This is a genomic window from Simplicispira lacusdiani, from assembly GCF_003604195.1.
Taxonomy (GTDB): Bacteria; Pseudomonadota; Gammaproteobacteria; order Burkholderiales; family Burkholderiaceae_C; genus Simplicispira; species Simplicispira lacusdiani.
Genome location: NZ_QXGR01000009.1, coordinates 1 through 56,574, shown reverse-complemented (window position 1 = coordinate 56,574; position 56,574 = coordinate 1). Strand labels below are relative to the sequence as shown.

The window sequence follows — 56,574 nt, the reverse complement described above, 5'->3', positions numbered from 1 at the left end:
TGCTTCCTGGGCCGGCGCCAAGGGCAGCTTGTTCACGGGCATGTCGCAACCGTGGTGGTCCCGTGAAAACACCAGGGAGCCACCCGGGGCCACCTGGGGCATGGTTTCGTGCAGCGGACGCGACAGGTCCACGGGCGGTTCCACCGAACGGTACACCAGCTCCTGCTCCGGGCCGGGTCCATAGACAACATAGCAGGCGGCCAGGGCGGCCTGGCTCAACAGGCCCGCGGCCAAGGCGGTGGCGGCAGTGCGGAACACGCGCATGGGTTCTTCTCCTTCGCTGGGTGGATGGTGCCGGCACATTATGCCGGGCGCCACAACCCATCACAGCGGCAGGCGCGTGGTGTGCTTGACCTCCTCCATCACGGCATAGGTGCGCGTCTCGCGCACGCCCGGAAGCTGCCACAGCACAGCGCCGGCGAACTCGCGGTAGGCGTTCATGTCGGCGGTACGGGTCTTGAGCAGGTAGTCGAAACCGCCGGCCACCATGTGGCACTCCATGATCTCGGGCCGCACCTGCACCGCCGCCTTGAACTGGTCGAACACATTGGGGGTGGTGCGGTCAAGCAGCACCTCGACGAACACCAGCATGCCGGCGCCGAGCTTGAGCGGGTTGAGCCGCGCTTCATAGCCCAGGATGAAGCCCTCGCGCGTGAGGCGCTGCACGCGCGCCAGCACGGCCGTGGGCGAGAGCGCCACGCTTTCGGCGAGCTTGAGGTTGGAAATACGGCCGTCGTCCTGCAGGATCATCAGAATCTTGCGATCGATGCGGTCCAGATCATTGGCTTCTGTCTGCATGGCTAGTGAATCATTCTGCGATGCGGCATATTTTCGGATATTAATTCGCCATTCTTGCACGCATCATCACGCCATTCCCAGCCCATGTCCGGGCCGGGCCTTTTCACGAGATCGCCAGCCATGAACCAGCCCTTCGCCGCCTTCGCGCCCCGCCCGGCCACCGCCAGCCCGCTGCGCGACGCCATCACCGCCGCCTGCCGCATTCCCGAGCCCGAGGCCCTGGCACCGCTGCTGGAGCAGGCCCGCCTGCCGCAGGACATGGAAAACGCCGTTCAGGGCCTGGCTCTGCGCATCGCCGGCACGCTGCGCCAGCGCAAGGCCTCGGCGGGCCGCGCCGGCATCGTGCAGGGGCTGCTGCAGGAGTTCGCCCTGTCGTCGCAGGAAGGCGTTGCGCTGATGTGCCTGGCCGAGGCGCTGCTGCGCATTCCCGACGCCGCCACGCGCGACGCGCTGATCCGCGACAAGATCAGCAGCGGCCAGTGGGAACCGCACCTGGGCAAGAGCCCCTCGCTGTTCGTCAACGCCGCCACCTGGGGCCTGCTGCTGACGGGCAAGCTCGTCACCACGCACAACGAGGGCAGCCTGTCGGCCTCGCTCGGCCGCCTGATCGGCAAGGGCGGCGAGCCGCTGATCCGCAAGGGCGTGGACATGGCCATGCGCATGATGGGCGAACAGTTCGTCACCGGCGAGACCATCGGCGAGGCGCTGGCCAACGCCCGCAAGATGGAGGCCGAGGGCTTCCGCTACTCCTACGACATGCTGGGCGAGGCCGCGCTCACCAGCGAGGACGCGGCGCGCTACTACCAGTCCTACGAACAGGCCATCCACGCCATCGGCAAGGCCTCGAACGGGCGCGGCATCTACGAAGGCCCGGGCATCTCCATCAAGCTCTCGGCCCTGCACCCGCGCTACAGCCGCGCGCAATACGACCGCGTGATGGACGAGCTGTTCCCGCAGGTGCTGCGCCTGACCGAGCTGGCGCGCCAGTACGACATCGGCCTGAACATCGACGCCGAGGAAACCGACCGCCTGGAAATCTCGCTCGACCTGCTCGAACGTCTGTGCCAGGCCCCCAGCCTGCAGGGCTGGAACGGCATCGGCTTTGTGATCCAGGCTTACCAGAAGCGCTGCCCGCATGTGATCGACTTCGTCATCGACCTGGCCCGCCGCTCGCGCCGCCGCCTCATGGTGCGCCTGGTCAAGGGCGCCTACTGGGACAGCGAGATCAAGCGCGCCCAGGTGGACGGCCTGACCGACTACCCGGTCTACACGCGCAAGGCCCATACCGACGTGTCCTACCTCGCCTGCGCGCGCAAGCTGCTGGGGGCACCGGAGGCCATCTACCCGCAGTTCGCCACGCACAACGCGCAGACGCTGGCCGCCATCTACCACCTGGCCGGCAACAACTACTACGCCGGCCAGTACGAGTTCCAGTGCCTGCACGGCATGGGCGAGCCGTTGTACGAGCAGGTGGTGGGCGCCGTCACGGCCGGCAAGCTGGGCCGCCCCTGCCGCATCTACGCCCCCGTGGGCACGCACGAAACCCTGCTGGCCTACCTGGTGCGCCGCCTGCTGGAGAACGGCGCCAACACCTCGTTCGTGAACCGCATCGCCGACGGCTCCATCGCGCTGGAAGAGCTCGTGTGCAACCCCGTGGCCACCGTGCAGCAGGCCGCCCAGACCGAGGGCCGCGCCGGCCAGCCGCACCTGCGCATTCCGCTGCCTGGCCAACTCTACGGCGCCGAACGCCCCAATTCCCAGGGCCTGGACCTGGCCAGCGACCGGGTGCTGGCCCACCTCGCCGCCGGCCTGCAGGACAGCGCCCGCCAGCCCTGGCACGCCGCCCCCCTGCTGGCGCAGGACAGCGCCGCAAGCACCACCGTGCCGGTGCTCAACCCGGCCAACCACGGCGATGTGGTGGGCCAGGTGCAGGAAGCCACCGAGGCCGATGTGGACCGCGCCATTGCCTGGGCCTGCGAGGCCGCGCCCTCCTGGGCCGCCACGGCGCCCGCCGAGCGCGCCGCCGCCCTGCTGCGCGCCGCGGACCTTCTGGAAGCACAGATGCCCGCGCTGCTGGGCCTGCTGATGCGCGAGGCCGGCAAGACCTGCGGCAATGCCGTGGCCGAGGTGCGCGAGGCGGTGGACTTCCTGCGCTACTACGGCGCCCAGGTGCAAAACAGCTTCGCCAACGCCACGCATGTGCCCCTGGGCCCGGTGGCCTGCATCAGCCCCTGGAACTTCCCGCTGGCCATCTTCATGGGCCAGGTCGCCGCGGCCCTGGCCGCCGGCAACACCGTGCTGGCCAAGCCGGCCGAGCAGACGCCGCTGATCGCGGCCCAGGCCGTGCGCGTGCTGTGGCAGGCCGGCGTGCCGCGCGCCGCCGTTCAACTGCTGCCGGGCCAGGGCGAGACCGTGGGCGCGCGCCTGGTGGCCGACGAGCGCATCATGGGCGTGGTGTTCACCGGCTCGACCGACGTGGCGCGCATCCTGCAGCGCACCGTGGCAGGCCGCCTGGATGCCGCCGGCAACCCCGTGGCCCTGATCGCCGAAACGGGTGGCCAGAACGCCATGGTGGTGGACTCCTCGGCCCTGGTGGAACAGGTGGTCGGCGATGCCGTGTCCTCGGCCTTCGACAGCGCAGGCCAGCGCTGCTCGGCGCTGCGCGTGCTGTGCGTGCAGGAAGACGCCGCCGACCGCGTGGTGGCCATGCTGCAGGGCGCCATGGGCGAGCTGCGCCTGGGCAACCCCGACGCCCTGAACGTGGACGTGGGCCCCGTCATCGACGCGCAGGCACGCGCCGGCATCCTGGCCCACATCGAGGCGCTGCGCGCCAAGGGCCACCGCGTCTTCCAGCCCACGGCCGGCGATGCGCGGGCCACGGCGCAAGGCACCTTCGTGCCGCCCACGCTGATCGAGATCGGCAGCATCGGCGAACTCGAACGCGAGGTATTCGGCCCCGTGCTGCACCTCGTGCGCTACGCCCGCAAGGACCTGCCGCGCCTGCTGCAGCAGATCAATGCCACCGGCTACGGCCTGACGCTGGGCGTGCATACGCGCATCGACGAGACCATTGCCCAGGTGGTGGAACAGGCACACGCCGGCAATATCTACGTGAACCGCAACATGGTCGGTGCCGTGGTGGGCGTGCAGCCCTTCGGCGGCGAAGGCCTCTCGGGCACCGGCCCCAAGGCCGGTGGACCGATGTACCTGCTGCGCATGCTGTCGCGCTACCCCGCTGGCGCGCTGGCCACCACGCTGGCGCCCGCCGATGCCTTGCGCCCCAGCGACGACACGCAGCGCCGCCCGTTGCTGGCCACGCTGAAAGTCCTGGAGGACTGGGCCCACGGCCAGCAGAACACGGCGCTCGCGCGGACCTGCCAACGCCTGGCCGCCACCACCCCCAGCGGTGTGCTGCGCACCCTGCCGGGCCCGACGGGCGAGAACAACACCTACCAGATCCTGCCGCGCGAACGCGTGCTGTGCCTGGCCAGCCAGGATGCCGATCTGCTCACCCAGCTCGCCTGCGTGCTGGCCACGGGCGGCCAGGCCTTGTGGCCCGTGCAGCACCAGGCCCTGCATGCGCGCCTGCCCGCCGCGCTGCAGGAGCGCGTGGCGCTGGTGGCGCAATGGCAGGCCGACGGCGTGTGGCTCGACGCCGTGCTGCACCACGGCGACAGCGATGCGCTGCGCACCGCCTGCCGCGCCATCGCCACCCGCCCCGGCCCCATCGTGGGCGTGACCGCCCAGCCCACGGGCGGCACCGAGGTACCGCTGGAGCGCCTGGTGCTGGAGCGCTCGCTCAGCGTCAACACGGCCGCAGCCGGCGGCAATGCCAGCCTGATGACCATCGGCTAAGGCCGCAGGGGCAGGGGCCACGCCCCTCCCCGCCCGAGAAGCGGATGGAGCCCGGCCCCTCGCCGGCCCGTCCACTTTCGCTTTCCAGGGTGAACGGCAAGGGTGGCATGCCGTGCGCGCGCAAAAAGAGGGAACCTTTGCGCGCCCCGTTCGTTGACACTGGCATCCGCCATGAGAGCCTTCAGCCACTTCGAGGAAAGCGAATGCATCGCGCGCGCGCAACGCGGCGACGTCGCGGCGTTCTCGGAGCTGGTGGCCCGCCACCAGGACCGCATCTACCGCTTCCTCGTGCGGCTGACCCGTTCGCCCGACGATGCTCTGGACCTGACCCAGGAAACCTTCATCCACGCCTGGGAGGCCCTGGAGCGCTGGCGCCCCGAAGCGCGCTTCACGACCTGGCTGTTCCAGATCGCGCGCAACCAGGCGCTGGACCTGCTGCGGCGCAGCAAGCGCGCCGAATTCGTGGCGCTGGAAGACGACGGCGACGCCCTGCCCTGCCCGGCGCCCACGCCCGAGGCGGCCCTGGAGACCCGGCAGCGCGTCCACGGACTGGAGCGCGCACTGGCGCGCCTGCCCACCGAGCACCGCGAGATCCTGCTGCTGCGGGAGATCGAGGCCCTGCCGTACGAAGAGATCGCGGCCGTGCTCGACATCAGCCTGGGCACGGTGAAATCACGCCTCGCCCGGGCGCGCGCCGGGCTGCTGGAAAAAATGCCGCGCTGACAGGAGGAAAACATGACCTGCCCCACCACCGAAGCACTGTCCGCCTATGCCGACCACATGCTTGCGCCTGCGGAGCAAGCGCGGCTTGGGCAGCACCTGCGCGGCTGCGGCGCCTGCCAGCAGCGACTCGCCGAGCTGGCGGCGCTGCGGCAGGCCCTGCGCTCCCTGCCCTCCCCGACGCCGGGCCTGGACCTCGCCCCCCGGATCGAAGGCCGCCTGCGCCCCCGGCCACGCCGCCCCCCACCCCGACCGCGGCCCTGGATCGGCTGGCTTCCGGCCGGCCTTGCGACGGGCATGGCGCTGGCATCGGGGGTGTGGCTGGGCAGCCTGCTGCTGGGCGGAGCCACGGCCGGCACGCGCCCTGCCTCCCTGGCGCGCGTGTTCGACCCGGTGCCGCCGGGGGGGCTGTGCGCCGCCACCGAACTGTGCCGCCCACTGAAAGGACTGCCATGATCCACCGCCCCTGGACCCCCTACCTGCTGGCCGTCTCGCTGGCCCTGAACCTCGGGGTTGTCGCCGCTCTCGTGCTGCGGCCCGCCCCACCCGCGCCCAGTGCGCAGACAGCCCCCGCGCCTGCCATCCACCTGCCGGACCATCTGGAGCTGAGCGCCGAGCAGCGCGCCCGCTGGCAGGCGCTGGAGCCCGGCTTCCTGCAGGAACTGGCCGCCAACTGGCAGGCCATCCGGAGGCACCGCGAAGCCCTGGTACGGCAGATCTTCGCCGCCACGCCCGACCGGGCCGCCATCGACGCGGAGCAGGCCGCGATCGCCCGTCTGCAGGGTGCGCAGCAGCAGCGCGTGATCACGCAGTTGCTGGCCGAGCGCGCCCTGCTCGACGAGCGCCAGCGCGCGCGCCTCATGGAACTGCTGCTGGCCCGCTACGCCCAGGAAAGCACCGAGGAAGAACAGCTCCACCGCGACTGAGGGATGCACATGCAGGGAACATTCCGGCGCGGCGCTGCGTTCAAGCAGTCAGGGCCGGCGTGCAAGCCAGCCCTGCCATCGTTCAACCCTCACGAAAGTACCGCATGAAATCACCGATCGCCCTGCTGCTGGCCCTGGCCCTGACCTCCCCCCTGGCCGCGCTGGCCGCCGACGCCCACGACCACGGCAAGCCAGGCCCGCACAAGCTCACGCTCAACGCCGGCAAGAAGTGGGGCACCGACGAGGCGCTGCGCAAGGCCATGTCGGGCGTGCAGGCCGCCGTGGCACAGACGCTGCCCGCCGCGCATGCCGGCAAGGCCTCGGCCGCCGACTACGACACCTTTGGCAAGGAGATCGAGGCACGGATCGCCTACATGGTGGAGAACTGCAAGCTCGACCCCAAGGCCGATGCACAGCTGCACATCATCGTGGCCGACCTGGCGAGTGGCGCCGAGGCCGCGCAGGGCAAGCACGGCGAAAAGAAGCGTGCTGCTGGCGTGGTGAAGGTGGCCCAGGCCGCCAACGCCTACGGCAAGCACTTCGACCACGCGGGCTGGCAGGCCATCAAGATGCCCCACTGAGCGCCAGCGGGGCGTGGGCGCGCACGCTCAGAGCGTGTGCGACACCATCTTGAATTCGGGATCGTCGGGGAAGGACTTGATCGAGAAGCCCAGCGCCCGCATGAGCTTGAGCATGTGCGGGTTGTTGGCCAGCACCAGCCCCTCGATCTCGGCCAGGCCCTTCTCGCGGGCCACGTCCATGATGCTGTGCATCAGGCGCGAGCCCAGGCCCTTGCCCGCGAAATCATCGGCCACGACCAGCGCGAACTCGCAGCTCGTGTGGTCGGGGTTGGTGATGTAGCGCGAGACGCCCACGATGCGCTCGGTTTCGGTGATCTCGCCGTCGGGGTCGGCCTTGCGCTCCTTGAGGACGGCCACGAGCGCCATCTCGCGGTCGTAGTCGATCAGCGTGAAGCGCGCCAGCATCATCGGCGGCAGTTGCGCCATCGACGAGACGAAGCGGAAATACCGGCTCTCGGGCGAGAGGCTCTGCACCAAGGCCTGCAGCATCTGCGCGTCGTCCGGGCGGATGGGACGCACGGTGTATTCGCCACCGCCGGGCAGCGGCCACACCTGCTCGAAGCGCGCGGGGTACGGCAGGATGGCCAGGTGGCCGTACTGGCTGGAGCTTCCGCTGGCCGCCTGCGGCGCATGGTCGATGACGATGCGCGCATCCACGGCCACCGCGCCCGACTCGTCCACGATGATGGGGTTGATGTCCATCTCGCGCAGCTGTGGCAGCTCGCAGACCATTTCCGACACGCGCAGCAGCACCTGTTCCAGCACCTCCATGTTCACGGCGCTGGCGCCGCGCCATTCACCCAGCGTCTCGGCGACGCGCGAGCGCTCGATGAGGCGGCGCGCGAGAAACTGGTTCAGTGGCGGCAGTTCCATGGCGCGGTCGTTGATCAGCTCGATCATGGTGCCGCCAGCGCCGAAGGTGATCACGGGGCCGAACGGGTCGTCGGTGACCAGGCCGATGCAGACCTCGCGGCCGCGCCGCGCGCGCGCCATGTTCTGCACGGTCACGCCGTTGATGCGCGCGCCCGGCTGCAGGCGCGCCACGCGCTCGACCATGTTGGTGTAGGTATCGCGCGCGCTCGCGCCGTCCATGATGTTCAGCGCCACGCCCTGCACGTCGGACTTGTGGCTGATGTCGGGCGAGTCGATCTTCAGCGCCACCGGGAATCCCAGCTGCGTGGCGATCATCATGGCCTCGTGGGCGCTGCGCGCCAGGATGGTCTTGGTGACAGGAATGTGGAAGGCCGCGAGCAGGGTCTTGGACTCCATCTCGGTGAGCACCTTGCGGCGCTCGGCCAGCACGCTCTCGATGACCAGGCGCGCCCCTTCGATGTCGGGCTTGGCCAGCGCCGACAGCGGTGGCGGCGTCTGCTGCAACAGTTGCTGGTTCTGGTGGAACGAGGCGATGTTGCCGAAAGCGCCGACGGCCGCCTCGGGCGTGCGGAAGCTCGGGATCTGCGCCTCCAGCAGGATGCCGCGCGCCGGAACCACCGTGGCATCACCCATCCAGCACGACAGCAGCGGCTTGGTCATCTGGCGCTTGACATCGGCCAGCGCGCGCGCCACCTCGGCCGGGTCCACGCCCGACTTGGGCGAATGGATGGCCAACACGCCATCGACCTGGCGGTCCCTGGAGGCGGCCTCGACCGCCAGGCGGTAGTGCTCCGCCGACGCGTCCTCCGACAAATCGATCAGGTCGGCCAGGGAGGCGAGCGCCGGCAGCTGGGGCTTGAGCGCCTGCATGGACTCATGCGAGAGCTTGCCGAGGTCCAGGAAGATCTCGTTGACCCAGTCGGCCGCCAGCACACCCGGGCCACCGCCGTTGGTGACGATGGCCAGCCGGCGGCCCACGGGCCGGTAGCGCGAGGCCAGGCACTTGGCGGCCGAGAACAGCGCGACGAAAGAGCGCACGCGCACGGCACCCGCGCGCCGCAGGGCGGCGTCGAACACATCGTCGCTGCCCACGATGGTGCCGCTGTGTGTCTGCGCCGCCTCATTGCCCGCGGGCTTGCGGCCCGCCTTGAGCACCACCACGGGCTTGGCGTTGGCGGCCGAGCGCAAGGCGCTCATGAAGGTACGCGCGCTCGAAATGCCTTCCAGATAGACCACGATGCTGTGCGTCTGGGGATCGTTCGCGAGGAAATCCAGCACCTGCGCGATGTCCACCGCCGTATTGGGGCCCAGCGACACCACCGAGGAAAAGCCCACGGCATTGTTGCGCGCCCAGTCCAGGATGGAGGCGGTCAGCGCCCCCGATTGCGACACCAGCGCCAGCGAGCCCGTGCGGGCCAGCGGGCCGGCCGCGCTGGCGTTGAGCTGCAGCGCCGGGCGCTGGATGCCCAGGCAGTTGGGGCCGAGCAGGTGCATGCCTTCGCGCTGTGCGATCTTCTTCAGCTCCACGGCCAGTTCCGGGCCGATGCCGCTGGAGATCACCAGCGCGGCGCCACAGGCCATGCGCCCCGCCACTTCGAGCGCGGCCGCCACATCCTCGGGAGGCAGCGCGATGATGGCCAGGTCCGCGCGCGTCTGCGCCAGATCGGCCAGCGTGCCGGTGGTGTGGATGTCGAGGAACACCAGGCGCCCGCTGAAACGCTGGGCACGCAGGGCCTCGTGCAGGATCTTGGCGTGAGGAGCCAGGGCGGCTTCATCGTCCTGGCGGCCGGCGAAGACCACGACGGACTCCGGCGAGAAAAGCGGTGTGAGGTAGTGCTTGTCCATGGTTTGCTCCAACAAAGCCCTTCACCACCGGCGGGGACCAGGCCGTGGGAAATGGCCACCGCGCGGGCGGCGGCCTGAAAATGAAAACGGGTTACAGCATTTCTACTGTAACCCGTTGACATATCGAAAAATGGTCGGCGTGAAAGGATTCGAACCTTCGACCCCTTGCACCCCATGCAAGTGCGCTACCAGGCTGCGCCACACGCCGACAAGACTGAAATTATATACTGGATTTAGGCGCCTTCTGAGAGAAGCACACGAATTTCCAATAATTCCTGGCGCACCGCATCCATGTCGGCCATGGTTTCAAACGCGGGCGCGGCCAGAGGCCCCGTGGCCAGGGCCTCCCGGCCCTCGTCCAGCAAGGGTTCCGCGGCATCGCCAGGGTTGCCGCGCGCCTGGTGGAGCATCTCCTGCAGCTTGTTGCGCGCTCCACTGATGGTGAAGCCTTGGTCGTACAGCAGGTCCCGGATGCGGCGGATCATGAGCACCTCGTGGTGCTGGTAGTAACGCCGGTTGCCGCGCCGCTTCATGGGGCGCAGCTGGGTGAACTCCTGCTCCCAGTAGCGCAGCACATGGGGCTTGACGCCACACAGCTCGGCGACCTCGCCAATCGTGAAATAGCGCTTGGCCGGGATGGAAGGGAGCAGCGTACCCATGGGTGATGGCAGGAACAATGCAGCGGGAAACCAAGGAGAGTACCGCAGGTCCGCACGCTGCGCCAGCCGCATGCGGCAATTGAGCCACACACGGAACCGGCTCAAGAACCGGACGCGTTCTGGATCTGTTCCTTGAGCTTGCTACTGGCGTGGAAGGTGACAACCCGGCGCGCGCCGATCGGGATCGCCTCGCCCGTGCGCGGATTGCGCCCGGGGCGCGGCGCCTTGGTGCGGATCTGGAAGTTGCCAAAGCCCGAGAGCTTGACATCCTCGCCATCGACCAGGCTCTGCGCGATCAGATCGAAAAAGGCGTCGATCATGTCCTTGGACTCGCGCTTGTTCAGGCCGATATGCTCGAACAGCAGATCGGCCAGCTGCGCCTTGGTCAGTGCCGGGGTTTCCAGGCTTTCTACGGCAAATTCGATCACGTCGTTGCTCCGTTCCCGCATCACGCGCGCAGCTTGGCGCCCACCTGCTCCACCAACCGTGCCAGCACGGACTGGACGGCCGCATCGATTTCGGCGTCGGTCAGCGTGGCCTCGCCACCCAGGGTCAGGCGCACGGCCAGGCTCTTCTCGCCCAGGGCAAGGCCTCCGGTGACGCTGCCGTCCTTGGCCACCTTGGGCCGGTACACGTCGAACAGCACGGCGCCGCGCAGCAGCGTGGCCGGCAGGGCCGCGTGGATGGCACCCATGATGTCGGCGTGCGTGACTTGCTCCGCCACCACCACCGCCAGGTCGCGCTCGACGGCCTGGTGCTTGTGCACCGGCGCGAAGCGCGGCACGTCGCGGCGCAGCACGGCGTCGAGCTCCAGCTCGAACAGCACCGGCACCTGCGGCAGTTCCCACGACTGACGCCACTGCGGATGCAGCTCGCCCACGAAACCGATGGCCTGGCCGTCGAGCAGCACGCGCGCGCAGCGGCCCGGGTGCATGGCCGGGTGGGTGGCGGGCTCGAACCGGGGCTGCAGCGGCGCCAGCAGCGCCTCGACATCGCCCTTGACGTCGTAGAAGTCGATCGCCTGCTCCTTGCGACCCCACTGCAGCATGTCGGCGCCGCCGCAGGCCAGGCCGGCCACGCGCATGGGTTGGCGGAAGCCCTCGACGGTGGTGTCGGTATTCTGCACGGAGGCGTCGCGCAGGAACACGCGGCCCACTTCGAACAGACGCACGCGCTCGGCACGGCGGTCGAGGTTGAACTTGAGCACCTGCAGCAGCGAGCCCAGCAGCGACGAGCGCATCACGCTCATCTGGCTGGCGATGGGGTTGAGCAGCTTGATCGGATTGGCGTTGGCGGCCAGCTCGCGCTCCCAACGCTCCTCGACGAAGCTGAAGTTGATGGTTTCCTGGTAGCCCAGGCCCGCGAGCTGGCGGCGCACCGCGAACGGGCTGCGCAGGTTTTCGGCCTGCAGCTTGGGCGTGATGGGCGCCAGCGGCGGTGTGGTGGGCAGGTTGTTGTAGCCCACCATGCGCGCCACTTCCTCGATCAGGTCTTCCTCGATGGCGAGGTCGAAGCGGTACGAGGGAGGTGCCACGGTGACCGTGCCTTCGCCCAGCGTGACCGGCAGGCCCAGGCCCTGCAGGGCGTCGGCACACTGCGCCTGGGTCAGCGGCATGCCGATGACCTTGGCCGCGCGCGCCACGCGCAGCGTGACGGGCTGGGGCTGGGGCATGGCCACCTGCTGGTCCACCACCGGGCCGCAGGCGGTCTCGGGCGTGCCGCAGATCTCGATGACGAGCTGGGTGATGCGCTCGATGTGCTCCACGGTGAGCTGTGGATCGACGCCGCGCTCGAAACGGTGGCCCGCGTCGGTGGAGAAGTTGTAGCGGCGCGAGCGACCGGCGATCGCCTTGGGCCACCAGAAGGCGGCCTCGACGTAGATGTTGCGCGTGTCGTCGGACACGGCCGTGGCGTCGCCACCCATGATGCCGGCAAGCGATTCGACTTGGTTGTCATCGGCGATCACGCCGACCTTCTCGTCCACTTCGACGGTGTTGCCGTTGAGCAGCTTGAGCTGCTCGCCCGCGCGGCCCCAGCGCACGTCCAGGCCGCCGTGGATCTTGTCGAGGTCGAAGATGTGCGAGGGACGGCCCAGTTCGAACATCACGTAGTTGGAGATGTCCACCAGCGGCGCCACGCTGCGCTGGCCGCAGCGCGCCAGGCGGTCCACCATCCACTGCGGCGTCTTGGCCTGCGTGTTGACGTTGCGCACGATGCGGCCGGAGAAGCGGCCGCACAGGTCGGGGGCGCTGACCTTGACGGGCAGCTGGTCGTCCAGCGCAATGGCCACCGCTGGAAACGCGGGCGCCTTGAGCGGCGCGCCGGTCAGGGCGGCGACCTCGCGCGCCACGCCGTAGACGCTCAGGCAATGCGCCAGGTTGGGCGTGAGCTTGAGCGTGAACAGGGTGTCGTCCAGATTCAGGTACTGGCGGATGTCCTGGCCCAGCGGGGCGTCCAGCGGCAGCTCCAGCAGGCCGCCATGGTCTTCGGAGAGCTTGAGCTCGCGCGCCGAGCACAACATGCCCTGGCTTTCCACGCCGCGCAACTTGCCGACCTTGATGAGGAAGGGCTTGCCGTCCTCGCCGGGCGGCAACTCGGCCCCCACCATGGCGCAGGGCACGCGGATGCCCACGCGCGCGTTGGGTGCGCCGCAAACGATGTTCAGCAGTTCGCCCTGGCCCACGTCCACCTGGCACACGCGCAGGCGGTCGGCGTTGGGGTGCTGCTGGGCGTCCTTGATCTCGCCCACGACGATCTTGGTGAACGGCGGCGCGACGGGCTGCAGCTCTTCGACCTCCAGCCCCGCCATGGTCAGGGTGTCGGCCAGTTCTTGGGTGGTGAGCGGCGGGTTGCAGAATTCGCGCAACCAGGATTCAGGAAATTGCATAGTCAGACTTCTTTGGCGTGCTCTTGAAAAGAGAGCTGCTGGCGCTTATCAATGGTACGTTTCAGCATGAAAACATACTGAAAACCAATATGGGCGCGCGCTGGCAGCTCACCTTTTTGCATTACTGGAACTGCGACAGGAAACGGATGTCGCCGTCGAAGAACAGGCGCAGGTCGTTCACGCCATAGCGCAACATGGTCAGGCGGTCCGGGCCCATGCCGAAGGCGAAGCCGATGTAGCGCTCGGGGTCCAGGCCCATGTTGCGCACCACGTTGGGGTGCACCTGGCCGGAGCCGGCCACCTCCAGCCAGCGGCCGGCGAGCGGCCCGTCCTGGAACTGGATGTCGATCTCGGCGCTGGGCTCGGTGAACGGGAAGAAGCTGGGACGGAAGCGCAGCACCAGGTCATCGCTCTCGAAGAAGGTGCGGCAAAACGCCGTGAAGACGACCTTGAGGTCCTTGAAGCTGACGTTCTCGCCAATCCACAGGCCTTCGCACTGGTGGAACATGGGCGAGTGCGTGGCGTCGCTGTCCACGCGGTAGGTGCGGCCCGGCGCGATGACGCGGATCTCGGGCATGGGCTGGCCGGCATCCAGCAGCGCGCGGTGGCGCTTGACATGCTGCACCGCGTGGCGGATCTGCATGGGGCTGGTGTGCGTGCGCAGCAGGTTGGGCGCCTCGGGCGTGCCGCCCTCGACGTAGAAAGTGTCGTGCATGGAACGCGCGGGATGGTCCTCGGGCGTGTTCAATGCGGTGAAGTTGAACCAGTCGGTCTCGATCTCGGGGCCTTCGGCCACGTCGAAGCCCATGGAGCCGAAGATGCCCTGGATGCGTTCGAGCGTCAGCGACACGGGGTGCAGCCCGCCCTGGCCACGCTGGCGCCCCGGCAGGGTCACGTCCAGCGCCTCGGCCTGCAGCTGCGCCTGCAGCTCGGCATCTGCCAGTGCCTGGCGGCGCGCCGTGAGGGCGGCCTCGATGGCCTGCTTGGCCACGTTGATGGCAGCGCCGCGCGACTTCTTCTCTTCCACGGACAGCTGCGCCATGCCCTTCATCAGCTCGGTCACGCGACCGGACTTGCCCAGGAACTGGGCCTTGGCGTTTTCCAGATCGGCCGGCGTGGCGCTTTGCGCGAACAGCTGCCGCGCGCTTTCGACCAGAGAGTCCAACTCGTTCATATGCATTCTTCAAAAGAAACAAGGGCTAGTGCCTTTTCAAGCCCTAGCCCTTGTTGTTTAAGCGCTGGCAGCTATCAAAAAGATAGTTGCCCGCCGTGAACTCAGGCAGCCAGCTTGGCCTTGACCTGTTCCACGATGCTGCCGAAGGCAGCCTTGTCGTGCACCGCGAGGTCGGCCAGCATCTTGCGGTCGATCTCGATGGAAGCCTTCTTCAGGCCGTTGGCGAACTGGCTGTAGGTCAGACCCAGTTCACGGACACCGGCGTTGATACGGGCAATCCAGAGGCGGCGGAACACGCGCTTCTTGGCACGGCGGTCACGGTAGGCATATTGCCCAGCCTTCATTACCGCCTGTTTGGCGATACGGAAGACATTACCGCGGCGACCGCGAAAACCCTTGGCAAGGGCCAGAACCTTCTTGTGACGGGCATGGGCCGTTACACCACGTTTGACGCGAGGCATGTGAGTACTCCTTGTTCGTCAGTTGATTACAGGCCAGCACCGGGCAGCATTTGTGCGATGGAGCCCATGTTGGTCTCATGCACAGCCACTGCACCACGCAGGTGGCGCTTGTTCTTGGTGGTCTTCTTGGTCAAGATGTGACGCTTGAAGGCCTGACCGCGCTTGACGGTACCACCTGGACGAACGCGGAAGCGCTTTTTAGCGCTGCTCTTGGTCTTCATTTTGGGCATGTGAATGCTCCTCTTTTTTGTGCTCGTGAGGCGTTTGCAAACCGGCTTGCAAACTTGTTGGCCCCGAGCCACTTTTACCGGCGGGCTTTACGCCCGCCGCGAAGGGTGTCGCCACCCTTTTTCTACCCGGCCCGCCCTCGCGGGCCAGCCAGTTCTTTCTGTTCAGCGCCGCGGGTCAGCCCGCCGCATCCGCACCGGCGACGGCATCCGCCGACGGCTTGCCCCCCGCCACCTTCTTGCGCGCCGGAGCGATCATCATGATCATCTGCCGGCCTTCCAGCTTGGGGAACTGCTCCACCAGGATGGTGTCGGCCAGATCGTCACGGAGGCGATTCAACAGCGCGAGCCCCAGCTCCTGGTGCGTGATCTCGCGGCCACGAAAGCGCAGCGTGATCTTGCATTTGTCGCCATCCGCCAGGAAACGGCGGATATTGCGCAGCTTGATGTTGTAGTCGCCATCATCGGTACCGGGGCGGAATTTGACTTCCTTGATCTCGATGACCGTCTGCTTGGCCTTGGCTTCCGCCGCCTTCTTCTGTTCCTGGTACTTGAACTTGCCGTAGTCCATCAGGCGGCAGACCGGCGGATTGGCCGTGGCGGCGATTTCCACCAAGTCCACATCCAGGTCGCCCGCCATGCGCAGCGCCTCGGCCAGGCTCACGATGCCGATCGGCTCGTTCTCCGGACCCGAAAGCCGGACTTCTGGCGCCATGATTTCACGGTTCAGGCGGTGCTTGCGCTCTTCACGTTGGCGACGATCACGAAATTCAGTAGCTATGGCTCTCACCCTTGAAAAAATGTGCTACAAAAAACGTAGCTACTCCGGCACGACCACATCGTGCCGGAGGCACATTTCACGCAACTCAGTCTTTAGATGCAACAGCCTTGGCGATGAGTTCGATGAACGCATCCACAGGCATCACCCCGAGGTCTTTGTTGCCCCGGGCACGCACTGCGACGGCACCAGAAGCCCGCTCCTTGTCGCCCGCGACGAGGATGAAGGGCAGCTTTTGCATGGAATGCTCCCGTATTTTATACGTAATCTTTTCGTTACGCAGATCCAGGGCCACACGCAAAGGCTTCTGGGGCAATGCTTTTTCGAGTTTTTCGGCAATTTCGCGACAGTATCCGGCCTGCGCATCGGTGATGTTGAGCACCGCCACCTGCACCGGCGCCAGCCACGTGGGCAGCGCGCCGGCATGCTCCTCGATCAGGATGCCAATGAAGCGCTCCAGGCTGCCGACGATGGCACGGTGCAGCATGACCGGGCGGTGGCGGGCACCGTCCTCACCCACGTATTCGGCATCCAGGCGCTCGGGCATGGAGAAGTCCACCTGCATGGTGCCGCACTGCCACTGGCGGCCGATCGCATCCTTGAGCGTGTATTCGATCTTGGGGCCGTAGAAGGCACCGTCGCCGGGGGCGATCTCGAACTCACAGCCGGAGGCACGCAGGCTTTCCATGAGCGCGTGCTCGGCCTTGTCCCAGCTCTCGTCGGAGCCAATGCGCGCCTCGGGGCGCGTGGCCACCTTGTAGATGATGTTGGTGAAGCCAAAGTCCTTGTAGACCTTCTGCAGCAGGGCCGTATAGGCCATGCATTCGGGCAGGATGTGCTCCTCCGTGCAGAAGATGTGGCCATCGTCCTGCGTGAAGCCGCGCACGCGCATGATGCCGTGCAGGCCGCCCGTGGGCTCATTGCGGTGGCACTGGCCGAACTCGCCGTAGCGCAGCGGCAGGTCGCGGTAGCTCTTGATGCCCTGCTTGAAGATCAGGATGTGGCCGGGGCAGTTCATCGGCTTGAGGGCGTAGTCACGCTTCTCGCTCTCCGTCGTGAACATGTTGTCGCGGTACTTGTCCCAGTGCCCCGTCTTTTCCCACAGGGTCTTGTCCAGGATCTGCGGGCCCTTAACCTCCTGGTAGCCGTTGTCGCGGTACACGCGGCGCATGTACTGCTCCACCTCCTGCCACAGCGTCCAGCCCTTGGGGTGCCAGAACACGGTACCAGGCGAATGCTCGTCGATGTGGAACAAGTCGAGTTCGCGGCCGAGCTTGCGGTGGTCGCGCTTCTCGGCTTCCTCCAGCATCGTCAGGTACTGCTGCAGTTCGTCCTTCGTGGCCCAGGCCGTGCCATAGACGCGCTGCAGCATCTCGTTGCGGTGGTCGCCACGCCAGTAGGCGCCAGCCACCTTCATGAGCTTGAAGAACTTTAGCTTGCCCGTGCTGGGCACGTGGGGGCCACGGCACAGGTCTTCGAAGGCACCTTCGCGGTACAGGCTCACGTCCTCGTTGCTGGGGATGCTGGCGATGATCTCGGCCTTGTAGTGCTCGCCCAGGCCCTTGAAATACGCCACGGCCTCGTCGCGCGGCAGCACGCGGCGCACGATGGGCTCGTCCTTGGCGGCCAGCTCGGCCATGCGCTTCTCGATCGCCACCAGGTCTTCGGGCGTGAAGGGGCGCTTGTAGGCGAAGTCATAGTAGAAGCCGTTCTCGATCACGGGGCCGATGGTGACCTGCGCCTCGGGGAACAACTCCTTCACCGCGTAGGCCAGCAGGTGTGCGGTGGAATGGCGGATCACTTCCAGGCCGTCGGCATCCTTGGCCGTGACGATGGACAGCGGGCTGTCCTGCGTGATCTGGTGACTGGTATCGACCACCTTGTCACCGATCTTGCCGGCCAGCGCGGCCTTGGCCAGGCCGGCGCCAATCGAGGCAGCCACCTCGGCCACCGTGACCGGACCGGGGTATTCGCGTTGGGAACCGTCGGGGAGCGTGATGTGAATCATGGGAATCCTTGTCAAATCTTTTCAGATGGGGAGCGCGCGCTTCCCAGGCCCGGAAAGCAAAAAAGCGCGGTACAGGTCCGCGCTTTTTGGAAGGGAGAGAGGTGAATCTCGTGCAGGCGCGAACGGCCAGCCTCAACGGCCGGTGAACATCTCCGATGTAGTTCGCGGTGTCATAACCAGCATGCCTTTCTCGCCCTTGTGCATTGATCGATGCCGCATTTTACCCTGCGCCAACAAAAAAGCCCGAAGCGGACGCTTCGGGCTCGTGCGCAGTGGCGCGACAGATCAGTGGAACTGCTCTTCTTCGGTGGAACCGGTCAGGGCCTTCACCGAGGACGAACCGCCCTGGATCACGGTGGTCACGTCGTCGAAGTAGCCTGCACCCACTTCTTGCTGGTGCGACACGAAGGTGTAGCCCTTCTCACGTGCTGCGAATTCGGGCTCTTGCACCATGTTCACATAGTGCTTCATGCCTTCGCCGCGAGCGTATGCGTGGGCGAACTGGAAGGTGTTGAACCAATTGATGTGGATACCGGCCAGCGTGATGAACTGGTACTTGTAGCCCAGCGCCGACAGCTCTTCCTGGAAGGAGGCGATCTGCGAGTCGTTGAGGTTCTTCTTCCAGTTGAAGGAAGGCGAGCAGTTGTACGACAGCAGCTTGCCGGGGTTGGCGGCCAGCACGGCCTGGGCGAATTCACGGGCGAAGCCGATGTCGGGCACGCCGGTTTCGCACCACACCAGGTCGGCGTAGGGAGCGTAGGCCACGCCACGGCTGATGGCTTGCTCCAGGCCGTTCTTGACGCGGTAGAAACCTTCTTGCGTGCGCTCGCCGGTCAGGAAAGGCTTGTCATTGGCGTCGTGGTCGGACGTGATCAGGTTGGCGGCTTCGGCATCGGTACGTGCCAGGATGATGGTGGGCACGCCCATCACGTCGGCTGCGAAGCGGGCGGCGATCAGCTTTTCGCAGGCTTCCTGCGTGGGCACCAGCACCTTGCCGCCCATGTGGCCGCACTTCTTCACGGCAGCCAGCTGGTCTTCGAAGTGCACGCCCGCAGCGCCGGCAGCGATCATGTTCTTCATCAGCTCGAAGGCGTTCAGCACGCCGCCAAAACCGGCTTCGGCGTCAGCCACGATGGGCAGGAAGTAGTCGATGAATTCCTTGTCGCCGGGGTTGATGCCACGGCCCCACTGGATTTCGTCGGCGCGCTTGAAGGTGTTGTTGATGCGGCGCACCATGGTGGGCACCGAGTCGTAGGCGTACAGCGACTGGTCGGGGTACATGGTTTCCGACGTATTGCCATCGGCGGCGACCTGCCAGCCCGACAGGTACACGGCTTCCAGGCCGGCCTTGGCCTGCTGCATGGCCTGGCCGGCGGAGATGGCGCCGAAGGCGTTCACATAGCCCTTCTTGGCACCGCCGTTGACCTTCTCCCACAGCTTTTCAGCGCCGCGCTTGGCCAGCGTGTGCTCGATGGGCAGCGAGCCGCGCAGGCGCACCACGTCGGCGGCGGTGTAGCCGCGCTTCACGCCCTTCCAGCGGGGGTTCTGCGCCCAGTCTTTTTCCAGGGCGGCAATTTGCTGTTCGCGGCTCAGTTGTTGAGTCAGGGATTGGGGCATGTGATTACTCCGTCGGGTTGATTGAAATGCCGGGGACAACATTGCGGCTGTCCATGGGATGTACTTTAAGTCTTCTATAAGACTTGCGCAACATCTTATGTCTTATAGAAGACATAAATTTTTTATTTGCGAATCAACCTGTTAGCATCTTATTACCACAATGCGAAATATTATTTCTTGTATTGAGAAATTTTCCCGCACCGCACCATCGCCACTTATCGCGATGCGAAATCTTATTTGCACAATGCAGAATATCCCGCGCGGAACACTGCAGAACGCGGCATCTGGGATGATCGCCCCTTGACCCCATCCGCCTCCTGCAACCCCATGCCTCCCAACCGTCCGGTCGCCTATATCTGTCTCGCGCTCAGCATGGCACTGGTGGGGGGCTATGTGGCACTCTCCAAGCCGTTGGCGGCCGTGCTGCCAGTCTTCCTGCTCGCCTGGCTGCGCTTTGGCATCGGCGCGGTGGCCATGGCCCACTGGCTCCCGAAACCTGCTGACGAGCCCGCATTCGACAGCCGCACGCACGGGCTGCTGTTTCTGACATCGTTCCTGGGTAATTTCCTGTTCACTGCCTGCATGGTCACCGGTGTGAGCCTCACCAGCGCGGTAACCGCCGGTGTGGTCATGTCTGCGATCCCCGCAGCCATTGCCGTGATGAGCTGGGTGTTCCTGCGTGAGCACGTGTCAGCGCGCGTTTGGTGGGCCGTGGTCTGCGCGGTATTGGGGATTGCGTTGTTCTCGCTATTTAAACAAGAGCGCGTAGCGCTTTCCACATCGGCATTACAGGCCAAAAGCACTCAAGACATGGTTGGGCTTGGCGAATGGCTGCTGCTGGCCGCCGTGGCTTGCGAGGCGGCCTATTCCGTCATCGGCAAGAAGCTCACGGCAACCCTGGGGCCCAGGCGCATCTCCACGCTGATCAATCTCTGGGGTTTTGCGCTGTCGACCCCGCTGGGTCTGTACCACGCATGGGAATTCGATTTCGCCACGGTCAGCCTGGGCCACTGGCTGCTGCTGGTCCTGTATGCCCTGGCAGCCTGCCAGTGGACCGTCTGGCTCTGGCTGACGGGCCTCAAGGCGGTGCCTGCGGCGCAGGGAGGCGTCTTCTCTGTGTTCCTGCCCATCAGCGCGGCCCTGGTGGGTGTGCTGGTGTTGGGTGAGACGCTCGGGGGCATGCAGTGGCTGGCCTTGGGCATGGCACTGACCAGCGTGCTGCTGGCCACCCTGCCCTCGCGCCCTGCCCGGAACGGACGTTCAGTGCAGTGATGTCGCGCTGACCACCATGCCATCGGCATCGGCGTAAAGCCAGTCGCCTGGCCGCACCCAGATGCCCTGGATCTGCACCACAACGTCGCGCTGCCCTTCATTGCGCTTTTCCGTGGGCAGCGGCATCAACGCCAGGGCGCGGATGCCAACATCGGCGGCATTGAGTTCGGCCACGTCGCGCACGCAGCCATTGACCACCACCCCCGCCCAACCATTGCGCGCCGCGGCTGCGGCCAGGTTCCCGCCCACCAGGGCACGGCGCAATGACCCGCCGCCATCGACCACGAGCACCCGGCCATGGCCCGGCGAATCCACGGCGGCCTTGACCAGAGTGTTGTCTTCAAAGCACTTGACCGTGCTCACGGGCCCAGCGAACGCCGCGACAGCACCGTAGGCCGTGAACACAGGCGGCAGTACGCGAAAGGCACCGCTGTCGTCGGCTTTGTGCGCGTCGCACAAATCACAGGTGCTGAACTGGAAACGGTCAGGTTCGGTCATCACGAAACTCTTGGGAGGTCGAACAAGAAAGGGGCCCGGAGCACATGGCCACGCTCATGCGCCAGGGACGATCACGATTTGCGGCAATCGCCAGGACGAGCCCCTTCCGGCACCGGGCAGCGATTGACCTCGAAGGGCGACATGGCAAGCAAGGTGGTCAAGGCGCTGGAAGCCATGGCCACGAACCAGAAGACGAAGAAGGCGGCGGTGTACACAGCCGCCCGGGACAACGCCAGCGGATGGCCAAACCATTGGAGGTCCTGCGGGTCCACCATGGCGAAAACCAGCATTTCCAGCACGCCCGCCATCAGGAAGGCAGGCCAGGCAATCCACATCAAACGTTGGCTCCACATCGAATCGTCTCCTTGCGTCATTGTCAGGGTGTCGGTGCGGCCGCTGTCGTGCAGCCTCCCCTAGCGGGGCTTGTCCCCTTCGGGAGTGGCCGCATGGTTGCGACCCTTCATGGCCGGCAACAGGGCCGTGTCCGGATTCTCCAGCGTTTTGTTGATCTCCACGCCACGCCGGTAATAGTCCTCCGCCACCACGGGGTCAGGCATTCGCACGGCGATCCAGAGGGTCACGATACCCGCCACGATGACGATGGCGGGGCCCGCCACGATCAGCCAGACATAACCGAACTTCCACCAGGGAGGATTGGCGGGTTTGTTTGCGGAGGGTGTTGTCATGGTGAAATTTTCCAGGAAAGGTTGCGCGTAGCACTGCGGCCCATGCTCAGCGGGGCACGAGGAACACCGATTTTTCAGTGACCCGTGCGCCCGCACCCACTGCCTCGATGTCGAAGTGCACGGCATGCGAACCGGAGGGCACCGAACCATACGGAATCTGCAGGCGCACGACCACCCAGCGCGACTCTGCGGCATCGATCTCGAACTCCGCTTCGGAGGCCAGCTCCAGGCCCTCCAGACCGCGCGCCGCGATGCGGTAGCGCTGCCCAGCCTCGGTGGCGTTCATGATCTGCAGGCGATAGATGTTTTCGAGCTTGCCGCCGGCCACGATGCGCGAGAGGGCCGCGCGGTCGCGCACCACATCCACCTTGAGCGGCGTGCGCACCACCAAGCTGGCCAGCAGGGCCACGCACAGCGCCAGCAAGATGGCGGTATAAATCAGCACACGCGGACGCAGTACGCGGCGCAGTATCTGTGCCTTGCTCCATCCCTGGGCCACGCCATTCTGCGTGGAGAAACGGATGAGCCCGCGCGGGTAGTTCATCTTGTCCATGACGCTGTTGCACGCGTCCACACACAGGCCACAGCCAATGCATTCGTATTGCAGGCCGTTACGGATGTCGATACCGGTGGGGCAGACTTGCACACACAGCGTGCAGTCGATGCAATCGCCCAGACCCTTGGCCTTGTAGTCAACGGTCTTGACGCGCGGACCACGCTGCTCGCCCCGTGCTTCGTCGTAGGTCACGATGAGGGTGTCGGGGTCGAACATGGCGCTCTGGAAGCGCGCATACGGGCACATGTATTTGCAGACCTGCTCGCGCAGGAAGCCTGCATTGCCGTAGGTGGCGAAACCGTAGAAGCCCACCCAGAAGATCTGCCAAGTACCCTGCAGGGCCAGCAATTCGATGCCCAATTCGCGGATCGGAACGAAATAGCCCACGAAGGTGAAGCCCGTCCACAGCGAGAACAGCACCCAGACGAATTGCTTGAGCGACTTCTTCCAGGTCTTCTCGAAGGTCCAGGGGCTATTGTCCAGCCGCAGCCGCGCGCTGCGGTCTCCCTCGATCTTGTGTTCTATCCACATGAAGATCTCGGTGTAGACCGTCTGCGGGCAGGCAAAACCGCACCACAGCCGCCCGGCCACCGCCGTGAAGAGGAACAGCGACAGCGCCGAAATGATCAGCAGGCCGGTGAGGTAGATGAAATCCTGCGGATACAGGACGAGTCCGAAGATATAGAAGCGGCGCGCCCCCAGATCGAACAGCACCATCTGGCGCTGGCCCCACTCCAGCCAGGGCAGTCCGTAGAACACCAACTGGGTGAAAAACACCATCAGCCAGCGCCAGCGGGCAAAGAAACCGCTGATGGAGCGTGGGTAGACTTTTTTCTGCGCCTCGTACAGTGAAACCGCTTCACCGCCGGTGGACGCGATGGGAATCACCTTGCGGGGCTTCCCGCTGGGGGTATTCATGGCGTTTTTTTCTCGGAACAGACTGGCTTGGAAACAAAAAAACGGTGGTGCCATGGGCACCACCGTTGCCAGCACAGTCTCAGCGGGCAGCAGCGCCCGACGACTTGTTGGAGAGGCTCCAGACGTAAGCAGTCAGCACACCGAGTTGGGCATCGGTCAGCTTGCCGGCCTGGGCGGGCATCTCGTTGACCTTGCCGTTGTTGATCATAGCCGTGATGGCAGCTTCGCCCCAGCCGTGCAGCCAGATGTCATCAGTCAGGTTAGGGGCTCCCAGAGCCTGATTACCCTTGCCGTCCATGCCATGGCACGCGGCGCAAGCCGCGAACTTGGCCTGGCCTTGCGACGCGCGCACCGAGTCGTGCGGGCTGCCCGACAGACTCATCACGTAGTGCGCCACATTGCGGACATCCTCTGCCGTGCCAACCGCGGCGGCCATGGGAGGCATGTTGCCGACACGGCCTTGGTGCAGGGTCTCGCTGATCTTCTCGGGCGAGCCCCCGTGCAGCCAGTCGCCATCGGTCAGGCTGGGGAAGCCCTTGCTGCCCCGCGCATCGGAACCATGGCACTGCGCGCAGTTGTTCATGAACAGGCGCTCGCCGATGGCCATGGCCTGGGCATCGCCCGCCACCTCTTCCGGCTTCATCGAAGCGAAGCGGGCGTACAACGGCTCGATCTGTGCTTGGCCCTTGGCCATTTCCTGCTTGTACTCGCCCAGCTGCGACCAGCCCAGCTGGCCAGCGAAAGTGCCAAGGCCTGGATAAAGCGCAAGGTAGCCCAGCCCGAAGACGATGGTGATGACGAACATCCACATCCACCAACGGGGCATGGGATTGTTCATCTCCGTCAGGTCTTCGTCCCAGACATGGCCCGTGGTGTTGTCAGCCGTGGCCACGACCTTCTTGCGTGCGGTGATCCAGAGAAGCAGCGCGCAGGCGATGATGCTGACGAGGGTCAGGCCGGCCACATAAACCGACCAGAAATTGCTAGTGAAGTCACTCATGGGTTGTTCTCGTTCTGGTGGTGATCATTCTTGTGCGAATGGGAGCTGCGCCGCCTCGTCGAACCGGCTCTGGTTGCGGCGCGAGTACGCCCAGACCCAGATACCTGCGAAACAGGCGAACGACAGCAGCGTGAAAACGATGCGCATCGTGGTGATGTCCATGGTGGAATCTCCTCTTACTTGAGCGCGCGGCCCATGACCTGGAGATAGGCCACCAGGGCATCCATCTCGGTCTTGCCCTTCACCTCATCGGCGGCGGCGGCAATCTGCGCATCCGTATAGGGAACGCCCACCTTGCGCAGCGCCTTCATGCGCGGTGCCACGGCTGTCGGATCCACCGCGTTCTTTTCCAGCCAGGGGTAGGAAGGCATGTTGGATTCGGGCACCACGTCACGCGGGTTGTTCAGGTGGATGCGGTGCCATTCGTCGCTGTACTTGCCACCCACGCGATGCAGGTCGGGACCGGTCCGCTTGCTGCCCCACTGGAACGGGTGGTCGTAGACGAATTCACCCGCCACGGAGTAGTGGCCATAGCGCAGGGTCTCGGCACGGAAGGGGCGGATCATCTGCGAATGGCAGTTGTAGCAGCCCTCGCGCAGATAGACATCGCGGCCCATCAGCTGCAGCGGAGCGTAGGGCTCCACCCCCTTGACCGCCTCGGTCGTCGACTTCTGGAAGAACAGCGGAACGATTTCCACCAGCCCGCCCACGGCGATGACCAGGACGATCAGGATGATCATCAGGAAGTTATTGGTTTCCACCGTTTCGTGGCTGAAACCCGTCGAAGCATTGTTATTGGACATGTATGGTTACCTCGAATCTCAGGCGTGTGCGGGCTGGACAGCGGGGATGGCCACCGCCACCGAACGGCCCGAAATGGCCGTCATCCAGACGTTCCAGGCCATGATCACCATGCCGCCGAGGTACAGCAGACCACCGGCCACGCGGATCACGTAGAACGGATAGGTGGCCTTCACGCTCTCGACGAAGGTGTAGGTCAGCGTGCCATCGGCATTGACGGCGCGCCACATCAGACCCTGCATCACACCGGCGATCCACATGGCGGCGATGTACAGCACGATGCCGATGGTGGCCAGCCAGAAGTGGATTTCGATGGCCTTGATGGAGTGCATCTTTTCACGGCCGAACAGGCGGGGCACCAGGTAGTACAGCGAGCCCATGGTGATCAGGCCCACCCAGCCGAGGGCGCCGGAGTGCACATGGCCCACGGTCCAGTCGGTGTAGTGCGACAGCGCGTTGACGGTCTTGATGGACATCATCGGGCCTTCGAACGTGGACATGCCGTAGAACGACAGCGACACGATCAGGAAACGCAGGATGGGGTCGTCACGCAGCTTGTGCCAGGCACCCGACAAGGTCATGATGCCGTTGATCATGCCGCCCCAGCTGGGAGCCAGCAGGATCAGGGAGAAAGTCATGCCCACGGATTGCGTCCAGTCGGGCAGCGCGGTGTAGTGCAGGTGGTGCGGACCCGCCCACATGTAGGTGAAGATCAGCGCCCAGAAGTGCACGATGGACAGGCGGTAGCTGTACACCGGACGGCCAGCCTGCTTGGGGATGAAGTAGTACATCATGCCCAGGAAGCCCGCCGTGAGGAAGAAGCCCACGGCATTGTGGCCATACCACCACTGCACCATGGCGTCCTGCACGCCGGCATAGGCCGAGTAGCTCTTCATCAGCTCGACCGGAATGGCGGCACTGTTGACCAGGTGCAGCACGGCCACCGCGAGGATGAACGCGCCGTAGAACCAGTTGGCCACATAGATGTGCTTGACCTTGCGGATGCCGATCGTGCCGAAGAACACGATGGCATACGACACCCAGACCAGCGTGATCAGGATGTCGATGGGCCATTCGAGTTCGGCGTATTCCTTGCCGCTGGTGTAGCCCAGCGGCAAGGAGATGGCGGCCGCCAGGATGACCAGCTGCCAGCCCCAGAAGGTGAAGGAAGCCAGGGGGCCGGCAAACAGGCGCACCTGGCTGGTACGCTGGACCACGTAGTAGCTGGTGCCGAACAGCGCGCAACCGCCGAAGGCAAAAATCACCGCGTTCGTATGCAGCGGTCGCAGGCGCCCATAGCTGAGCCATGGGATGCCGAAGTTGAGTTCAGGCCAGGCTAGCTGTGCGGCGATGAACACGCCCACCAGCATGCCAACTACCCCCCAGACCACGGCCATGATCGAAAACTGGCGCACAACGGTATCGTTGTAATGCGCAGCACTTGCTTGTTTTGGAGAATCCATTGGTCACCTCTTAGTTCTGCGGAAATATTAACCTTACTAGGAATGTTGTTATGTTGACCCGTGTCAACCATCCCGAAGAATGCGTTCGCCTTCTTGCTCCACGTTCTCGAACTGGCCACGGTAGACCGCCCACCACAGCCCTAGCAGAACCAGCAGCACCAAGGCCACCGACAGGGGAATCAAGAGATAAAGAATGTCCACAGTGCAATCTCCACGGGGTCAGGCCATCTGGGCTGAGGCCTGCCGCGCAGGCACGGAAAGCGACCCGGCGCCATCACCCGGCAGCGGTGGCAACGCCAGGGACAGCCGTGCGGCATTGAGCACGACCAGCAGGGAACTCAGCGCCATGCCCAACCCGGCCAGCCAGGCCGGCATGTAGCCCGCGATGGCCAGCGGCACCGACAACGCGTTGTAGCCGGCTGCCCACCATAAATTCTGGCGCACAACCCGTAAGGTCCGCCGGGCAAGGGTTATTCCCTGGGCGACCAGCGCGAGGTCGTCGCCAAGCACCACCAGGTCGGAGCGCGACTGCGCCAGCGGAACGGCACGGCCAAAGGCAAACGAGACATGGGCCCCGGCCAGCACGGGCCCGTCGTTGAGGCCGTCGCCCACCATTGCCACCTGCCGCCCCTGGGCCTGCAGTTCGCGCAGCGCCTGCAGCTTGTCCTGCGGCGAACAATCCCCTCGCCACCGCGCGATGCCGGCCTGCGCGGCCACGCGTGCTGCGGCCCCGGCCCGGTCGCCCGACAACAGCAGCACCTCCATACCTTCTTGCCGCAGCGCCTGGATCACCCGCGCCGACTCAGGCCGCAGATCCTCGCTCAGGTCGAAGCGCGCCAATTCCGTGACGGCGCCATCCTCAGCCAGGCAGGCCAGGAACACCTGCTGCGTGGCCACATTCCCATCCACCACCGCCCCCGCGTGACGAGCCGACCCCAGCCGCAGGCGGCGCGCAGGCAATCCGTCGCCCGCCTCGCGCACCAGGGCGCTCAGACCCAGGCCGGCTTCTTCCTTCAGGTCCTCCACCCGCCAGCGCCCCGAGCCCTCCGAGCCTGCTGCGGCCGCCACCAACGCGCGCGAAACCGGGTGCAGCGACTGACCAGCCAGCGCCGCAGCCAAACCCAGCACATCCTCGGCCGCCAGCCCTGCGGCAGGGTGTACGCCGCGCACGGCCATGCCGTCACGCGTGAGGGTGCCCGTCTTGTCGAACACCACCGTGTCCACCGAAGCCAACGCCTCCAGCGCCTGCAACCGGCGCACCAGGACACCCTGGCGCGCCAGGGCGCCCGCCGCCGACAACATGGCCACGGGCGTGGCGAGCGAAAGAGCACACGGGCAGGTCACGATCAGCACAGACACCGCCACCATCAGCGCACGGCCCGGATCGGTGGGCCACCACCACAGTGCAGCCAGGGCCGCCGCGAGCAAAACCAACACCAGGAAAGGACGCGCCACCCGGTCGGCCAACTGTGCCAAGCGGGGCTTCTGCAGCGAGGCGCTCTCCATCAACGCCACGATCTGACCGAAACGGGTGTCCGCGCCCACGCCCTGCACCCGCACCAGCACGGCCGCCTGCAGGTTGTAGCTACCCGCCGTGACCGCGCTGCCGGCGCCCCGCACCACCGGCGTGGACTCTCCCGTGAGCAGCGCCTCGTCGGCGAGGGTCTGGCCCTCGATGATCTCGCCATCGGCCGGGAAAGCCTCGCCCGCCAGCACGCGCACGACATCGCCCGGCGCCAGCCGCCGCACGGCGACGCGCTCGAAGGCGCCATCCGCGCCGCGCCGTTCCACGCTGGCGGGCAGGCGGTTCAGCACGGCTTCCAGCGCCCCCGCGGTGCGGTCGCGCAGGCGCAGCTCCAGCCAACGGCCGGTGAGCAGGAAAAAGACAAACATGGTGAGCGAGTCGTAGAAAACCTCTCGCCCGAACACGCCGTCGGGATCGAAGGTTCCGGCCGTGCTCACCACGAAAGTGATGGCCATGCCCAGCGCCACCGGCAGGTCCATGCTCACGCGGCGCAGGCGGATGTCGCGCAGCGCGCTGGAGAAGAAAGGCCCACAGGCAAAGAAGATCACGGGCAGGGTGATGACCCAGGAGGCCCAGCGCAGCAGTTGCTCCATTTCGGCGGAGAGGTCGCCCGGATCGGCCACGTAGGCCGGCCATGCGTACATCATCACCTGCATCATGCAGAAACCCGCCACCAGCCAGCGCCACAAGGCCTGGCGGTGTTCGCGCACGCGCTGGTCGCGCGCAATGGCGTCCAAGGCTGGCAAGGCACGGTAGCCGGCCTTGCGCACCGCTTCCAGCCACTGCGAGGGTCGCACCTGGCCCGATTGCCAGACCACGCGCGCGCGTTGCGAGGCGGCGCTGACCTCGGCGCGCTCCACGCCAGGCACGGCGCGCAGGGCATCCTCGATGGTCAGGGCGCAGGTGGCGCAGTGCATGCCCTCGACCACGACATGCGACTCCCAGACCCCCGCTGGCGCGTCGCTGGCGGCGGGGCGCCCGAAAGACGCCCACTCCTGCGGATCGTCCAGCAGCGCTTCCGCCCCCAGGTCCTCGGGCGTACACTGCACCCGCAGCGAAACGGCCGCCTCCGGGGCATCCGGAGCGGCAGCGGAGTTCTTTGACATGGCGCAAGCTTAACGCTTTTGCATTCCGTAACGATTGACTTGAATCAATCCTGAAAACCAACTATTTACTTTAATCAAAAACCCACTAGGAAGAGGCCTATGTACAAACGCATCCTGATCGCCACCGATGGATCCAAACTGTCCGACAAAGCCGTGCAAAGCGGGCTGGATCTGGCGGAACTGGCTGGCGCCGCCGTAGTGGCCCTGAAGGTGGTTCCACGTTATCCGCGCAGCTATTTCGAGGGCGGCATGCCGGTCGACACCAGCGACGTGCGCCGCATCGAAAAACAATGGAGCGAGGCCGCCCAGGCCATGGTGGATGCCGTGAAGAAGACCGGCGAGGCCCGGGGCCTGACCGTGAAGGCCGTGGTCGCCAAATCCGACCTGGTGGCCGAGGCCGTGATCGCCGCCGCCAAGAAGCACAAGTGCGACCTGATCGTCATGGCCTCGCACGGCCGCAAGGGCATCAAGCGCCTGCTGCTGGGCAGCGAAACCCAGCATGTGCTGACGCATTCGCACATTCCGGTGCTGGTTCTGCGATAAAAACCGGCTTCAGCGCTTATCCATCAAGCGCTAATAGCTATATTTTCGATAGAAAAAACGGGCCTTCAAGGCCCGTTTTTTCTGAATGGTTCGCGAGAGTTCAGGCGAACAGGCCCTTGTACTGCTCGCGCAGCAGGTTCTTCTGCACCTTGCCCATGGTGTTGCGCGGCAGCTCGGCCACCACGAAACACTTCTTGGGAATCTTGAAATTGGCCAGCCGCGCTTTCAGCGCGGCCACGATGGCGTCAGGCTGCAGCACGGCGCCCGGCTTGGCAATGAGCACCGCCACGCCCACCTCGCCAAAATCCGGGTGCGGCACGCCCACCAGCGCGCTCTCGGCCACGCCGGGCAGTTCGTTGATATAGCCCTCGACCTCGGCCGGATAGACGTTGTAGCCGCCGCTGATGATGAGGTCCTTGCTGCGGCCGACGATGCGCACGTAGCCGCGCTCGTCCACCACGCCCACGTCGCCGGTCTTGAACCAGCCGTCCTGCGTGAACTCCTCGGCCGTCTTCTCGGGCATGCGCCAGTAGCCCTTGAACACATTGGCGCCGCGCACCTGGATGTTGCCGGTCTCGCCCACGGGCAATGCCTGGCCGTCGTCCCCCACCACGCGCAGGCCCACGCCGGGCAGCGGGAAGCCCACGGTACCGCCACGGCGTTCGTCCTGGCCGCCATGGCGCGCGTCGGCACTGTAGGGGTTGGAGGTGAGCATGATGGTCTCGCTCATGCCGTAGCGCTCCAGGATGGTGTGGCCCGTGCGCTCCTGCCAGTCGCGGAAGGTCTCGATGAGCAGCGGCGCCGAACCCGAGATGAACAGGCGCATGTGGCTGGCCGCATCGCGCGTGAGCGCGCCCTCGCCCAGCATGCGCACGTACAGCGTGGGCACGCCCATGAACACCGTGGCGCGCGGCAGCGCGGCGATCACGGCCTTGGGGTCGAACTTCGCCAGCCAGATCATCTTGCTGCCGCCCAGCAGCGCCGCGTGGATGGCCACGAACAGCCCGTGCACATGGAAGATGGGCAGCGCGTGGATCAGCACATCGCCCTGGCGCCAGCCCCAGTATTCGTTGAGCATCACCGCGTTGGACAGCAGGTTGCCGTGCGTGAGCATCGCCCCCTTGCTGCGGCCCGTGGTGCCGCTGGTGTAGAGGATGGCGGCGAGGTCGTCCGCGCCCTTGCGCGCCACCTCGTGCGTGTCGGCGTGGTACGCGGCGCGCTCCAGCAGGCTGCCGTCGCGGTTCTCGCCCAGCGTGAACACATGGCGCGTGCCCGCCGTGAAGGCGATCTTCGACACCCAGCCAAAGTTGCCCGGCATGCACACCACCACCGCAGGCTCGGCGTTGCCGATGAAGTATTCAATCTCCGCGCTCTGGTAAGCCGTGTTGAGCGGCAAAAAGACATAGCCCGCGCGCAGCGTGGCCAGGTACAGCAGCATGGCCTCGACCGATTTTTCCACCTGCACCGCCACGCGGCTGCCGCCCGGCAGACCAAGCGCGGCCAGCAGGTTGGCGATGCGGCTACTGGCGCGGTCGATGTCGCGCCAGGTGTAGTACAGCGGTGTGCCGTCGGGCGCCGTGGTTTCGATGGCAGTGGCGTCCAGGTCGGCGGGGAAGGCCGCGCGCAGGGCGGCAAACAGGCTGTCGTTGCGGGGATTGACGGTCATGGCAGGGTCAGAAAGCGGGAGGACGTTTGGCGAGAAAGGCGTCGATGCCCTCGCGGTGCTCGGCGCTGTCGGCGTAGGCATAGGGGTCCACGGCGCCATTCACTATACTTTCGATAGCTGATGGCGCACGTCCATCAAGCGCTGGAGGCACTTTCAATGCCCGAAGCATCTGCTTGTTCAGGCGCGCCGCCTGCGGCGCCAGGCCCGCCACGCGCTGGGCCGTTCCCAGGGCCTCGGCATCCAGGCGCTCGTCGGGCACCAGGCGGCTGAGGAAGCCGCGCGCCAGCATGTCGGGCGCGGTGAAGGTGGCGGCTTCGAGCAGCATCTGGCGCGCGGTCAGCTCGCCCACGGCACCTGCCACGAGCTGCGCCTCGCGCGGCGCCATCGGAAAGCCCAGGCGCGCGATGGGCGCGCCGAAGCGCGCCCCGGTGGCGGCAATGCGGATGTCACAGCAACTGGCGATCTCCACGCCCGCGCCCATGCAGGCGCCATCGATGCGCGCGACGATGGGCACGTCGCAGTCCAGCATGGCCGAGAGGCCACCCCAGACGTCGTTCTCATGGAAGTCGCGCAGCTGTGCCGGGTCGAAACGGAAGGCCGGGTACTCGGAGATGTCGCCACCAGCGCAGAAGGCGCCATCTGCGCCCTCGATGAGCACACAGCGCGCATCAGAACTACGCTGAATGTTCTCGAAAACAGAGCGCAACTGGCGCCACATGGCGCGTGACATGGCGTTGAGCCGCCCGGTGTTGCGCAGGGTGACGACCACCACGCCGGCGGCGCCCGCCTCTCCGGCGGCCGGGGCCGCCACCACTTCTGCTGTCATGTACCTGGGTTCCTTCTTGGCCTAGGGCCCGTTCGCACTGGCAAAAATAGGGGGGGGCAAGCCCTCGCCCGCGCCCCTCTCAGCGGAAAGCGCACAGGCTCTCGATTTCGCGCGATGCCGCCACCTGGCCTTCCGCCAGCTGGGCGCGGTGCCTGTCGATGCGCTTGAGATCGTACAGGTAGTTCACCATCAGCCCGAACGACTGCTTATGCCCCTTGGCCGAGGGATCGCCCGCCCAGTTGAGCCGCTCCACGCGCGCGCCGTTGCCCAGGTGGAAGCGTGCCACCGGGTCCACGGGCTTGCCGTCCTGCAGCTCGCCCGCCAGATAATGCGCCGCGCACTGCAGCAGCATCTGGCGCACGGGCGAGCGCTCGTCCAGGCCCTGGGCCTTGTCGAAGGCCGCAAGCAAGTGCGAGGCCTGCGGTGGCTCGAAGCCCACCGCACGCCCCAGCTCGGCGCGACCGCGCTCGTCCAGGCGTTCGAGCATGGCGCCCGCATGCTTGCCCAGCCAGGCGCGCAACCCGGGGATGGGCGAGAGCGTGGCGAAGGTGCGCAGACGCGGGAACTCCTGCTTGAGCGTCTCCACCACATGCTTGATGAGCGAATCGCCAAAGCTCACGCCGCGCAGGCCCGTCTGCGTGTTGCTGATCGAATAGAAGATGGCCGTGGTGGCGCGCTGGATCTCCACTGGCGCGGCGGCCTCGTCGAGCAACGGCGTGATGCTGTCGGAAATGCGGTCCACCAGCGCCACCTCGACGAAGATCAACGGCTCATTGGGCAGGCGCGGGTGGAAGAAGCCGTAACAGCGGCGGTCGCTGTCCAGGCGGTTCTTCAGGTCGGCCCAGCTGCGGATGTCGTGCACGGCCTCGTACTGGATGAGCTTTTCCAGCAGCGAGGCGGGCGAATCCCACGACAGGCGGCGCAGCTCCAGGAAGGCCACGTCGAACCAGGTGGAGAACAGGTGCTCCAGCTCGGCGTCCAGCGCCAGCAGCCGCTTGTCCGACTTGATATCGCGCAGCAGCTCGGCGCGCAAATCCACCAGGAAGCGCATGCCCTGCGGGAACACCGCGAAGCGCTGCAGCAGCCGCGTGCGCGGCGACACCAGGGCGCGGCGCAGATGGATCTCGGCCTGGCCCTCCTCTTCCGTGCCGGCGGCAGCCTCGTAGCGCAGCCGCGCCGACTGGAAGCGCGTGGCGTCGGGCGCGAACTGCTCGCTCATCAGCAGCCACATGTCGCGCCGCTCGCCGGGCTCGGCCTGCGCATACCAGTCGGCCACGGCCTGGGCCCGGGCGCCGCCCTCGACCTCGCTCACGCGCGGGGCCACCACCTCCTGCAGATCGGCCAGCAGGCGGCGCAGGGCGCGCGGCGTCAGCGCCTCGTTGCCGCGCTTGAGCGTGGCCTGCAGGCGCTCGTGCGTGCTGCGCACGGCCTCGGGTTTGGCCGTGGTGGCTGCGGTGCCATCGGTGGCGCGGTTGCCACGCAAGCGCGAGACGCTGCGGGCGATCCATTCGGGGGCTGTGGTCATGGGCTCGATCGGGAAGGTCGTTGGTGTTCAGAACCTGTTCAAGGTCTTTTCATGGAGCACGCAGGGCGCCGGCCGGCGCCCGGATCGCTGCCATTGTCCGTAATTATTCGCCATCGTGCGTTGCAGGAAGTGCCAAGTTGGTAGCAGTCTCCCGAAAGTAGACACACTGTCTAGACACATTGCCATCGTTTCGATACAGTGGCCACGCCAGGCTCCGGCCAGGAGCCCCCTCCCCCGAAAGGAAAACCCATGTCCCTCCAAGGCAAGACCGTGTTCATCAGCGGTGGTTCGCGCGGCATCGGCCTCGCGATCGCCGTGCGCGCCGCGCGCGATGGCGCCAACGTGGCCATCGCGGCCAAGACCACCGAACCCCACCCCACGCTGCCGGGAACCATCCACACGGCGGCGCGCGAGATCGAGGCGGCGGGCGGCCAGGCGCTGCCTCTGGTCTGCGACATCCGCGACGCGGACCAGATCGACGCGGCTGTCGCCCGCACCGTGGAGCGCTTTGGCGGCATCGACATCTGCATCAACAACGCCTCGGCCATCCACCTCACGGGCACGCTGCAGACCGAACCGAAGCGGCTCGACCTCATGCAAGGCATCAACGCGCGCGGCACCTTCCTGGTCAGCCGCGCCTGCATTCCGCACCTGACGAAGGCGGCGAACCCGCATGTGCTCAACCTGGCGCCACCACTGGAGTTCAAGCCCGAATGGTTCGCGCCCTACCCGGCCTACGCGCTGGCCAAGTACTCGATGAGCCTCTACGCCATGGCCATGGCGGAAGAGTTCCGTCGCGAGCGCATCGCCTTCAACACGCTCTGGCCCAAGACCTACATCGACACCGCCGCCGTGCGCCACATCGCGGGCACGCAGGCGCGGGCCGTGAGCCGCACGCCCGAGATCATGGCGGACGCTGCCTGGCACATCCTCACCCAGCCGAGCACCACCTTCACGGGCCGGCACTGCGTGGACGAGGACGTGCTGGTGGAAGCCGGCGTGCGCGACCTGCGGCCCTACCGCTGCGAACCCGGCAGCACGCCGCTGGCGTTCGACCTGTTCGTGCAACCTGGGCACCATCCGCAGGCCACCGTGTAGGCGACAATCGCGGGTCGCGAAATCCGCCCCATCCCATGAGCTCCATCACCCGCCGCAGCCGCGTCCAGCCTTCCTCGCCCACCCCCGGCGCCGTGGACCGGCTGGTCGAGGCGTTCGAGCGCCTGCTCTCGCGCGGCGAGAGCTTCACCACCATCAGCGTGGATCAGCTCGCCAGGGAGGCGGGCGTGGCGCGCGCCACGTTCTACCTGCACTTCCGCAACAAGGGGCAACTCGTCAACCATGCCATGCAGGCGGTGCAGCAGGAGCTCAAGGCCGCGGCGCGCTCGCGGCTGAAAAAAGCGGGCAGCTACGGACGCGCCGAGTTCCAGGCCTTCATGCGCGAGGTGGTGGAGATCCTGTTCCAGCACCGCCATGCGGTCTGGGCCATGAACGAGGTGTCGGCCTACGACCCCGAGGTGCAGGCGGTGTTCGCCGACTTCATGGCGCGGCGCACCGCTGAAATCCAGCGCACGCTCGACGGGCTCGCGCGGCAGGGCGCGGCCCATCCGGCGGCGCCCGCCGGGCTGGCGCCGATGCTGGCGTGGACCATCGAGCGCAGCTTCGGCAAGATGCTCCATGGCCAGAGCACGCCACCGGAGCGCGCGGCCCTGGCGGACATGCTCACGCACACCATCTGGAGTGCGCTGGCCGCGCCAGCCCCGGCCAAGGCGTGAACGGAACCCGGCTTGCCCGGGCCCGTCAGGACGCGTCGGGCACCGGCAGCCCGAGGTTCTGGCGCACGTTGCTGTTGATGATGCGCAGCTCGGCGAGGCTGCTCTCGATGTGGGCGCGTTTCTGCTCCAGCTCGGCGATGACGCTGTCGGTGCGCTGCAGCACATAGCGCAGCTGCTGTTCGCGGCCCTCGCCGGCCTGGCCGTACATGTCGAGGTACTGCTTGATCTCGGCCAGCGACGAACCGATGGCCTTGGCGCGCAGGATCAGCGCCAGCCGCGCGCGGTCGCGGCGGCTGTAGACGCGCGTGCCGTTGATGCGGCGCGGACTGAGCAGCCCCTTGTCTTCGTAGAAGCGCAGCGTGCGCGGCGTCACGTCGAAGGCGTTGCACAGCTCGGTCACGCCAAACAGTTCCGAGTTCTTGTCGTCGGAATAGTGATCGGCCAGCACCTGGCGCGCGGCCGCCGTGGCGGCGGCTTGCGTGTCGGCGGGGCCGGAGGTGCGGCCGACGGCCATGTTCAGACCACCTTCTGCAGCTTCATGGCGACGCTCATGTCGCCGCTGACCTTGAACTTGCCGCTCATGAAGCCCGTGACCGGATTGAGCGCGCCCGTGAGCAGCGCGTTGAGGTTCTCCAGCGTGATGGTGATGGTGCAGTCCGCGTCACGGTCCGCGTTGGACACGGTGTTGGGCGTGGAAACGCCGTCGATGACGATCAGCCCGTCGCTGCCGCAGTCGAACTTGAGCACGGCATCGAGGCCGCTGTTGTCGCCCACCTTGCCGCGGATGGATTCGGTGCATTCCTGGAGGTTCATGGTTTTCCTTGTAGAGGTTTTACGAGTGCGAGGCGCATCATAAGACAAAGCCATTCCCCATTCACAAGGGAAAATACCTAAAAGAAAGCATGTTGACGTTAACGTCATGTCAGCATCTAATTCGTCACCCTTGCAGATTCGGACTCCATGAACCAGCCCAACACCCCCCCTCCCAATGCAGCCAGCCCACGCTACGGCAGCGTGTTCCGGGACGGCCTGTTCACCGGCCGCACCGTCTGGGTCACCGGCGGCGGCAGCGGCATCGGCCGCTGCGTGGCCCACGAACTGGCCTCGCTCGGCGCGCGCGTCATCATCAGCGGCCGCACCCAGGACAAGCTCGACCGCGTCGCGCAGGAAATCCGCGACGACGGCGGCCTGTGCGACACCATTGCCTTCGACATCCGCGACGAGGAAGCCGTCAAGGCCGCCGTCGCCACCATGGTGGGCAAGGCGGGCCCCATCGCCGGCCTGGTCAACAACGCGGGCGGGCAGTTCCCCGCGCCGCTGCAGGCCATCAGCAAGCGCGGCTTCGAGGCCGTCGTCAGCAACAACCTCACCGGCGGCTTTTTGATGATGCGCGAGGTGTTCCTGCAAAGCATGCAGGAGCACGGCGGGGCGATCGTCAACATGACGGCGGACTTCCGCAACGGCATGCCGGGCATGGGCCACTCGGGCGCGGCACGCGCGGGCATGAGCAACCTGACCATGAGCGCCGCCTTCGAATGGGCCAGCCACGGCGTGCGCGTGAACGCCGTGGCACCGGGCTGGGTGGCCTCCTCGGGCATGGACAGCTACGGCGGCGCCGTGAAGGCGCTGATCCCGCAACTGCGCCAGCATGTGCCGCTGCGCCGCCTGGCGACCGAGGCCGAGATCAGCGCCGCCATCACCTTCCTGCTGAGCCCCGGCGCGGCCTTCATCACCGGGGTGACGCTGCAGATCGACGGCGCGGCCTCGCTGCAAACCCCGCTCTTCCCCATCCTAGAGCACCAGCGCGCGCCGGCCTTCGAGGGCTTCCACCGCGCGCAGGCGCCCGAGGTGCTCAAGCCATGACCCAGATCCGTTCCCAGATCGACACGCGCACCGACGCATTCCGCCGCAACCATGAGCGCATGGCCGAGCGCCTGGCGCAGGTGCAGGCCCTGCAGGGCAAGGTGGTGGCCGAATCCGCCTCCAAGCAGGCCAAGTTCGAGCAGAAAGGCCAACTGCTGCCGCGTGAGCGCGTGGCGCGCCTGCTCGACCGGGGCAGCGGCTTCCTCGAACTCAGCGCCCTGGCGGGCCTGGGCATGCACGACGACGACGGCAAGAAGTCCGTGCTCGGCGGCGGCTCCATCGTGGGCATTGGCCAGGTGGCGGGCAAGCGCGTGCTCATCTCGGCCAGCGACAGCGCCGTCAAGGGCGGCACGGTGCCGCCCATGGGCCTGAAGAAGGCCCTGCGCGCGCAGGCCATCGCGCTGCAGAACAAGCTGCCGCTGGTGGCGCTGGTCGAATCGGGCGGCGCCAACCTCATGTACCAGGCCGACATTTTCGTGGACGGCGGGCGCAGCTTCGCCAACCAGGCGCGCCTGTCGGCCGCGGGCATTCCGCAGATCGCCGTGGTGCATGGCTCGTCCACGGCGGGCGGCGCCTACCTGCCGGGCCTGTCGGACTACGTGGTGCTGGTGAAGGACCGCTCCAGCATCTACCTGGCCGGCCCACCGCTGGTAAAGGCTGCCATTGGCGAGGACACCACCGATGAGGCACTGGGCGGCAGCGACCTGCACGCCCGCGTGACCGGCCTGGGCGAGTACCTGGCCGAGAACGACGCGCACGCCATCGCCCTCACCCGCGACCTGATGGACCACCTGCCCTGGGACGAGGCAGGCGGCCCCGACGGCAACGCGCGCGCCCCACTGTACGACGCCGAGGAGTTGCTGGGCATCGTGCCAGCCGACGAGCGCGAACCCTACGACGCCCGCGAGATCATCGCGCGCGTGGTCGATGGCTCGCACTTCCTCGAATTCAAGGCCGCGTTCGACGGCGACACCGTCTGCGGCCATGCGCGCATCGCCGGCCACCGTGTCGGGGTCGTTGCCAACAACGGCCCGATCCAGCCCACGGGCTCGGTCAAGGCGGCGCAGTTCATCCAGCTGTGCGACCAGAGCGGCACGCCGCTGGTCTTCCTGCAGAACACCACGGGCTACATGGTGGGCAGCGCGGCCGAGCGCGCCGGCGCCATCAAGCACGGCAGCAAGATGATCCAGGCCGTGGCCAACGCGCGCGTGCCCAAGCTCACCATCGTGGTCGGCGGCTCGTTTGGCGCGGGCAACTACGGCATGTGCGGGCGCGGCTTCGACCCGGACTTCATCTTCAGCTGGCCCAGCGCGCGCACCGCCGTCATGGGCGGCGCGCAGGCGGCCATGGTCATGGAGATGGTCAGCCGCGGCAAGCTGGCGCGCGAAGGCGTGCCGCTGGACGCGCAGGTCGAGGCCGGCATCCAGGCCATGGGCGAGCAGCTCAAGCGCCGCCTGGACGCCGAATCCGACGTGCTGTTCGGCACCGCCCGCCTGTGGGACGACGGAATCATCGACCCGCGCGAAACCCGCAACGTGCTCGCCCTGTGCCTGGCCCTGGCCCGCGAAGCGCGCGAGCGCGTGCTGCGCCCCAACACCTTCGGCGTGGCGCGCATGTAAGCGCCATCCACCACACGTCTTCACCCGGAGCACACACCATGCAATTCACCCCCGAGCACGAGCAGATCCGCGACACGGTGCGCAAATTCGTCGCCAACGAAATCAACCCCTTCACCGCCGAATGGGAGAAGGCCGGCATCTTCCCCGCCCACCAGCTCTTCAAGAAGATGGGCGACCTGGGCCTGCTGGGCATCAAGTACCCCACCGAGTTTGGCGGCATGGGGCTGGACTTCAGCTACTCCATGGTGATGGCCGAGGCGCTGGGCCACTGCAACGTGGGCGGCGTGCCCATGGCCATCGGCGTGCAGACCGACATGTGCACCCCGGCGCTGGCGCGCTTTGGCAGCGACGAGCTGCGCCGTGAATTCCTCGCACCTTCCATCGCGGGCGACCTGGTGGGCTGCATCGGCGTGAGCGAGGTCACGGGCGGCTCGGATGTCGCCGCCGTGAAGACCACGGCGCGCAAGGACGGTGGCGACTACGTCATCAACGGCTCCAAGATGTGGATCACCAACGCCATGCAGGCCGACTGGTGCTGCCTGCTGGCCAACACCAGCGAGGGGCCGGTGCACAAGAACAAGTCGCTGATCATGGTGCCCCTGAACAGCCCCGGCGTCACGCGCCAGAAGATCGAGAAGATCGGCATGCATTCGAGCGACACGGCGCAGCTCTTCTTCGACAACGTGCGCGTGCCCCAGCGCTACCTCATCGGCCAGGAGGGCATGGGCTTCACCTTCCAGATGCTGCAGTTCCAGGAAGAGCGCCTGTACGGCGCGGCCGGCAGCCTGTGCTCGCTCGACAACCTGATCGACCAGACCATCGCCTACACGCGCCAGCGCCAGACCTTCGGCCAGCCCATCCTGAACAACCAGGTGGTGCACTTCCGCCTGGCCGAGCTGCGCACCGAAGTGGAAGCCCTGCGCGCCCTCACCTACCGCGCCGTGGAGGCCTATGTGGGCGGCCAGGACGTGACCAAGCTCGCCTCCATGGCCAAGCTCAAGGCCGGGCGCCTCTCGCGCGAGGTGGCCGACAGCTGCCTGCAGTACTGGGGCGGCATGGGCTTCACGGCCGACAACCCGATCTCGCAGGCCTACCGCGACAGCCGCCTGATCTCCATTGGCGGCGGCGCCGACGAAATCATGCTCGGCATCATCTGCAAGCTCGAAGGCACGCTGCCTGGAAAAATGAAATGAACACCCCCCTGAGCGGCTGCGCCGCTTCCCCCCGCTCTCGCATCGCTGCGCGATACGGGCAGGGGGACGCTCCCAGCGCGGCGGGGCGGCCCTTGCGCGGGAGCCCTGGCCTGGGCCGCGCCCCATCAAGCGCTGCGGGCAACACATCGCCCGGCGCCTCCACCAACAACCGCAAGCAAAAACGCTATGACTTTTATAGCTATTAGCGCCGTGAATACGGGCCCCGTGCTCGAAATCACCTTGAACCGCCCGGACGTGCGCAACGCCATGTCGCTGGCCATGGTGGAAGAGCTGCGCCAGGCCCTGGCGCAGGCCGAAGCCAGCGTGGGCAGCGCCCACCCCACCCGCGTGGTGGTGCTGCGCGGCGCGGGCGGGCACTTCTGCGCCGGGGGCGACCTCAAGGACATGGCCATGGCCCGCATGCGCGCCATGGAAGCCCCGGCAGGCACCGACCCCATCGCTGAAGTCAACGCTGCCTTCGGCCGCATGTGCGCGGCCTTTGCTGACACCCCGCTGGCCGTGGTGGCGGTGCTGGAGGGCACGGTGATGGGCGGCGGCTTTGGCCTGGCCTGCGTGGCCGACGTGGCGATCGCCACCGAGACAGCGAGTTTCCGCCTGCCCGAAACCTCGCTGGGCGTGGTGCCCGCGCAGATCGCGCCCTTCCTGGTCGAGCGGCTGGGCTACTCGCAGGCCAAGCGCCTGGCGGTGACCGGCGGCAAACTCGATGCCGCACAGGCCCTGCGCATCGGCCTGGTGCACCAGCAGGTGGCCACCGCCGATGTGGACGCCGCGCTGCAGGCCGTGCTGGCCGACATCCTGGCCTGCGCCCCCGGCGCCCTGGCCGCCACCAAGGCGCTGATGACTAAGGCCCGCTGGAACGCGCCCGCCGCGCTGGTCGATGAGGCTGCCGCCATCTTCTCCCGAGCTGCCCAGGGCCCCGAGGGGCAAGAAGGCACCGGCGCATTCCTGCAGAAACGCAAACCGAACTGGGTTCCGGCATGAGCTTTTCCAAGATACTGATTGCGAACCGCGGAGAAATCGCCTGCCGCGTGATCCGCAGCGCCCGCGCGCTGGGCTACCGCACGGTGGCCGTGTACAGCGACGCCGACCGCGATGCGCCCCATGTAGCGCTGGCCGACGAGGCCGTGCGCATCGGCCCCGCACCGGCGGCCGAGTCCTACCTGCAGTTCGACGCCATCCTGGGCGCCTGCCGTGCCTCGGGGGCCGATGCGCTGCACCCCGGCTACGGCTTCCTGAGCGAGAACGCCGCCTTTGCCCAGGCCTGCGAAGACGCGGGCGTGGTCTTCATCGGCCCGCCCCCCAGCGCCATCGAGGCCATGGGTGACAAGGCCCTGGCCAAGCAGCGCATGATTGCCGCTGGCGTGCCCTGCGCCCCCGGCTACCTGGGCGCGGACCAGGCCGACGCCACGCTGGTGGCCGAAGCGCAAAAGCTCGGCTACCCGCTGCTGGTCAAGGCCGTGGCGGGTGGCGGCGGGCGAGGCATGCGCCTGGTGCGGCACGACAGCGAATTGCAGGCGGCCATCGAAGGCGCACGGCGCGAAGCCACCAGCGCCTTTGGCGACGGCACGCTGATGCTCGAACGCCTGATCGAGAACGGCCGCCACATCGAGATCCAGGTCTTCGCCGACGCACATGGCAACGCCGTGCACCTCGGTGAGCGCGACTGCACCGCGCAGCGCCGCCGCCAGAAGGTGATCGAGGAAGCGCCCTCCCCCGTGGTCTCGCCGCAGATGCGCGCCATGATGGGTGCCGATGCCGTGGCCGCCGCGCTGGCCGTGGGCTACCGGGGCGCGGGCACGGTCGAGTTCATCGTGGACGCGGACAACCACCACTACTTCCTGGAGATGAACACCCGCCTGCAGGTGGAGCACCCGGTGACCGAGTGCATCACCGGCCAGGATCTGGTGGAGTGGCAATTGCGCGTGGCCGCGGGCGAGCCGCTGCCGCTGGCGCAGGAGGACATCCACCTCAACGGCCACGCCATCGAGGTGCGGCTGTACGCCGAAGACCCCTACGACGGCTTCGCACCGCAAACCGGCGCCGTGCGCTACTGGCGCCCCGAGCAGGCGCTGGTGGGCCGCGCCCGGGGCCAGGCTGCATTTGGCGAGGTGCGCATCGACGCCGGCATCCGCGAGGGAGGCGAAGTCACCCCCTACTACGACCCCATGGTGGCCAAGCTCATCGCCCATGGCCGCGACCGCGTTGACGCCATCCGCCGCCTCATGGCCGCGCTGGACGATGCCCCGCTGCTGGGCCTGCGCCACAACGCACGCTTCTTGCGCGACCTGCTGGACCACCCGGCCTTCCGCGAAGCACGCATGCACACCACGCTGATCGACCAATGGCAGCAGGCGGGCGAGCCCCTGCTGCAGCGCCCCCAGCCCGATGCGCTGACCTGGGCCCTGGCGGCGGCCGCGCTGGCCGCACAGCAGGGCGGCGCCCGCCGCCCCGACAGCGTGGCCACCTGGGGCACCACCCTGGTGCTCGCGGGCGGCAGCGAACAGCGCGCCGTGCGCATCCGCCCCCACGGGACCCAGGTGCAGGTGCAACTGGCGGGTGCAGAAGGCTTCACCTTCGACAGCGTGCGCTGGAAAGACGAGCGCCTGACCTGGCGCCAGGGCGGCGTGCAGCGCAGCACCGTGTGCCAGATGAGCGGCGGACAGATCACGCTGGCGCTGGGCGCCACGGTGCACCAGTTTGCCGAGCTGTCGCCCTTCCCGCAGAACGACCCGGCCCTGGACCCGAGCAAGCTGCGATCCCCGGTGGCGGGCACGGTGTGCGCCGTGGCCGTGGCCGTGGGCGAGCAAGTTACCGCCGGACAGCCTTTGCTGTGCGTGGAGGCCATGAAGATGGAAATGTGGCTGCACGCCCGCGCCAGCGGCACCGTGTCCGCCCTGCACGCCCAGATCAAGGACAGCGTTGCCGCCGGCAGCGTGCTCGCAGAAATCGACATCACCGAAGAGGTCCCCGCATGACGCAAGAAAAAGCCATCCTCACCTGCGCCCTCACCGGCGTGCTGACCAACCCCCAGCAACACCCGGTGCCCGTCACCCCCGCGCAGATGGCCGCGCAGGCGCGCGACGCCTACAACGCGGGCGCGAGCATCATGCATGTGCACATCCGCGCGCAGGAAACCGGCATGGGCCACATGCCCAGCTGGGACCCGGAGGTGGCCCAGGAGGTGGTGGACGCCATCCGGGCGGCCTGCCCCGGTGTCGTCATCAACCTGACCACCGGGGTGATCGGCAAAGACATCAGCGGGCCGCTCGCCTGCATCCGCCGCGTCAAGCCCGAGATCGCCGCCTGCAACGCGGGCAGCCTGAACTACCTCAAGCTCAAGGAAGACGGCAACTGGGCCTGGCCACCGATGGTGTTCGACAACCCGGTGGCCAAGGTGCAGCAGTTCCTCGACGTGATGGAGGAGTGCGGCACGCACCCCGAATTCGAGTGCTTCGACGTGGGCATCGTGCGCTCGGTCACCATGTACATCAAGAACGGCATGCTCAAGCCCGCCATGGGCCGCCCTGAGTACAACCTGGTGATGGGCGTGGCCTCGGGCATGCCCTGCGACGCACGGTTGCTGGAATTGCTGCCCCAGTGGATGGCCCCCGGCGCCGTATGGCAGGCCACGCTGATCGGTCGCCAGGAGATCTGGCCCGTGCACCAAAAGACGGCCGACCTCGGCGGCATGCTGCGCACCGGTCTGGAAGACACCTTCTACCTGCCCGACGGCAGCCGCGCCAGCGGCAACGGCCCGCTGATCGAGGCGCTGGCGCGTTGCGCGCGCAACGCGGGCCGCTCCATCGCCACACCAGCCGAGGCACGACAGATGCTAGGTCTGGCCCCGGCCTGAGCTTCACCCAGCCTGTGCGCGACAGGCCCCCGCCAGAGGGGCCGGCGCGCCGCCTGCACGCAACGCGGCAGGCCACGCCCCCAAAAATGGAGACAAGAGCATGCCACCCTCCCTAGCGCAGAGCGGGCCGCTGGCCGCGAGCGACCCCCGGTTCCAGAGCATCCCGGCCCGCTTCGTGGCCACCAGCCTGCGCCAGCCGCAGGCGCCCGCCTATTTCGTGCACGACGCCCAGGGCTGGCAACCCACCACCTGGCAGCAATACGCCCAAGAGGTGCGCCAGGCCGCCCGCGCGCTGGTGGCGCTGGGCGTGCAGCCCGGCGACGCGGTGTGCATCCTGGGCTTCAACCGCCCAGAGTGGACCACCATGGACCTGGCGGCCATGATGGTGGGCGCCATGGCGGCCGGCATCTACTGGAGCAGTGCCGCCAACGAGATCGCCTACATCGTCGAGCACAGCGGCTGCAGCCTGCTGCTGGTGGAGGGCGAAGCCCAGTGGGCCAAGGCAGCGGCGGAGCCCCAGGCACTGGCCCGCTTGCGCGCCACCGTGCTCATGCGCCAGGGCGCGGGCGATGCCCGGCCGCAGGTACCCGAGGGCGTGGCCGCACCCATGGCCTGGGAGCAGTTCCTGGCGCTGGGCGGCATGGAGCACGACGCCGAGGTGCAGCGCCGCATGGACGCCATCCGCGAGGAAGACATCGGCACGCTGATCTACACCTCGGGCACCACGGGCCACCCCAAGGCCGTGGAGCTGACGCACGCCAACCTGAGCTGGACTTCGGCGGCGCTGTCGGCCGCGTTCCAGGTGGGCCCGCAGGACCGGCTGATCTCCTACCTGCCGCTGGCGCACATCGCCGAGCAGCATGGCTCGATCTGCAACCATGCGCTGGCGGGCTACCAGCTCTACTTCGCACGATCGCTGGAGAGCCTGGGCGAACACCTGCAGGAAGTGCACCCCACGGTGTTCTTCGGCGTGCCGCGCGTGTGGGAGAAGATGCAGGCTGCCATCTCCACCAAGCTGGCGGGCGCCACGGGCGTCAAGGCCCGGCTGGCGCGCTGGGCCCTGCGCACCGGGCGCGCCTGGCACGCCGAACGCCTGCAAGGGCGCACGCCCGGCGCGTGGCTGGACCGGCAGTACCGCTGGGCGCACAAGCTGGTGCACCGCAAGGTGCAGGCCGCGCTGGGCTTTGACCAGGCACGCATCCTCATCTCCGGCGCGGCACCCATCGCCGTGGAAAACCTGGAGTTCTTCACCGGCCTGGGCCTGCTGATTGGCGAGGTGTACGGCCAGTCCGAGGACTGCGGCCCGACCGCCATCAGCCTGCCCGGCTTCATCCGACTGGGCGCGGCGGGCAAGACCCTGCCCGGCATGCAGGTGCGCATCGCCGAGGACGGCGAGATCCTCGTCCAGGGCCCCAATGTGTTCCGGGGCTATCGTGGCCGCCCCGAGGACACCGCCGAGACACTGCAGGACGGCTGGCTGCACAGCGGCGATCTGGGCCGCATCGACGAGGACGGCTTCATCTACGTGACCGGCCGCAAGAAGGACCTGCTCATCACCTCGGGCGGCAAAAACATCTCGCCCGGCAACATCGAGGCCGACCTGATGAACCTGCCGCTGGTGGAGCATGCGGTGGTCATCGGTGATTCACGCCACTACCTCAGCGCGCTGCTCACGCTCAAGCCCGATGTGCTGCAGGCCTTTGCCCGGCAGCACCAGATCCCCGGCGGCCCCGCCGAATGGGCGCGCAGCAGTCCGGTGCAGGAGGAACTGCAGCGCGGCATCGACGCAGTGAACGCCAAGCAGGCGCGCGTGGCGCATGTGCGCAAGTTCTCGGTGCTGGAGAGCGCCTTCACCATCGACAACGGCTGCCTCACGCCCACGCAGAAGATCCGGCGCAACGTGGTGCAGCGCCAGTACGCCGAGGAGATCGAGGCCCTGTACCGCGACGGCGCCTGAGCCTCAGCCGCGCTTGGCGCTCCAGAGCCACAGGCCGGCGCCGCCCACGATCATGGGCAGGCACAGCCACTGTCCCATGCTCATGCCCAGCGACAGCAGGCCCAGGAAGGCATCGGGCTCGCGGAAATATTCGGCGATGAAGCGGAAGCACCCATAGCCGAACAAAAAGGCCGCCGCCACCTGCCCCTGGCGGCGCTCCTTGCGCGCATAGAGCCACAGCAGCACGAACAGCAGCAGCCCTTCGAGCAGGAACTGGTACACCTGCGAGGGGTGGCGCGGCAGCATGGAGCCGCTGTGCGGGAACACCATGCCCCAGGGCAGGTCGGGGCTGGCGAAGCGCCCCCACAGTTCACCGTTGATGAAGTTGCCCACGCGGCCCGCCGCCAGGCCCGTGGGCACGCAGGGCGCCACGAAGTCGGCGACCTGCAGCCAGGGCCGCTGGCGCGTGCGCGCAAACCAGAAGAACGAGCCGATCACGCCCAGCAGGCCGCCATGGAAGCTCATGCCGCCCTGCCACACCGCGAAGATCTCCAGCGGGTGCGCGACGTAGTAGCCTGGCTTGTAGAACAGGCAGTAGCCCAGGCGCCCGCCCAGCACCACGCCGAGCATGCCGAGGAACAGGATGTCCTCCACGTCCTTGCGTGTCCACGCCTGCGCCCCCCGCAGCGAGGCATAGGGCTCGTGGCGCAGGCGCCGCAGGCCCAGGAGCATGAACAGGCCGAAGGCGGCCAGATACGTCAGGCCGTACCAGTGGATGGCCACGGGGCCGAGCTGCAGCGCGACGGGGTCGATGTGGGGGTAGGTCAGCATGGTGGGCGGTATTGTGCCCGGCGCGGCGCGCAGGGGCATGCCTGGCGCCGGCAATCTTCAAGGATTCAAAGGGAAATCGGCCTACAGCGCTTATTCAGAAAGCGCCATCAGCTATCAAAAACAAAGCAAAAACCCGCCGGTGGGGTACGCGGCGGGTTCGTGCGTGCGGCGCCTGCGCGCCGTTCTGCGATCAGTCCTCCAGCAGCGACAGGTCGCGCACCGCGCCCTTGTCGGCCGACATCACGAGCTTGGCGTAGGCCTTGAGGGCGGCGGACACCTTGCGCGGGCGGGGCTGGGCGGGTTTCCAGCCCAGCTGGTCCTGCTCTGCGCGGCGCTTGGCCAGTTCCTCGTCCGACACCAGCACGTTGATGGAACGGTTCGGGATGTCGATGCGGATGCGGTCGCCATTGCGCACCAGGCCGATGGCGCCACCGGCCGCCGCCTCGGGCGAGCAGTGGCCGATGGACAGGCCGGAGGTACCGCCCGAGAAGCGCCCGTCGGTCAGCAGCGCGCAGGCCTTGCCCAGGCCCTTGGACTTGATGTACGAGGTGGGGTAGAGCATCTCTTGCATGCCGGGGCCGCCCTTGGGGCCTTCGTAGCGCACGATCACGATGTCGCCCGCCTTGACCTTGTCGTCCAGGATGTTGGCCACGGCCTCGTCCTGCGATTCGGTGACGTGGGCCGGGCCCTCGAACACCAGCAGGGCATCGTCCACGCCCGCCGTCTTGACCACGCAGCCGTTCAGCGCGATGTTGCCCACCAGCACCGCCAGGCCGCCCTCTTGCGAGAACGCATGGTCGGCGGAGCGGATGCAGCCCTGGGCGCGGTCCAGGTCCAGGCTGGGCCAGCGGGTGCTCTGGCTGAACGCCGTCTGCGTGGGAATGCCGGCGGGGCCCGCCAGGTAGAAGGTCTTGACCGCCTCCGACGGGTTGCGGGCGATGTCCCACTCGTCCAGCGCGTCCTTGAGCGTGTTCGCGTACACGGTGGGCGTGTCGGTGTGCAGCTTGCCCGCGCGGTCCAGCTCGCCCAGGATGGCCATGATGCCGCCAGCGCGGTGCACATCCTCGATGTGGTACTTGTCGGTGTTGGGCGCCACCTTGCACAGCTGCGGAACGACGCGCGAAAGGCGGTCGATGTCCTGCATGGTGAAGTCAATCCCGGCCTCTTGCGCGATGGCCAGGATGTGCAGGATGGTATTGGTCGATCCGCCCATGGCGATGTCCAGCGTCATGGCGTTCTCGAAGGCCTTGAAGCCGACGGAGCGCGGCAGCACGCGGGTGTCATCCTGCTCGTAGTAGCGCTTGCACAGGTCCACCACCAGGCGGCCGGCGCGCTTGAACAGCTGCTCTCGGTCGGAGTGCGTGGCCAGCGTGGTGCCGTTGCCGGGCAGTGAGAGGCCCAGGGCCTCGGTCAGGCAGTTCATCGAATTGGCGGTGAACATGCCCGAGCACGAGCCGCAGGTGGGGCAAGCCGAACGCTCCACCTCGGCCACATCGGCGTCGGACGCCGTATCGTCGGCGGCCATGACCATGGCGTCGATCAGGTCGAGCTTCTTGAACGTCAGCGCGTGGGTGCCGGGCTCGGCCAGCTTGACCTTGCCCGCTTCCATGGGGCCGCCCGACACGAACACCACGGGGATGTTGACGCGCATGGCGGCCATCAGCATGCCGGGGGTGATCTTGTCGCAGTTGGAGATGCACACCATGGCGTCGGCGCAATGGGCGTTGACCATGTACTCGACCGAGTCGGCAATGATGTCGCGGCTGGGCAGCGAATACAGCATGCCGTCGTGGCCCATGGCGATGCCGTCGTCCACGGCGATGGTGTTGAACTCCTTGGCGACGCCGCCCGCTGCCTCGATCTCGCGCGCCACCAGCTGGCCCATGTCCTTCAGGTGCACATGGCCGGGCACGAACTGGGTGAACGAGTTGACCACCGCGATGATGGGCTTCTGGAAATCGTCGTCCTTCATGCCGGTGGCGCGCCAAAGGGCGCGCGCACCCGCCATGTTGCGGCCGGCGGTGGATGTCTTGGAACGGTAGGCTGGCATCGTGGGTCTTCGTCAGTGGGTACGGGAAGGGCTCGGCGTGCGCCGTCGCGCCACTGATTATGGCCCACTGCCCCACGGGGCCGGGCTACCCGCCGCACGGCATTCCCGCGAGCAGGGGCAATGCGGCACCGGTGCGCCGCTCCCCGGAAAAGCAGCCCGCGTCAGCGCGGCTTGCGCGGACGCATGCCCATGGCGTCCTTGTTCTTGTCGATGCGATCCTGCTTGCGCTTTTCAATCTTTTCCATGGCCTTGCGCTTGGTGTAGCCGGTGGAGTCGGCCCAGGCCCACCACAGCAGGGTCAGGCCGAACGGCACCAGCACGGCCCACCAGGACCAGCCGGCCACGGGGCCGATTTCGAGGTATTTCAGAAGCGCCAGAATGATTCCCAGACCGAGCATGTACATGGTTATCCCTCAAAAAAAGTGCGGAGATTGTGTCGATGCTGTCAACCCGAATCACTACAATTCCATTGGTAGCAATGTAACTCAACCCACAGGAAAGACCACGATGAAGCGCACCCTGATCACCCTCGCCATGACGCTGGCCGTCGCAGCACCCGCACTGGCCGATGAAGCGCTGGCCAAGTCCAAGAACTGCATGTCTTGCCACGCCACGGACAAGAAGCTGGTCGGCCCCTCCTACAAGGACGTCGCCAAGAAGTATGCCGGCCAGAAGGATGCCGCTGACAAGCTGGTTGCCAAGGTGATGAAGGGTGGTTCCGGCGTCTGGGGTCCCGTGCCCATGCCCGCCAACCCGCAAGTCAACGAAGCCGACGCCAAGAAGCTGGTTGCCTGGGTCCTGGCCACCAAGTAAGCATTCGCTTCGATTCAGGGCAGCATCTGCCCTGCCGACAGCCGCATCGCGCAACGTGATGCGGCTGTTTTGTTTTTGGAAGCCACGGAAGCGCCGCGCCATGAAAAAACCCCGGGCGATTCATGGCCGGGGCTTGGGGGGCTGTGCAGGATTTTGCGGTCATCCACATCGCTGCGCGACATGAGTGCCCCCAGGTCCCGCAAGCGCTGCGCGCGGGCGCCTCACGGCGCCCTCCTGGATCAGTTGGTCTGGGCCAAGCAGATTTCCGCCGGGTTCTGTGGTCACATCACGTCGCTGCGCGACATGAGTGCCCACAAACCCCGCAAGCGCTGCGCGCTGGCGCCTTACGGCGCCTTCTGGATCAGTTGGTCTGGGCCAACTGATCCAGAATTGCGGGGTTTTCCAGCGTGCTGGTGTCCTGGGTGATTTGCTCGCCCTTGGCGATGGAGCGCAGCAGGCGGCGCATGATCTTGCCGCTGCGCGTCTTGGGCAGGTTGTCACCGAAGCGGATGTCCTTGGGCTTGGCGATGGGGCCGATTTCCTTGGCCACCCAGTTGCGCAGCTCGGTGGCGATCGCCTTCGCTTCGTCGCCCGTGGGGCGGGCGCGCTTGAGCACCACGAAGGCGCAGATGGCCTCGCCCGTCACATCATCGGGGCGGCCCACCACGGCGGCCTCGGCCACGAGGTCGGTCTTGGCCACCAGGGCCGATTCGATCTCCATCGTCCCCATGCGGTGGCCCGAGACGTTGAGCACGTCGTCGATGCGGCCGGTGATGCGGAAGTAGCCCCGGTCGGCGCTGCGCACGGCGCCGTCGCCCGCGAGGTAGTAACCCTTGAGCTCGTCGGGGAAGTAGCTCTTCTTGAAGCGCTCGGGGTCGTTCCAGATGGTGCGGATCATGCTCGGCCAGGGGCGCTTGATGACCAGGATGCCACCGGCGCCGTTGGGCATGTCCTGCCCGGATTCGTCAACGATGGCCGTCGTGATGCCCGGCAGCGGCAGCGTGCAGGAACCAGGCACCAGCGGCGTGGCGCCGGGCAGCGGGGTGATGACGTGGCCGCCGGTTTCGGTCTGCCAGAAGGTGTCCACGATCGGGCAGCGCTCGCCGCCGACGTTCTTGTAGTACCACATCCAGGCTTCGGGGTTGATGGGCTCGCCCACGCTGCCCAGGATGCGCAGGCTGGAGAGATCCGAGCGCGCGGGGTGCACGGCCTCGTCGCCCTCGGCGGCCTTGATGAGCGAACGGATGGCCGTGGGCGCGGTGTAGAAGATGGAGCACTTGTGGCGCTCGATCATCTGCCAGAAGCGGCCAGCGTTCGGGAATGTCGGCACGCCTTCGAAAATGATCTGCGTCGCGCCGGCCGCGAGCGGGCCATAGGCCACGTAGGTGTGGCCGGTGATCCAGCCGATGTCGGCGGTGCACCAGAAGATGTCTTCGGGGCGCAGGTCGAAGGTCCATTCCATCGTGAGCTTGGCCCACAGCAGGTAGCCGCCCGTGCTGTGCTGCACGCCCTTGGGTTTGCCGGTGGAGCCCGAGGTGTAGAGGATGAACAGCGGGTGCTCAGCGCCCACGGCCACCGGCGCACACTCGGTGCTCTGGCCCGCCAGCACTTCGGTGAAGGTCTTGTCGCGGCCGGCCACCATGTTGCAGGCCGTCTTGGTGCGCTCGTACACCAGCACGTTGTGGATGGTGTCGCAGCCGCCCATGGCCAGGGCCTCGTCGATGATGGCCTTGAGGGGCAGCTCCTTGCCACCGCGCAGCTGGTAGTTGGCGGTGACCACGGCCACGGCGCCAGCGTCGATGATGCGCTCCTGCACCGCCTTGGCGGAGAAGCCGCCGAACACCACGCTGTGCGTGGCGCCGATGCGGGCGCAGGCCTGCATGGCGATCACGCCCTCGATGGTCATGGGCATGTAGATCAGCACGCGGTCGCCCTTGCCCACGCCGCAGGACAGCAGCGCGTTGGCGAACTGGCTCACGCGGCCCAGCAGTTCCTTGTAGGTGATGCGGGTGACGGCGCCGTCATCGGCCTCGAAGATGATGGCGGTCTTGTTCTCGGTGGGCGTGCCGATGTGGCGGTCCAGGCAGTTGGCCGAGGCGTTGAGTTCACCATCGCCAAACCAGCGGAAGAACGGTGCGTTGGATTCGTCGAGCGTCTGGGTGAACGGCTTGTTCCACTGCAGGTGCTCGCGGGCCAGGCGGGCCCAGAAGCCCTCGAAATCGCGGTCCGCCTCGGCGCAGAGGGCCTCGTAGCCGGCCATGCCGGACACGCGGGCGGCCTTGACCACGGCATCGGAAGGCGGAAAGACCCGGTTCTCGACCAGGTTGGATTCAATGGCGTTCGACGGCGTGCTCATGTTGTGTCTCCTGAATGTCGGTAAAAGCCCCGACACTGTCCGTGCACGCACTTACATGCCACTGACTGGCACGAAGCTTACGCAGGAGACACGCCCGCGCCGCGCGGGCCATGGCCTTGGGCGGCTACCGCGCCAGCAGGCGCGCGCGCGCCGCCTCGTATTCGGTGCGCAGCCGCGCCACGAGGTCCGCCGTGCTGGTGACGGCGTTGATGGCGCCGATGCCCTGGCCGCAGCCCCAGATGTCCTTCCAGGCCTTGCGGTCGCTGCCGAAGTTCATCTTGCTGGGGTCGGAGACGGGCAGATTCTCGGGGTCCAGGCCCGCCGCGCGGATGGACGGTGCCAGGTAGTTGCCGTGCACGCCCGTGAACAGGTTGCTGTAGACGATGTCGTCGGAGCTGCCCTCGACGATGGCCTGCTTGTAGGCCTCGGCGGCGCGCGCCTCGTGCGTGGCGATGAAGGCCGAGCCGATGTAGGCGAAGTCGGCGCCCATGGCCTGCGCCGCCAGGATGGCACCGCCCGAGGCAATGGAGCCCGACAGCGCGACCGGGCCGTCGAACCACTGGCGGATTTCCTGGATCAGCGCGAACGGGCTCTTGATGCCTGCGTGGCCGCCGGCACCGGCCGCCACGGCGATCAGGCCGTCGGCGCCCTTCTCCACCGCCTTGCGCGCGAACTTGTTGTTGATGATGTCGTGCAGCACGATGCCGCCCCAGCCATGCACGGCCTGGTTCACGTCCTCGCGCGCGCCCAGGCTGGTGATGACGATCGGCACCTTGTACTTGGCGCAGACCTGCATGTCGTGCTCCAGGCGGTCATTGCTCTTGTGCACGATCTGGTTGATGGCGAACGGCGCCGAGGGCCGGTCCGGGTTCGCCTTGTCCCAGGCCGCCAGGGTCTCGGTGATCTCGGCCAGCCATTCGTCCAGCAGTTCGGCCGGGCGTGCGTTGAGCGCGGGCATGGAACCCACGATGCCGGCCTTGCACTGCTCGATCACCAGCTTGGGGTTGCTGATGATGAACAGGGGCGAGCCAATGACGGGGAGCGTGAGCTTCTGCAGAACCGGGGGCAGCTGGGACATGGAGGCCTTCCGTATATCAGAAATACCAATCAAACAAGCCTCCAGCGCCCTGTTCATGAGCGCCATCAGCTACGGATTCAATAGCAATCAGAACGATTCCAGCGCAAGCTCGGTCACGCTGGCCGCGCCTTCGACGATGCTGTCGCGCAGGCCTGGCGCCTTGACCAGGATGTGCTCGGCATAGAACTGCGCGGTGGTGATTTTTGCGCGCATGAAGGCTTCGTCCTGTCCCTTCTGCAACAGGTCCTGGGCCACCAGCAGCGAGCGGCCGAGCTGCCAGCCCGCCACCAGGTTGCCGGCCAGCATGAGGTAGGGCACGCTGCCGGAGAACACGGCGTTGGGCGAGGCCTTGGCACCGCCGCAGACGAAGTCCACCACGTCCAGGTAGGCTTGGCGCGCGGCCGCCAGGCGCCGGGCCACGGCCTGCGCAGCGGGCGTGCCGCTGGCGTTCAGTTCGGCTTCGGTCTTCTCGATCTGCGCGGCAATGGCCTTGGCCGACTGGCCGCCGTCGCGCGCGGTCTTGCGGCCCACGAGGTCGTTGGCCTGGATGGCCGTGGTGCCTTCGTAGATGGTCAGGATCTTGGCATCGCGGTAGTACTGCGCGGCGCCGGTTTCCTCGATGAAGCCCATGCCGCCGTGCACCTGCACGCCCAGGCTCGCCACCTCGATACTCATCTCGGTGCTGTAGCCCTTGACCAGCGGCACCATGAATTCGTAGAACGTCGCGTTGTCCTTGCGCACCTGGGCGTCGGGGTGGTGGTGCGCCGCGTCGTAGGCGGCGGCGGCCGTGCTGGCCATGGCGCGGCAGCCCTCGGTGTAGGCGCGCATGGTCATGAGCATGCGCTTGACGTCGGGGTGGTGGATGATGGCCGCGCTGGCGTTGATGCTGCCGTCCACGGGGCGGCTCTGCACGCGGTCCTTGGCGTACTGCACGGCCTTCTGGTAGGCGCGCTCGGCGATGGCGATGCCCTGCATGCCCACGCCGTAGCGCGCGGCGTTCATCATGATGAACATATATTCGAGGCCGCGGTTCTCCTGGCCCACGAGGTAGCCCACGGCGCCGCCGTGGTCGCCGAACTGCAGCACGGCCGTGGGGCTGGCCTTGATGCCCATCTTGTGCTCGATGGAGACGCAGTGCGCGTCGTTGCGCGCGCCCAGCGAGCCATCCTTGTTGACGAGGAACTTGGGCACGACGAACAGGCTGATGCCCTTCACACCCTCGGGCGCGCCGGCCACGCGGGCCAGCACGAGGTGGACGATGTTCTCGGCCATGTCGTGCTCGCCCCAGGTGATGAAAATCTTGGTGCCGAAGACCTTGTAGGTGCCGTCGGGCTGGGGCTCGGCCTTGGTGCGCACCAGCGCCAGGTCGGAGCCGGCCTGCGGCTCGGTCAGGTTCATGGTGCCGGTCCACTGGCCGGAGATCAGCTTCTCCAGGTAGATGGCCTTGAGCTCGTCGCTGCCAGCCGTCAACAGCGCCTCGATGGCGCCATCGGTCAGCAGCGGGCACAGCGCGAAGCTCATATTGGCGCTGTTGAGCATCTCCATGCAGGCCGCGCCAATGGTCTTGGGCAGGCCCTGGCCGCCGAAGTCCTGCGGGTGCTGCAGGCCCTGCCAGCCACCCTCGGTGAGTTGGCGGAAGGCATCCTTGAAGCCCGGCGTGGCCGTCACCACGCCGTCCTTCCAGGACGACGGGTTCTTGTCACCCTCGAAATTCAGCGGCGCCAGCACGCCCCCGGTGAACTTGGCGCACTCTTCCAGCACGGCGGCGGCCGTCTCCAGGCCGGCGTCCTCGAAGCCGGGAATCTGCGCGATCTGTTCGATATTGGCCAGGTGCTGCATGTCGAACAGCATGTCCTTGACGGGGGCGGTGTAGCTCATGGGGTTCTCCGGGGGATGCAAACGTCAAAAAAAAGGCATCGCAAGCGATGCCTTTTCGCGCACGAAAGTGCTTTACAGGGCCTTGACCAGTTCCGGCACGGCCGTGAACAGATCCGCCTCCAGACCGTAGTCGGCCACCGAGAAGATCGGTGCCTCGGGGTCCTTGTTGATCGCCACGATCACCTTGGAGTCCTTCATGCCGGCCAGATGCTGGATGGCGCCCGAGATGCCGGCGGCGATGTACAGCTGCGGCGCGACGATCTTGCCGGTCTGGCCGACCTGCAGGTCGTTGGGGGCGTAGCCCGCGTCCACCGCCGCGCGGCTCGCGCCGATGGCTGCGCCCAGCTTGTCGGCCAGGGGGGTCATGACTTCGTTGAACTTCTCGGCGCTGCCCAGGGCGCGGCCGCCGGAGACGATGATCTTGGCGGCGGTCAGTTCGGGGCGGTCGCTCTTGGTCACTTCGCGACCCACGAAGCTGCTCTTGCCGCTGGCGGCGGCGGCAGCCACGGTTTCCACGGCGGCGCTGCCACCGGTGGCGGCGGCGTCAAAGCCGGTGGTGCGCACGGTGATGACCTTGACGGCATCCGAGCTTTGCACGGTGGCGATGGCGTTGCCGGCGTAGATCGGGCGCTCGAAGGTGTCGGGGCTGGTCACCTTGGTGATTTCGCTGATCTGCGCGACGTCGAGCTTGGCGGCCACGCGCGGGGCGATGTTCTTGCCGCCAGCGGTGGCGGGGAACAGGATGTGGCTGTAGTTGCCCGCGATGGCGAGCACCTGGGCGGCGACGTTCTCGGCCAGGCCTTGTTCCAGGGCGGCGCCGTCGGCGTGGATCACCTTGGACACGCCCGCGATCTGGGCGGCGGCAGCGGCTGCGGCGCCGGCGTTGTGGCCGGCGACGAGCACGTGCACGTCACCACCGCACTGGGCGGCTGCGGTGACGGTGTTGAGGGTGGCGCCCTTGAGGCTGGCGTTGTCGTGTTCTGCAATGACGAGTGCGGTCATGTTCGTTTCCTTTGCCTGTGGCCTCAGATGACCTTGGCTTCGTTCTTGAGCTTGTCGACCAGGGTGGCGATGTCGGGCACCTTGATGCCGGCGCCGCGCTTGGCGGGCTCTGCCACCTTGAGGGTCTTGAGGCGCGGGGCGACGTCAACGCCGAGGTCTTCGGGCTTGACGGTGTCGAGCTGCTTCTTCTTGGCCTTCATGATGTTGGGCAGGGTGACGTAGCGCGGTTCGTTCAGGCGCAGGTCGGTGGTCACCACGGCGGGCATCGTCAGGCTCAGGGTTTCCAGGCCGCCGTCGACTTCGCGGGTGACGTTGACCTTGTCACCGGCGACTTCGACCTTGGAGGCGAAGGTGGCCTGGGGCAGGTCTGCCAGGGCGGCGAGCATCTGGCCGGTCTGGTTGGCGTCGTCGTCGATGGCTTGCTTGCCCAGGATGATGAGGCCGGGTTGTTCTTTGTCCACCAGGGCCTTGAGCAGCTTGGCCACGGCCAGGGGCTGCAGTTCGGCGTCGGTCTC

General features: G+C 66.9%; 52 protein-coding genes and 1 tRNA gene (1 of these 53 only partly in view). 17 read left to right on the top strand and 36 right to left on the bottom strand.

From position 1 onward, the window contains the following. A protein-coding gene (locus tag D8S75_RS13295; protein WP_119966840.1) for a hypothetical protein crosses the window boundary here: on the bottom strand, window positions 1-264 show its 5' portion. 45 nt of this gene lie to the left of the window's left edge; the window shows 264 of its 309 coding nt (coding positions 1-264); it begins with the start codon at window positions 262-264; its stop codon lies off the left edge, out of view. Window positions 265-324: 60 nt separating this feature from the next. Continuing rightward, window positions 325-798: an Lrp/AsnC ligand binding domain-containing protein gene (locus tag D8S75_RS13290; RefSeq protein WP_119966839.1), complete on the bottom strand. Its 474-nt coding sequence runs from the start codon at window positions 796-798 to the stop codon at window positions 325-327. Window positions 799-918: 120 nt separating this feature from the next. On the opposite strand from D8S75_RS13290, the gene putA reads away from it, so the two are divergent. From putA to D8S75_RS13265, 5 genes are all read left to right on the top strand, one after another. Then, on the top strand, window positions 919-4,653 hold the full coding sequence (putA, locus tag D8S75_RS13285; RefSeq protein ID WP_119966838.1) for a trifunctional transcriptional regulator/proline dehydrogenase/L-glutamate gamma-semialdehyde dehydrogenase: 3,735 nt from the start codon (window positions 919-921) through the stop codon (window positions 4,651-4,653). A gap of 171 nt (window positions 4,654-4,824) precedes the next feature. Then, window positions 4,825-5,376: an RNA polymerase sigma factor gene (locus D8S75_RS13280; protein ID WP_119966837.1), complete on the top strand. Its 552-nt coding sequence runs from the start codon at window positions 4,825-4,827 to the stop codon at window positions 5,374-5,376. A 12-nt stretch (window positions 5,377-5,388) separates the two neighbouring features. Further along, on the top strand, window positions 5,389-5,829 hold the full coding sequence (locus tag D8S75_RS13275; RefSeq protein ID WP_119966836.1) for an anti-sigma factor family protein: 441 nt from the start codon (window positions 5,389-5,391) through the stop codon (window positions 5,827-5,829). Beyond that, on the top strand, window positions 5,826-6,299 hold the full coding sequence (locus D8S75_RS13270) for a Spy/CpxP family protein refolding chaperone (RefSeq protein ID WP_119966835.1): 474 nt from the start codon (window positions 5,826-5,828) through the stop codon (window positions 6,297-6,299). Before D8S75_RS13275 ends, D8S75_RS13270 begins: the two co-directional genes overlap by 4 nt. A 104-nt stretch (window positions 6,300-6,403) precedes the next feature. Then, window positions 6,404-6,880 carry a hypothetical protein gene (locus D8S75_RS13265; RefSeq protein WP_119966834.1) on the top strand — a complete coding sequence of 159 codons (477 nt, stop codon included), beginning with the start codon at window positions 6,404-6,406 and terminating at the stop codon, window positions 6,878-6,880. A gap of 27 nt (window positions 6,881-6,907) precedes the next feature. Here D8S75_RS13265 and D8S75_RS13260 read toward each other — a convergent pair whose 3' ends face one another. The 11 genes from D8S75_RS13260 to aceA all read right to left on the bottom strand — a co-directional run bounded on the left by D8S75_RS13260 (window position 6,908) and on the right by aceA (window position 19,409). Beyond that, a complete protein-coding gene (locus D8S75_RS13260; RefSeq protein WP_119966833.1) occupies window positions 6,908-9,598 on the bottom strand; it encodes a bifunctional acetate--CoA ligase family protein/GNAT family N-acetyltransferase in 2,691 nt (896 codons plus the stop codon). Window positions 9,599-9,729: 131 nt separating this feature from the next. Continuing rightward, window positions 9,730-9,806 (bottom strand) — tRNA-Pro (locus tag D8S75_RS13255). A 25-nt stretch (window positions 9,807-9,831) separates the two neighbouring features. Beyond that, a complete protein-coding gene (locus D8S75_RS13250; RefSeq protein ID WP_119966832.1) occupies window positions 9,832-10,257 on the bottom strand; it encodes a MerR family transcriptional regulator in 426 nt (141 codons plus the stop codon). A gap of 101 nt (window positions 10,258-10,358) precedes the next feature. Further along, on the bottom strand, window positions 10,359-10,706 hold the full coding sequence (locus D8S75_RS13245) for an integration host factor subunit alpha (RefSeq protein WP_119966831.1): 348 nt from the start codon (window positions 10,704-10,706) through the stop codon (window positions 10,359-10,361). Further along, window positions 10,706-13,144, bottom strand: a complete 2,439-nt coding sequence (gene pheT, locus D8S75_RS13240) for a phenylalanine--tRNA ligase subunit beta (RefSeq protein WP_119966830.1) — start codon at window positions 13,142-13,144, stop codon at window positions 10,706-10,708. Before pheT ends, D8S75_RS13245 begins: the two co-directional genes overlap by 1 nt. A 121-nt stretch (window positions 13,145-13,265) precedes the next feature. Further along, on the bottom strand, window positions 13,266-14,318 hold the full coding sequence (gene pheS / locus D8S75_RS13235) for a phenylalanine--tRNA ligase subunit alpha (protein ID WP_119966829.1): 1,053 nt from the start codon (window positions 14,316-14,318) through the stop codon (window positions 13,266-13,268). Window positions 14,319-14,419: 101 nt separating this feature from the next. After that, entirely contained in the window at window positions 14,420-14,779 is a 360-nt protein-coding gene (gene rplT / locus D8S75_RS13230; protein ID WP_119966828.1) for a 50S ribosomal protein L20, read from the bottom strand. A gap of 26 nt (window positions 14,780-14,805) precedes the next feature. Further along, window positions 14,806-15,009, bottom strand: a complete 204-nt coding sequence (rpmI, locus tag D8S75_RS13225) for a 50S ribosomal protein L35 (RefSeq protein ID WP_056645539.1) — start codon at window positions 15,007-15,009, stop codon at window positions 14,806-14,808. Between the two features lie 175 nt (window positions 15,010-15,184). Beyond that, window positions 15,185-15,796: a translation initiation factor IF-3 gene (gene infC, locus D8S75_RS13220; RefSeq protein ID WP_119966827.1), complete on the bottom strand. Its 612-nt coding sequence runs from the start codon at window positions 15,794-15,796 to the stop codon at window positions 15,185-15,187. Between the two features lie 76 nt (window positions 15,797-15,872). Then, window positions 15,873-17,792 carry a threonine--tRNA ligase gene (gene thrS, locus D8S75_RS13215; protein ID WP_119966826.1) on the bottom strand — a complete coding sequence of 640 codons (1,920 nt, stop codon included), beginning with the start codon at window positions 17,790-17,792 and terminating at the stop codon, window positions 15,873-15,875. Between the two features lie 285 nt (window positions 17,793-18,077). Further along, a complete protein-coding gene (gene aceA, locus D8S75_RS13210; RefSeq protein WP_119966825.1) occupies window positions 18,078-19,409 on the bottom strand; it encodes an isocitrate lyase in 1,332 nt (443 codons plus the stop codon). A 327-nt stretch (window positions 19,410-19,736) separates the two neighbouring features. Between aceA and D8S75_RS13205 the strand changes: the two genes are divergently transcribed. Further along, window positions 19,737-20,681, top strand: coding sequence for a DMT family transporter (locus tag D8S75_RS13205; protein WP_119966824.1), 945 nt, complete (start codon window positions 19,737-19,739; stop codon window positions 20,679-20,681). Here the strand turns inward: D8S75_RS13205 and rraA are convergent. The 10 genes from rraA to D8S75_RS13155 all read right to left on the bottom strand — a co-directional run bounded on the left by rraA (window position 20,670) and on the right by D8S75_RS13155 (window position 29,234). Then, window positions 20,670-21,179, bottom strand: a complete 510-nt coding sequence (rraA, locus tag D8S75_RS13200) for a ribonuclease E activity regulator RraA (protein ID WP_119966823.1) — start codon at window positions 21,177-21,179, stop codon at window positions 20,670-20,672. The two genes, D8S75_RS13205 and rraA, sit on opposite strands and share 12 nt — an antisense overlap. A gap of 71 nt (window positions 21,180-21,250) precedes the next feature. Beyond that, window positions 21,251-21,532, bottom strand: coding sequence for a hypothetical protein (locus D8S75_RS13195; protein WP_119966822.1), 282 nt, complete (start codon window positions 21,530-21,532; stop codon window positions 21,251-21,253). 60 nt (window positions 21,533-21,592) lie between these two features. Then, window positions 21,593-21,865, bottom strand: a complete 273-nt coding sequence (locus D8S75_RS13190; RefSeq protein ID WP_119966821.1) for a FixH family protein — start codon at window positions 21,863-21,865, stop codon at window positions 21,593-21,595. Window positions 21,866-21,911: 46 nt separating this feature from the next. Beyond that, window positions 21,912-23,339, bottom strand: a complete 1,428-nt coding sequence (ccoG, locus tag D8S75_RS13185) for a cytochrome c oxidase accessory protein CcoG (protein WP_119966820.1) — start codon at window positions 23,337-23,339, stop codon at window positions 21,912-21,914. 79 nt (window positions 23,340-23,418) lie between these two features. Further along, window positions 23,419-24,339 (bottom strand): cytochrome-c oxidase, cbb3-type subunit III, encoded by a 921-nt coding sequence (gene ccoP / locus D8S75_RS13180; protein WP_119966819.1) that lies wholly within the window; start codon window positions 24,337-24,339, stop codon window positions 23,419-23,421. 24 nt (window positions 24,340-24,363) lie between these two features. Further along, window positions 24,364-24,501, bottom strand: coding sequence for a cbb3-type cytochrome oxidase subunit 3 (locus D8S75_RS13175; RefSeq protein WP_119966818.1), 138 nt, complete (start codon window positions 24,499-24,501; stop codon window positions 24,364-24,366). Window positions 24,502-24,515: 14 nt separating this feature from the next. Then, on the bottom strand, window positions 24,516-25,142 hold the full coding sequence (ccoO, locus tag D8S75_RS13170) for a cytochrome-c oxidase, cbb3-type subunit II (protein ID WP_119966817.1): 627 nt from the start codon (window positions 25,140-25,142) through the stop codon (window positions 24,516-24,518). Between the two features lie 18 nt (window positions 25,143-25,160). Next, on the bottom strand, window positions 25,161-26,603 hold the full coding sequence (gene ccoN, locus D8S75_RS13165) for a cytochrome-c oxidase, cbb3-type subunit I (protein ID WP_119966816.1): 1,443 nt from the start codon (window positions 26,601-26,603) through the stop codon (window positions 25,161-25,163). Window positions 26,604-26,666: 63 nt separating this feature from the next. Then, complete coding sequence (gene ccoS / locus D8S75_RS13160) at window positions 26,667-26,804, bottom strand: cbb3-type cytochrome oxidase assembly protein CcoS (RefSeq protein ID WP_119966815.1); 138 nt, start codon at window positions 26,802-26,804, stop codon at window positions 26,667-26,669. 18 nt (window positions 26,805-26,822) lie between these two features. Next, window positions 26,823-29,234: a heavy metal translocating P-type ATPase gene (locus tag D8S75_RS13155; RefSeq protein WP_119966814.1), complete on the bottom strand. Its 2,412-nt coding sequence runs from the start codon at window positions 29,232-29,234 to the stop codon at window positions 26,823-26,825. A 99-nt stretch (window positions 29,235-29,333) separates the two neighbouring features. Here D8S75_RS13155 and D8S75_RS13150 point away from each other — a divergent pair, with 99 nt between their 5' ends. Then, on the top strand, window positions 29,334-29,777 hold the full coding sequence (locus tag D8S75_RS13150; protein ID WP_119966813.1) for a universal stress protein: 444 nt from the start codon (window positions 29,334-29,336) through the stop codon (window positions 29,775-29,777). A gap of 100 nt (window positions 29,778-29,877) precedes the next feature. Here D8S75_RS13150 and D8S75_RS13145 read toward each other — a convergent pair whose 3' ends face one another. From D8S75_RS13145 to D8S75_RS13135, 3 genes are all read right to left on the bottom strand, one after another. Next, entirely contained in the window at window positions 29,878-31,443 is a 1,566-nt protein-coding gene (locus D8S75_RS13145) for a malonate--CoA ligase (protein ID WP_119966812.1), read from the bottom strand. Window positions 31,444-31,450: 7 nt separating this feature from the next. Continuing rightward, on the bottom strand, window positions 31,451-32,269 hold the full coding sequence (locus D8S75_RS13140) for an enoyl-CoA hydratase/isomerase family protein (protein WP_119966811.1): 819 nt from the start codon (window positions 32,267-32,269) through the stop codon (window positions 31,451-31,453). A 79-nt stretch (window positions 32,270-32,348) separates the two neighbouring features. After that, window positions 32,349-33,794, bottom strand: a complete 1,446-nt coding sequence (locus tag D8S75_RS13135) for a malonyl-CoA decarboxylase (RefSeq protein ID WP_119966810.1) — start codon at window positions 33,792-33,794, stop codon at window positions 32,349-32,351. Between the two features lie 249 nt (window positions 33,795-34,043). On the opposite strand from D8S75_RS13135, the gene D8S75_RS13130 reads away from it, so the two are divergent. Continuing rightward, window positions 34,044-34,892: an SDR family oxidoreductase gene (locus D8S75_RS13130; RefSeq protein ID WP_119966809.1), complete on the top strand. Its 849-nt coding sequence runs from the start codon at window positions 34,044-34,046 to the stop codon at window positions 34,890-34,892. Between the two features lie 35 nt (window positions 34,893-34,927). Then, window positions 34,928-35,566, top strand: coding sequence for a TetR/AcrR family transcriptional regulator (locus D8S75_RS13125; RefSeq protein ID WP_119966808.1), 639 nt, complete (start codon window positions 34,928-34,930; stop codon window positions 35,564-35,566). A 25-nt stretch (window positions 35,567-35,591) separates the two neighbouring features. On the opposite strand, the gene D8S75_RS13120 is transcribed toward D8S75_RS13125, so the two are convergent. Together D8S75_RS13120 and D8S75_RS13115 are read right to left on the bottom strand one after the other, a co-directional pair. Beyond that, on the bottom strand, window positions 35,592-36,080 hold the full coding sequence (locus D8S75_RS13120; RefSeq protein WP_119966807.1) for a MerR family transcriptional regulator: 489 nt from the start codon (window positions 36,078-36,080) through the stop codon (window positions 35,592-35,594). Window positions 36,081-36,082: 2 nt separating this feature from the next. Then, window positions 36,083-36,379, bottom strand: a complete 297-nt coding sequence (locus tag D8S75_RS13115) for an SCP2 sterol-binding domain-containing protein (protein WP_119966806.1) — start codon at window positions 36,377-36,379, stop codon at window positions 36,083-36,085. 147 nt (window positions 36,380-36,526) lie between these two features. On the opposite strand from D8S75_RS13115, the gene D8S75_RS13110 reads away from it, so the two are divergent. The 7 genes from D8S75_RS13110 (at window position 36,527) to D8S75_RS13080 (ending at window position 46,072) form a co-directional block, all read left to right on the top strand. Then, window positions 36,527-37,429: an SDR family oxidoreductase gene (locus D8S75_RS13110; protein ID WP_119966805.1), complete on the top strand. Its 903-nt coding sequence runs from the start codon at window positions 36,527-36,529 to the stop codon at window positions 37,427-37,429. Continuing rightward, window positions 37,426-39,048: an acyl-CoA carboxylase subunit beta gene (locus D8S75_RS13105; protein WP_119966804.1), complete on the top strand. Its 1,623-nt coding sequence runs from the start codon at window positions 37,426-37,428 to the stop codon at window positions 39,046-39,048. Before D8S75_RS13110 ends, D8S75_RS13105 begins: the two co-directional genes overlap by 4 nt. 38 nt (window positions 39,049-39,086) lie before the next feature. Then, window positions 39,087-40,241: an acyl-CoA dehydrogenase family protein gene (locus tag D8S75_RS13100; RefSeq protein ID WP_119966803.1), complete on the top strand. Its 1,155-nt coding sequence runs from the start codon at window positions 39,087-39,089 to the stop codon at window positions 40,239-40,241. 225 nt (window positions 40,242-40,466) lie between these two features. Next, on the top strand, window positions 40,467-41,243 hold the full coding sequence (locus D8S75_RS13095) for an enoyl-CoA hydratase/isomerase family protein (protein ID WP_232829043.1): 777 nt from the start codon (window positions 40,467-40,469) through the stop codon (window positions 41,241-41,243). After that, entirely contained in the window at window positions 41,240-43,237 is a 1,998-nt protein-coding gene (locus tag D8S75_RS13090; protein WP_119966801.1) for an acetyl/propionyl/methylcrotonyl-CoA carboxylase subunit alpha, read from the top strand. The genes D8S75_RS13095 and D8S75_RS13090 overlap by 4 nt, the downstream gene beginning before the upstream one ends. Next, on the top strand, window positions 43,234-44,115 hold the full coding sequence (locus D8S75_RS13085) for a beta-keto acid cleavage family enzyme (RefSeq protein WP_119966800.1): 882 nt from the start codon (window positions 43,234-43,236) through the stop codon (window positions 44,113-44,115). Before D8S75_RS13090 ends, D8S75_RS13085 begins: the two co-directional genes overlap by 4 nt. Before the next feature lie 100 nt (window positions 44,116-44,215). Further along, window positions 44,216-46,072 carry an AMP-dependent synthetase/ligase gene (locus D8S75_RS13080; protein ID WP_119966799.1) on the top strand — a complete coding sequence of 619 codons (1,857 nt, stop codon included), beginning with the start codon at window positions 44,216-44,218 and terminating at the stop codon, window positions 46,070-46,072. 3 nt (window positions 46,073-46,075) lie between these two features. Here D8S75_RS13080 and lgt read toward each other — a convergent pair whose 3' ends face one another. The 3 genes from lgt to D8S75_RS13065 form a co-directional block, all read right to left on the bottom strand. Next, the gene (gene lgt, locus D8S75_RS13075; RefSeq protein WP_119966913.1) at window positions 46,076-46,882 is read right to left on the bottom strand and encodes a prolipoprotein diacylglyceryl transferase; all 807 of its coding nucleotides are present in this window, start codon (window positions 46,880-46,882) and stop codon (window positions 46,076-46,078) included. A gap of 190 nt (window positions 46,883-47,072) precedes the next feature. After that, a complete protein-coding gene (ilvD, locus tag D8S75_RS13070) occupies window positions 47,073-48,932 on the bottom strand; it encodes a dihydroxy-acid dehydratase (RefSeq protein ID WP_119966798.1) in 1,860 nt (619 codons plus the stop codon). Between the two features lie 161 nt (window positions 48,933-49,093). Next, complete coding sequence (locus D8S75_RS13065) at window positions 49,094-49,336, bottom strand: TIGR04438 family Trp-rich protein (protein WP_119966797.1); 243 nt, start codon at window positions 49,334-49,336, stop codon at window positions 49,094-49,096. A gap of 103 nt (window positions 49,337-49,439) precedes the next feature. Here D8S75_RS13065 and D8S75_RS13060 point away from each other — a divergent pair, with 103 nt between their 5' ends. After that, entirely contained in the window at window positions 49,440-49,745 is a 306-nt protein-coding gene (locus D8S75_RS13060; protein ID WP_119966796.1) for a c-type cytochrome, read from the top strand. Between the two features lie 361 nt (window positions 49,746-50,106). Here the strand turns inward: D8S75_RS13060 and acs are convergent, their stop codons facing one another. The 5 genes from acs to D8S75_RS13035 all read right to left on the bottom strand — a co-directional run. Then, a complete protein-coding gene (gene acs, locus D8S75_RS13055) occupies window positions 50,107-52,101 on the bottom strand; it encodes an acetate--CoA ligase (RefSeq protein ID WP_119966795.1) in 1,995 nt (664 codons plus the stop codon). 124 nt (window positions 52,102-52,225) lie between these two features. Continuing rightward, window positions 52,226-53,179 (bottom strand): NAD(P)H-dependent flavin oxidoreductase, encoded by a 954-nt coding sequence (locus D8S75_RS13050; protein WP_119966794.1) that lies wholly within the window; start codon window positions 53,177-53,179, stop codon window positions 52,226-52,228. An 87-nt stretch (window positions 53,180-53,266) separates the two neighbouring features. Then, window positions 53,267-55,057: an acyl-CoA dehydrogenase gene (locus tag D8S75_RS13045; protein WP_119966793.1), complete on the bottom strand. Its 1,791-nt coding sequence runs from the start codon at window positions 55,055-55,057 to the stop codon at window positions 53,267-53,269. Between the two features lie 72 nt (window positions 55,058-55,129). Next, window positions 55,130-56,059 carry an electron transfer flavoprotein subunit alpha/FixB family protein gene (locus D8S75_RS13040; RefSeq protein ID WP_119966792.1) on the bottom strand — a complete coding sequence of 310 codons (930 nt, stop codon included), beginning with the start codon at window positions 56,057-56,059 and terminating at the stop codon, window positions 55,130-55,132. Between the two features lie 23 nt (window positions 56,060-56,082). Further along, on the bottom strand, window positions 56,083-56,574 hold a 492-nt coding region (locus tag D8S75_RS13035), incomplete at its 5' end, for an electron transfer flavoprotein subunit beta/FixA family protein (RefSeq protein WP_157982652.1).

Bases quoted from the DNA above. Each gene is read 5' to 3' on its own strand.
- D8S75_RS13260 (WP_119966833.1), bottom strand. From the start codon at position 9,598: ATGGACAAGCACTACCTCACACCGCTTTTCTCGCCGGAGTCCGTCGTG.
- rpmI (WP_056645539.1), bottom strand. From the start codon at position 15,009: ATGCCCAAAATGAAGACCAAGAGCAGCGCTAAAAAGCGCTTCCGCGTT.
- D8S75_RS13155 (WP_119966814.1), bottom strand. From the start codon at position 29,234: ATGTCAAAGAACTCCGCTGCCGCTCCGGATGCCCCGGAGGCGGCCGTT.
- lgt (WP_119966913.1), bottom strand. From the start codon at position 46,882: ATGCTGACCTACCCCCACATCGACCCCGTCGCGCTGCAGCTCGGCCCC.
- D8S75_RS13080 (WP_119966799.1), top strand. From the start codon at position 44,216: ATGCCACCCTCCCTAGCGCAGAGCGGGCCGCTGGCCGCGAGCGACCCC.
- D8S75_RS13065 (WP_119966797.1), bottom strand. From the start codon at position 49,336: ATGTACATGCTCGGTCTGGGAATCATTCTGGCGCTTCTGAAATACCTC.
- D8S75_RS13135 (WP_119966810.1), bottom strand. From the start codon at position 33,794: ATGACCACAGCCCCCGAATGGATCGCCCGCAGCGTCTCGCGCTTGCGT.
- D8S75_RS13050 (WP_119966794.1), bottom strand. From the start codon at position 53,179: ATGTCCCAGCTGCCCCCGGTTCTGCAGAAGCTCACGCTCCCCGTCATT.
- D8S75_RS13105 (WP_119966804.1), top strand. From the start codon at position 37,426: ATGACCCAGATCCGTTCCCAGATCGACACGCGCACCGACGCATTCCGC.
- D8S75_RS13130 (WP_119966809.1), top strand. From the start codon at position 34,044: ATGTCCCTCCAAGGCAAGACCGTGTTCATCAGCGGTGGTTCGCGCGGC.
- D8S75_RS13110 (WP_119966805.1), top strand. From the start codon at position 36,527: ATGAACCAGCCCAACACCCCCCCTCCCAATGCAGCCAGCCCACGCTAC.
- rplT (WP_119966828.1), bottom strand. From the start codon at position 14,779: ATGCCTCGCGTCAAACGTGGTGTAACGGCCCATGCCCGTCACAAGAAG.
- D8S75_RS13175 (WP_119966818.1), bottom strand. From the start codon at position 24,501: ATGGACATCACCACGATGCGCATCGTTTTCACGCTGCTGTCGTTCGCC.
- D8S75_RS13125 (WP_119966808.1), top strand. From the start codon at position 34,928: ATGAGCTCCATCACCCGCCGCAGCCGCGTCCAGCCTTCCTCGCCCACC.
- D8S75_RS13085 (WP_119966800.1), top strand. From the start codon at position 43,234: ATGACGCAAGAAAAAGCCATCCTCACCTGCGCCCTCACCGGCGTGCTG.
- thrS (WP_119966826.1), bottom strand. From the start codon at position 17,792: ATGATTCACATCACGCTCCCCGACGGTTCCCAACGCGAATACCCCGGT.
- D8S75_RS13100 (WP_119966803.1), top strand. From the start codon at position 39,087: ATGCAATTCACCCCCGAGCACGAGCAGATCCGCGACACGGTGCGCAAA.
- D8S75_RS13245 (WP_119966831.1), bottom strand. From the start codon at position 10,706: ATGCGGGAACGGAGCAACGACGTGATCGAATTTGCCGTAGAAAGCCTG.
- D8S75_RS13150 (WP_119966813.1), top strand. From the start codon at position 29,334: ATGTACAAACGCATCCTGATCGCCACCGATGGATCCAAACTGTCCGAC.
- D8S75_RS13060 (WP_119966796.1), top strand. From the start codon at position 49,440: ATGAAGCGCACCCTGATCACCCTCGCCATGACGCTGGCCGTCGCAGCA.
- ccoP (WP_119966819.1), bottom strand. From the start codon at position 24,339: ATGAGTGACTTCACTAGCAATTTCTGGTCGGTTTATGTGGCCGGCCTG.
- D8S75_RS13145 (WP_119966812.1), bottom strand. From the start codon at position 31,443: ATGACCGTCAATCCCCGCAACGACAGCCTGTTTGCCGCCCTGCGCGCG.
- acs (WP_119966795.1), bottom strand. From the start codon at position 52,101: ATGAGCACGCCGTCGAACGCCATTGAATCCAACCTGGTCGAGAACCGG.
- D8S75_RS13205 (WP_119966824.1), top strand. From the start codon at position 19,737: ATGCCTCCCAACCGTCCGGTCGCCTATATCTGTCTCGCGCTCAGCATG.
- pheT (WP_119966830.1), bottom strand. From the start codon at position 13,144: ATGCAATTTCCTGAATCCTGGTTGCGCGAATTCTGCAACCCGCCGCTC.
- D8S75_RS13275 (WP_119966836.1), top strand. From the start codon at position 5,389: ATGACCTGCCCCACCACCGAAGCACTGTCCGCCTATGCCGACCACATG.
- pheS (WP_119966829.1), bottom strand. From the start codon at position 14,318: ATGAACGAGTTGGACTCTCTGGTCGAAAGCGCGCGGCAGCTGTTCGCG.
- aceA (WP_119966825.1), bottom strand. From the start codon at position 19,409: ATGCCCCAATCCCTGACTCAACAACTGAGCCGCGAACAGCAAATTGCC.
- D8S75_RS13115 (WP_119966806.1), bottom strand. From the start codon at position 36,379: ATGAACCTCCAGGAATGCACCGAATCCATCCGCGGCAAGGTGGGCGAC.
- D8S75_RS13265 (WP_119966834.1), top strand. From the start codon at position 6,404: ATGAAATCACCGATCGCCCTGCTGCTGGCCCTGGCCCTGACCTCCCCC.
- D8S75_RS13120 (WP_119966807.1), bottom strand. From the start codon at position 36,080: ATGGCCGTCGGCCGCACCTCCGGCCCCGCCGACACGCAAGCCGCCGCC.
- ccoN (WP_119966816.1), bottom strand. From the start codon at position 26,603: ATGGATTCTCCAAAACAAGCAAGTGCTGCGCATTACAACGATACCGTT.
- D8S75_RS13280 (WP_119966837.1), top strand. From the start codon at position 4,825: ATGAGAGCCTTCAGCCACTTCGAGGAAAGCGAATGCATCGCGCGCGCG.
- D8S75_RS13190 (WP_119966821.1), bottom strand. From the start codon at position 21,865: ATGACAACACCCTCCGCAAACAAACCCGCCAATCCTCCCTGGTGGAAG.
- rraA (WP_119966823.1), bottom strand. From the start codon at position 21,179: ATGACCGAACCTGACCGTTTCCAGTTCAGCACCTGTGATTTGTGCGAC.
- D8S75_RS13195 (WP_119966822.1), bottom strand. From the start codon at position 21,532: ATGTGGAGCCAACGTTTGATGTGGATTGCCTGGCCTGCCTTCCTGATG.
- ccoO (WP_119966817.1), bottom strand. From the start codon at position 25,142: ATGTCCAATAACAATGCTTCGACGGGTTTCAGCCACGAAACGGTGGAA.
- D8S75_RS13045 (WP_119966793.1), bottom strand. From the start codon at position 55,057: ATGAGCTACACCGCCCCCGTCAAGGACATGCTGTTCGACATGCAGCAC.
- putA (WP_119966838.1), top strand. From the start codon at position 919: ATGAACCAGCCCTTCGCCGCCTTCGCGCCCCGCCCGGCCACCGCCAGC.
- D8S75_RS13140 (WP_119966811.1), bottom strand. From the start codon at position 32,269: ATGACAGCAGAAGTGGTGGCGGCCCCGGCCGCCGGAGAGGCGGGCGCC.
- D8S75_RS13270 (WP_119966835.1), top strand. From the start codon at position 5,826: ATGATCCACCGCCCCTGGACCCCCTACCTGCTGGCCGTCTCGCTGGCC.
- D8S75_RS13290 (WP_119966839.1), bottom strand. From the start codon at position 798: ATGCAGACAGAAGCCAATGATCTGGACCGCATCGATCGCAAGATTCTG.
- D8S75_RS13040 (WP_119966792.1), bottom strand. From the start codon at position 56,059: ATGACCGCACTCGTCATTGCAGAACACGACAACGCCAGCCTCAAGGGC.
- ilvD (WP_119966798.1), bottom strand. From the start codon at position 48,932: ATGCCAGCCTACCGTTCCAAGACATCCACCGCCGGCCGCAACATGGCG.
- ccoG (WP_119966820.1), bottom strand. From the start codon at position 23,339: ATGAATACCCCCAGCGGGAAGCCCCGCAAGGTGATTCCCATCGCGTCC.
- D8S75_RS13090 (WP_119966801.1), top strand. From the start codon at position 41,240: ATGAGCTTTTCCAAGATACTGATTGCGAACCGCGGAGAAATCGCCTGC.
- D8S75_RS13250 (WP_119966832.1), bottom strand. From the start codon at position 10,257: ATGGGTACGCTGCTCCCTTCCATCCCGGCCAAGCGCTATTTCACGATT.